This is a genomic window from Roseovarius sp. MBR-6 (genome assembly GCF_040547525.1).
Taxonomy (GTDB): Bacteria; Pseudomonadota; Alphaproteobacteria; order Rhodobacterales; family Rhodobacteraceae; genus Roseovarius.
This window is the reverse complement of record NZ_JBEPPW010000019.1, coordinates 1-55,643: the sequence shown is the minus strand read 5'-3', so window position 1 is coordinate 55,643 and position 55,643 is coordinate 1. Positions and strand designations below refer to the sequence as shown.

At 65.2% G+C, this 55,643-nt stretch carries 55 protein-coding genes (1 of these 55 running past the window's edge); 14 read left to right on the top strand and 41 right to left on the bottom strand.

Going from position 1 to position 55,643, the window contains the following annotated elements:
- From ABIE57_RS17540 to ABIE57_RS17485, 12 genes are all read right to left on the bottom strand, one after another.
- On the bottom strand, positions 1-72 hold the 5' portion of the coding sequence (locus ABIE57_RS17540; RefSeq protein ID WP_354540326.1) for a RidA family protein. It extends 345 nt beyond the left edge of the window; the window shows 72 of its 417 coding nt (coding positions 1-72); it begins with the start codon at positions 70-72; its stop codon lies off the left edge, out of view.
- 8 nt (positions 73-80) lie between these two features.
- A complete protein-coding gene (locus ABIE57_RS17535) occupies positions 81-1,229 on the bottom strand; it encodes an aromatic ring-hydroxylating oxygenase subunit alpha (RefSeq protein ID WP_354540325.1) in 1,149 nt (382 codons plus the stop codon).
- A 90-nt stretch (positions 1,230-1,319) separates the two neighbouring features.
- A complete protein-coding gene (locus tag ABIE57_RS17530) occupies positions 1,320-2,951 on the bottom strand; it encodes a dihydroxyacetone kinase subunit DhaK (protein WP_354540324.1) in 1,632 nt (543 codons plus the stop codon).
- Positions 2,952-2,961: 10 nt separating this feature from the next.
- Positions 2,962-3,957 carry an ABC transporter ATP-binding protein gene (locus ABIE57_RS17525; RefSeq protein WP_354540323.1) on the bottom strand — a complete coding sequence of 332 codons (996 nt, stop codon included), beginning with the start codon at positions 3,955-3,957 and terminating at the stop codon, positions 2,962-2,964.
- Positions 3,950-5,047 carry an ABC transporter ATP-binding protein gene (locus ABIE57_RS17520; protein ID WP_354540322.1) on the bottom strand — a complete coding sequence of 366 codons (1,098 nt, stop codon included), beginning with the start codon at positions 5,045-5,047 and terminating at the stop codon, positions 3,950-3,952. Before ABIE57_RS17520 ends, ABIE57_RS17525 begins: the two co-directional genes overlap by 8 nt.
- A gap of 2 nt (positions 5,048-5,049) precedes the next feature.
- Complete coding sequence (locus ABIE57_RS17515; RefSeq protein ID WP_354540321.1) at positions 5,050-5,238, bottom strand: hypothetical protein; 189 nt, start codon at positions 5,236-5,238, stop codon at positions 5,050-5,052.
- Positions 5,235-6,167, bottom strand: a complete 933-nt coding sequence (locus tag ABIE57_RS17510) for a carbohydrate ABC transporter permease (protein ID WP_354540320.1) — start codon at positions 6,165-6,167, stop codon at positions 5,235-5,237. Before ABIE57_RS17510 ends, ABIE57_RS17515 begins: the two co-directional genes overlap by 4 nt.
- A complete protein-coding gene (locus ABIE57_RS17505) occupies positions 6,164-7,111 on the bottom strand; it encodes a carbohydrate ABC transporter permease (protein ID WP_354540319.1) in 948 nt (315 codons plus the stop codon). The genes ABIE57_RS17510 and ABIE57_RS17505 overlap by 4 nt, the downstream gene beginning before the upstream one ends.
- Before the next feature lie 64 nt (positions 7,112-7,175).
- Complete coding sequence (locus ABIE57_RS17500; RefSeq protein ID WP_354540318.1) at positions 7,176-8,498, bottom strand: ABC transporter substrate-binding protein; 1,323 nt, start codon at positions 8,496-8,498, stop codon at positions 7,176-7,178.
- Between the two features lie 154 nt (positions 8,499-8,652).
- A complete protein-coding gene (locus tag ABIE57_RS17495; protein WP_354540317.1) occupies positions 8,653-9,675 on the bottom strand; it encodes a LacI family DNA-binding transcriptional regulator in 1,023 nt (340 codons plus the stop codon).
- A gap of 76 nt (positions 9,676-9,751) precedes the next feature.
- Positions 9,752-11,341: a 5-guanidino-2-oxopentanoate decarboxylase gene (locus tag ABIE57_RS17490; RefSeq protein ID WP_354540316.1), complete on the bottom strand. Its 1,590-nt coding sequence runs from the start codon at positions 11,339-11,341 to the stop codon at positions 9,752-9,754.
- Positions 11,338-12,207, bottom strand: coding sequence for a dimethylarginine dimethylaminohydrolase family protein (locus ABIE57_RS17485; protein WP_354540315.1), 870 nt, complete (start codon positions 12,205-12,207; stop codon positions 11,338-11,340). Before ABIE57_RS17485 ends, ABIE57_RS17490 begins: the two co-directional genes overlap by 4 nt.
- Before the next feature lie 148 nt (positions 12,208-12,355).
- Here ABIE57_RS17485 and ABIE57_RS17480 point away from each other — a divergent pair, with 148 nt between their 5' ends.
- The 3 genes from ABIE57_RS17480 to ABIE57_RS17470 are packed head-to-tail and all read left to right on the top strand — an operon-like array spanning position 12,356 to position 14,676.
- Entirely contained in the window at positions 12,356-13,123 is a 768-nt protein-coding gene (locus ABIE57_RS17480) for a transporter substrate-binding domain-containing protein (RefSeq protein WP_354540314.1), read from the top strand.
- A gap of 15 nt (positions 13,124-13,138) precedes the next feature.
- Entirely contained in the window at positions 13,139-13,882 is a 744-nt protein-coding gene (locus tag ABIE57_RS17475) for an ABC transporter permease (RefSeq protein ID WP_354540313.1), read from the top strand.
- A gap of 53 nt (positions 13,883-13,935) precedes the next feature.
- Positions 13,936-14,676, top strand: a complete 741-nt coding sequence (locus ABIE57_RS17470; RefSeq protein WP_354540330.1) for an ABC transporter permease — start codon at positions 13,936-13,938, stop codon at positions 14,674-14,676.
- A 36-nt stretch (positions 14,677-14,712) separates the two neighbouring features.
- Here ABIE57_RS17470 and phoB read toward each other — a convergent pair whose 3' ends face one another.
- From phoB to ABIE57_RS17415, 11 genes are all read right to left on the bottom strand, one after another.
- On the bottom strand, positions 14,713-15,402 hold the full coding sequence (gene phoB / locus ABIE57_RS17465; protein ID WP_354540312.1) for a phosphate regulon transcriptional regulator PhoB: 690 nt from the start codon (positions 15,400-15,402) through the stop codon (positions 14,713-14,715).
- Between the two features lie 16 nt (positions 15,403-15,418).
- Positions 15,419-16,138, bottom strand: coding sequence for a phosphate signaling complex protein PhoU (gene phoU, locus ABIE57_RS17460; protein ID WP_354540310.1), 720 nt, complete (start codon positions 16,136-16,138; stop codon positions 15,419-15,421).
- Between the two features lie 14 nt (positions 16,139-16,152).
- Entirely contained in the window at positions 16,153-16,950 is a 798-nt protein-coding gene (pstB, locus tag ABIE57_RS17455) for a phosphate ABC transporter ATP-binding protein PstB (protein ID WP_354540309.1), read from the bottom strand.
- Between the two features lie 23 nt (positions 16,951-16,973).
- Positions 16,974-18,254: a phosphate ABC transporter permease PstA gene (pstA, locus tag ABIE57_RS17450; RefSeq protein WP_354540308.1), complete on the bottom strand. Its 1,281-nt coding sequence runs from the start codon at positions 18,252-18,254 to the stop codon at positions 16,974-16,976.
- Between the two features lie 11 nt (positions 18,255-18,265).
- Entirely contained in the window at positions 18,266-19,639 is a 1,374-nt protein-coding gene (gene pstC, locus ABIE57_RS17445) for a phosphate ABC transporter permease subunit PstC (RefSeq protein ID WP_354540307.1), read from the bottom strand.
- 70 nt (positions 19,640-19,709) lie between these two features.
- Positions 19,710-20,762, bottom strand: a complete 1,053-nt coding sequence (locus tag ABIE57_RS17440) for a substrate-binding domain-containing protein (RefSeq protein ID WP_354540306.1) — start codon at positions 20,760-20,762, stop codon at positions 19,710-19,712.
- A gap of 147 nt (positions 20,763-20,909) precedes the next feature.
- Positions 20,910-21,551, bottom strand: coding sequence for an ATP-binding cassette domain-containing protein (locus ABIE57_RS17435; protein ID WP_354540305.1), 642 nt, complete (start codon positions 21,549-21,551; stop codon positions 20,910-20,912).
- Entirely contained in the window at positions 21,544-23,244 is a 1,701-nt protein-coding gene (locus ABIE57_RS17430) for an ABC transporter permease (RefSeq protein WP_354540329.1), read from the bottom strand. Before ABIE57_RS17430 ends, ABIE57_RS17435 begins: the two co-directional genes overlap by 8 nt.
- A 51-nt stretch (positions 23,245-23,295) precedes the next feature.
- A complete protein-coding gene (locus tag ABIE57_RS17425) occupies positions 23,296-24,513 on the bottom strand; it encodes an ABC transporter substrate-binding protein (RefSeq protein WP_354540304.1) in 1,218 nt (405 codons plus the stop codon).
- Between the two features lie 25 nt (positions 24,514-24,538).
- Positions 24,539-25,591, bottom strand: coding sequence for a phosphotransferase (locus ABIE57_RS17420; RefSeq protein WP_354540303.1), 1,053 nt, complete (start codon positions 25,589-25,591; stop codon positions 24,539-24,541).
- Positions 25,588-26,658: a radical SAM/SPASM domain-containing protein gene (locus tag ABIE57_RS17415; RefSeq protein WP_354540302.1), complete on the bottom strand. Its 1,071-nt coding sequence runs from the start codon at positions 26,656-26,658 to the stop codon at positions 25,588-25,590. Before ABIE57_RS17415 ends, ABIE57_RS17420 begins: the two co-directional genes overlap by 4 nt.
- 183 nt (positions 26,659-26,841) lie before the next feature.
- Here ABIE57_RS17415 and ABIE57_RS17410 point away from each other — a divergent pair, with 183 nt between their 5' ends.
- Positions 26,842-27,669 carry a CE1 family esterase gene (locus tag ABIE57_RS17410; RefSeq protein WP_354540301.1) on the top strand — a complete coding sequence of 276 codons (828 nt, stop codon included), beginning with the start codon at positions 26,842-26,844 and terminating at the stop codon, positions 27,667-27,669.
- 3 nt (positions 27,670-27,672) lie between these two features.
- Here the strand turns inward: ABIE57_RS17410 and mdoH are convergent, their stop codons facing one another.
- The 7 genes from mdoH to ABIE57_RS17375 form a co-directional block, all read right to left on the bottom strand.
- Positions 27,673-29,535, bottom strand: a complete 1,863-nt coding sequence (gene mdoH, locus ABIE57_RS17405; protein WP_354540300.1) for a glucans biosynthesis glucosyltransferase MdoH — start codon at positions 29,533-29,535, stop codon at positions 27,673-27,675.
- Positions 29,523-31,031: an OpgD/OpgG family glucan biosynthesis protein gene (locus tag ABIE57_RS17400; protein WP_354540299.1), complete on the bottom strand. Its 1,509-nt coding sequence runs from the start codon at positions 31,029-31,031 to the stop codon at positions 29,523-29,525. Before ABIE57_RS17400 ends, mdoH begins: the two co-directional genes overlap by 13 nt.
- Complete coding sequence (locus tag ABIE57_RS17395; RefSeq protein WP_354540298.1) at positions 31,028-32,260, bottom strand: OpgC family protein; 1,233 nt, start codon at positions 32,258-32,260, stop codon at positions 31,028-31,030. Before ABIE57_RS17395 ends, ABIE57_RS17400 begins: the two co-directional genes overlap by 4 nt.
- Before the next feature lie 35 nt (positions 32,261-32,295).
- The gene (locus ABIE57_RS17390; protein WP_354540297.1) at positions 32,296-33,672 is read right to left on the bottom strand and encodes a tetratricopeptide repeat protein; all 1,377 of its coding nucleotides are present in this window, start codon (positions 33,670-33,672) and stop codon (positions 32,296-32,298) included.
- Positions 33,673-33,859: 187 nt separating this feature from the next.
- Positions 33,860-34,330 carry a DUF302 domain-containing protein gene (locus ABIE57_RS17385; RefSeq protein WP_354540296.1) on the bottom strand — a complete coding sequence of 157 codons (471 nt, stop codon included), beginning with the start codon at positions 34,328-34,330 and terminating at the stop codon, positions 33,860-33,862.
- Between the two features lie 76 nt (positions 34,331-34,406).
- Positions 34,407-35,582, bottom strand: a complete 1,176-nt coding sequence (locus ABIE57_RS17380; protein WP_354540295.1) for a CaiB/BaiF CoA transferase family protein — start codon at positions 35,580-35,582, stop codon at positions 34,407-34,409.
- 10 nt (positions 35,583-35,592) lie between these two features.
- Positions 35,593-37,215: a thiamine pyrophosphate-binding protein gene (locus tag ABIE57_RS17375; RefSeq protein WP_354540294.1), complete on the bottom strand. Its 1,623-nt coding sequence runs from the start codon at positions 37,213-37,215 to the stop codon at positions 35,593-35,595.
- Between the two features lie 192 nt (positions 37,216-37,407).
- On the opposite strand from ABIE57_RS17375, the gene ABIE57_RS17370 reads away from it, so the two are divergent.
- The 6 genes from ABIE57_RS17370 (at position 37,408) to ABIE57_RS17345 (ending at position 41,207) form a co-directional block, all read left to right on the top strand.
- Positions 37,408-38,019 carry a ribonuclease D gene (locus ABIE57_RS17370; RefSeq protein ID WP_354540293.1) on the top strand — a complete coding sequence of 204 codons (612 nt, stop codon included), beginning with the start codon at positions 37,408-37,410 and terminating at the stop codon, positions 38,017-38,019.
- A gap of 3 nt (positions 38,020-38,022) precedes the next feature.
- Positions 38,023-38,646, top strand: coding sequence for a hypothetical protein (locus ABIE57_RS17365; RefSeq protein ID WP_354540292.1), 624 nt, complete (start codon positions 38,023-38,025; stop codon positions 38,644-38,646).
- On the top strand, positions 38,643-39,137 hold the full coding sequence (lptA, locus tag ABIE57_RS17360; RefSeq protein WP_454281577.1) for a lipopolysaccharide transport periplasmic protein LptA: 495 nt from the start codon (positions 38,643-38,645) through the stop codon (positions 39,135-39,137). The genes ABIE57_RS17365 and lptA overlap by 4 nt, the downstream gene beginning before the upstream one ends.
- Positions 39,134-39,898, top strand: a complete 765-nt coding sequence (gene lptB, locus ABIE57_RS17355) for an LPS export ABC transporter ATP-binding protein (protein ID WP_354540291.1) — start codon at positions 39,134-39,136, stop codon at positions 39,896-39,898. The genes lptA and lptB overlap by 4 nt, the downstream gene beginning before the upstream one ends.
- Positions 39,899-40,135: 237 nt before the next feature.
- Positions 40,136-40,699 carry a ribosome hibernation-promoting factor, HPF/YfiA family gene (hpf, locus tag ABIE57_RS17350; RefSeq protein WP_354540290.1) on the top strand — a complete coding sequence of 188 codons (564 nt, stop codon included), beginning with the start codon at positions 40,136-40,138 and terminating at the stop codon, positions 40,697-40,699.
- Positions 40,700-40,742: 43 nt separating this feature from the next.
- Positions 40,743-41,207, top strand: a complete 465-nt coding sequence (locus ABIE57_RS17345; RefSeq protein ID WP_354540289.1) for a PTS sugar transporter subunit IIA — start codon at positions 40,743-40,745, stop codon at positions 41,205-41,207.
- A gap of 6 nt (positions 41,208-41,213) precedes the next feature.
- Here ABIE57_RS17345 and ABIE57_RS17340 read toward each other — a convergent pair whose 3' ends face one another.
- The 5 genes from ABIE57_RS17340 to ABIE57_RS17320 all read right to left on the bottom strand — a co-directional run bounded on the left by ABIE57_RS17340 (position 41,214) and on the right by ABIE57_RS17320 (position 46,766).
- Complete coding sequence (locus tag ABIE57_RS17340; protein WP_354540288.1) at positions 41,214-42,641, bottom strand: sulfotransferase family 2 domain-containing protein; 1,428 nt, start codon at positions 42,639-42,641, stop codon at positions 41,214-41,216.
- Positions 42,642-42,647: 6 nt separating this feature from the next.
- Positions 42,648-44,348, bottom strand: a complete 1,701-nt coding sequence (locus ABIE57_RS17335; RefSeq protein WP_354540287.1) for a DUF5927 domain-containing protein — start codon at positions 44,346-44,348, stop codon at positions 42,648-42,650.
- 19 nt (positions 44,349-44,367) lie between these two features.
- Positions 44,368-45,354, bottom strand: a complete 987-nt coding sequence (locus ABIE57_RS17330; protein ID WP_354540286.1) for a glycosyltransferase family 2 protein — start codon at positions 45,352-45,354, stop codon at positions 44,368-44,370.
- Between the two features lie 153 nt (positions 45,355-45,507).
- Positions 45,508-46,059 (bottom strand): ActR/PrrA/RegA family redox response regulator transcription factor, encoded by a 552-nt coding sequence (locus tag ABIE57_RS17325; protein WP_354540285.1) that lies wholly within the window; start codon positions 46,057-46,059, stop codon positions 45,508-45,510.
- Between the two features lie 74 nt (positions 46,060-46,133).
- Positions 46,134-46,766 carry an SCO family protein gene (locus ABIE57_RS17320; protein WP_354540284.1) on the bottom strand — a complete coding sequence of 211 codons (633 nt, stop codon included), beginning with the start codon at positions 46,764-46,766 and terminating at the stop codon, positions 46,134-46,136.
- Positions 46,767-46,850: 84 nt separating this feature from the next.
- Here ABIE57_RS17320 and regB point away from each other — a divergent pair, with 84 nt between their 5' ends.
- Entirely contained in the window at positions 46,851-48,203 is a 1,353-nt protein-coding gene (gene regB, locus ABIE57_RS17315; protein ID WP_354540283.1) for a sensor histidine kinase RegB, read from the top strand.
- Positions 48,204-48,239: 36 nt separating this feature from the next.
- Here regB and ABIE57_RS17310 read toward each other — a convergent pair whose 3' ends face one another.
- The 4 genes from ABIE57_RS17310 to dctP are packed head-to-tail and all read right to left on the bottom strand — an operon-like array spanning position 48,240 to position 51,859.
- Complete coding sequence (locus ABIE57_RS17310; protein WP_354540282.1) at positions 48,240-49,025, bottom strand: alpha/beta fold hydrolase; 786 nt, start codon at positions 49,023-49,025, stop codon at positions 48,240-48,242.
- Positions 49,001-50,302 carry a TRAP transporter large permease gene (locus tag ABIE57_RS17305; RefSeq protein WP_354540281.1) on the bottom strand — a complete coding sequence of 434 codons (1,302 nt, stop codon included), beginning with the start codon at positions 50,300-50,302 and terminating at the stop codon, positions 49,001-49,003. The genes ABIE57_RS17310 and ABIE57_RS17305 overlap by 25 nt, the downstream gene beginning before the upstream one ends.
- Before the next feature lie 3 nt (positions 50,303-50,305).
- A complete protein-coding gene (locus tag ABIE57_RS17300; RefSeq protein WP_354540280.1) occupies positions 50,306-50,809 on the bottom strand; it encodes a TRAP transporter small permease in 504 nt (167 codons plus the stop codon).
- Between the two features lie 60 nt (positions 50,810-50,869).
- Complete coding sequence (dctP, locus tag ABIE57_RS17295) at positions 50,870-51,859, bottom strand: TRAP transporter substrate-binding protein DctP (protein WP_354540279.1); 990 nt, start codon at positions 51,857-51,859, stop codon at positions 50,870-50,872.
- Positions 51,860-52,038: 179 nt separating this feature from the next.
- Between dctP and ABIE57_RS17290 the strand changes: the two genes are divergently transcribed.
- Positions 52,039-52,923 (top strand): LysR family transcriptional regulator, encoded by an 885-nt coding sequence (locus ABIE57_RS17290; RefSeq protein ID WP_354540278.1) that lies wholly within the window; start codon positions 52,039-52,041, stop codon positions 52,921-52,923.
- Positions 52,924-52,936: 13 nt separating this feature from the next.
- On the opposite strand, the gene mbfA is transcribed toward ABIE57_RS17290, so the two are convergent.
- Entirely contained in the window at positions 52,937-53,914 is a 978-nt protein-coding gene (mbfA, locus tag ABIE57_RS17285; RefSeq protein WP_354540277.1) for an iron exporter MbfA, read from the bottom strand.
- Between the two features lie 166 nt (positions 53,915-54,080).
- Here mbfA and ABIE57_RS17280 point away from each other — a divergent pair, with 166 nt between their 5' ends.
- Both ABIE57_RS17280 and ABIE57_RS17275 read left to right on the top strand, forming a co-directional pair.
- Entirely contained in the window at positions 54,081-54,239 is a 159-nt protein-coding gene (locus ABIE57_RS17280; protein WP_354540276.1) for a hypothetical protein, read from the top strand.
- Positions 54,240-54,325: 86 nt separating this feature from the next.
- The gene (locus tag ABIE57_RS17275; protein ID WP_354540275.1) at positions 54,326-54,943 is read left to right on the top strand and encodes a TetR/AcrR family transcriptional regulator; all 618 of its coding nucleotides are present in this window, start codon (positions 54,326-54,328) and stop codon (positions 54,941-54,943) included.
- On the opposite strand, the gene ABIE57_RS17270 is transcribed toward ABIE57_RS17275, so the two are convergent.
- Positions 54,931-55,643, bottom strand: a 713-nt coding sequence (locus tag ABIE57_RS17270) for a GMC family oxidoreductase (protein WP_354540274.1), incomplete at its 5' end; no start/stop codon positions are given. The genes ABIE57_RS17275 and ABIE57_RS17270 overlap by 13 nt on opposite strands.

The window sequence follows — 55,643 nt, the reverse complement described above, 5'->3', positions numbered from 1 at the left end:
GAGATCGTTGTCGAGGTTCTGCTCGGGATAGGTGTCGCGTGTGTTGAATTTGCGGATGCGGGTATGCGCCATGTCGTGCCTCATGCCTTGCCTTGTCCTGCCTCGATCCGGCCCAGCAGGTAGCGGGCGAAATCGTAATTGGGCCGCTCCAGATGCGACAGGTGCCCGGGCCGCGCCAGGGGCGCGCAAAGCCCGCGATAAACCCGCTCGGTGCAGCCGCGATCCTCAACGTTGACGGCGTCGAGCAGGGTCTTGAGCTGCGCGAAATTCGCCGCCGCATCTTCGTCGCCCGCGAAATCATCCGACATGCCGCCGCCAAAGCGGATATGGACCTGCCCGGGCCCCCGTGGCAGCAGCGACAGATACCAGAAATAGCCCGGCGTCAGCGTGATCATCAGAGACGGGTAAATCGCCAGAAGCCATGTGGTGCGCCGCGCATCGCCCTCAAGCCGCGTGTTCGACGGGTGCGCGCAGGCGATGCGCAGGCTCTCATCCTTGAGGATCGTGTGGTGGTTGAACGCCGCGTGTCCTGGCGGGCAGACCATTTCCTCCAGCCTGCTCAGCCCGCCGATCGTGCCCGCGTGACAGACCGGCAGGTGATAGCTCTCCATGAAGTTCTCGGCCAGCACCTTCCAGTTGGTGTCCCAGACATGCTCTTCGGCAAAACTCTGGCTGTAGCGCGTCATGTCATAGTCTGCGATCATCGCCGCAAGATCGGCCAGACGTTCGGCCACGGGCGGCGTGTCGGGATCGAGCGTGACAAAGACCCAGCCCAGCCATGTCTCGCAGCGCACGCGCGGCAAGCGGTAGTCCTCTTTGCAGAAGCCCGCATTCTGCCCCATCGCGGGCGCACCGCGCAGGCTGCCGTCAAGATTGTAGGTCCAGCCGTGATAGGGGCAGGTGATCGCGCGCGTGTTGCCCGAACCGTGCAGCAGCGTGGACATGCGGTGCAGGCACACGTTCGACATCGCCCGCAAGCTCCCGTCGCGGTCGCGCAGCACCAGAACCGGTTGACCGGCCAGATCGCAGGTCAGGTAATCGCCGGGCTGCGCCAGCCCGTCGACGCGCCCCACGCAATACCAGTCGCGGGCAAAGACATGCGCCAGTTCCAGCGCCGTGAAATCGGGGCTGACATAGACCTCGGGCGGCATCGCGCGCGCCTCCTCGAACGGCACGCCCGCCGCCGCGCGCAGCCCCTGCAAGATGTCGTCCCCCAAATCCCTGGCCATGCCGCGTCCGCCCCTCTTCGTCGCGCCGATGATCAACCGCGCGCGCCCGCCTGTAAAGCATGGAACGCCTCAGGGCGGCATAGGCCGCGACTAAGCCGCGTCTTTCGCGCTCAACCGCTCGAAGAGAAGCGCCACCGCCTCGGCACCGGGGTCGTTGTGTCCGGCCAGGCTCTCGGCGGAGAGATAGCTTGCACGTCCCGCGCGCGCGCGCGTGATACCTGCCGTCGCATCGGCGCCCTGCCGCGCCGCCGCCGCCGCCGCGGCCAACCCGCCCTCCAGCGCGTCGAGCGCGGGGGCAAGCGCGTCGATCATGGTGCGGTCGCCCTCTTGCGCGCCGCCCACCTGACGGATGCGGTCAAGCCCCGCCTTGAGCGCGCCGATCATGTCCTGCCCGCTGGCCGAGGCATCGCCTGCGGCGGCAAAGAAGATCGCCAGAAGCACCCCCGAGGAGCCGCCCATGGTCTGGCTCAGCTCCAGCCCGATGGCGCGGTAAAGCTGCGTCTGGTCCGCCAGCGGCAGCCGGTCGAGCGCGCCGCCGAGGGCACGCGCCGCCGTGGCCAACGTGCTGCCCGTATCGCCGTCGCCCGACTTGGCATCAAGCGCGTTGAGCGGTCCCTCCGCCTCGATCAGGATGGCGCAGCACCGCTCGATGAGGGCGCGCATCGCGGCATCCGGCGAGGGGATCGGCCGGATCGGCGTGAGGCCGTCGGGCAGGGCCACCACCTCGACACCCGCCACGGGCAGGCATCCGGGCCAGGCCCAGGGGGCGACCGGCGCGGTCAGCGCCGCCTCCTCCGCCCGCCCCGCAGGCAGAAGCGAGACGGAAAACCCCTGCATGTCGAGCGAGGTCATCATCGGCGCAGGCCCCACCAGCCAGCGAATTTGCGCCCCGATCTTCGAGCCAAGCAATTCCTCGGCCAGCACACCCATTTCCAGGGGCGTCGCCCCGCCCAGATTGTTCAGCAGCGCCACATGCGGCCCCGGAGCGATGCGCGGGGCGAGCCGGTCCACAACCATCTCCATTGCCGCGCGCGCGGTCGAGAAATCGACCTGTTCGATCCCCGCCTCGCCATGAATGCCAAGGCCCAGCTCTGCCTTGCCGGGCCTGATCCGCGCCTCCTTGGCACTGCCGGGAATGGTGCAGGTATCAAGCGACATGCCGATGGAGACGACACCCCTGATCACCCGTTCCGCTGCTTGCGTCACCGCATCGAGATCGGCCCCCTGTTCGGCCAGCGCGCCCGCGATCTTGTGCACGAAAAGCGTGCCCGCCACGCCGCGCGGCTGCGGCAGGTCCGGGAGCGCGATATCGTCATCGACGATCACCATGCTGACCCGCAGCCCCTGCGCGCGCGCCCGTTCCGCCGCCAGCCCGAAATTGAGCCGGTCGCCGGTGTAGTTCTTGACGATCAACAGGCACCCCGCCTTGCCGGTCACCGCAAGGATCGCCGCCAGCACCGCATCGACCGACGGGCTGGCAAAGACCTCGCCGCAGACCGCCGCCGTCAGCATCCCCTGCCCCACGAAGCCGGCGTGGCTTGGCTCATGCCCCGAGCCGCCGCCCGAGATGAGCGCCACGCGCGAGCGGTCCCAGTCGGTGCGCATCACCACCTTGATATGCGGATAGCCGTCGAGCCGCGCCAGCCGCCCGCCCGCAGTGCGCAGCATCCCGTCGATGGCCTCGGTGACAAGGGTTTCGCGTGTGTTGATGAATTGCGGCATGGGGACCTCCTCAGGACATGCGGTTGCCGGCGGCGTCGAAATAGAGCGCGTTGCGCGGGGTAAGGGCAAGGCGGTCGCCCGCCTGATAGGCGGCGTGCGGATCGGTCAGCGTGACGATGTCGTGCCCGTCCAGGCGCAGATGAAGCCGGGTCTGGTCGCCGAGGCGCTCCACGCGCACCACCTCCGCCGCGCGCCCCTCGCCCAGCCGGATATGTTCGGGGCGCAGACCGACGGTTTTCGCGCCGCTCGGTGCGCCACCGAATATGCCAGCCGGAAGCGCATTGATGCGCGGCTGTCCCAGACGCGCGGCCACATACAGGCTGACCGGGCTTTCGTAAATCTCGCGCGGGGTGCCGAATTGCACAAGGCGGCCCTGATCGAGCACGCCAATTTCGGTGGCCATGGTCATCGCCTCGATCTGGTCATGGGTCACGTAAAGCAGCGTGCGCCCAAGGCTCGCGTGGATGCGCGTCAACTCCACCCGCAGATCGGCGCGCAGCTTGGCGTCGAGCGAACTCAGCGGCTCATCCATCAGGTAAAGCCGGGGCGTGCGCACCAGCGCACGGCCGATCGAGACGCGCTGCATCTCGCCCCCCGAAAGCGCGGTCGCCTTGTTGTCGAGCTTGTGGGAGATGTGCAGCACCTCGGCCACCTCGGCCACCTTGCGCGCGATCTCGGCCTCGGGCGTGCGCAGCGCCGGAGAGCGCAGCGGAAAGGCCAGATTGTCGCGCACGCTCAGATGCGGGTAGAGCGAATATTGCTGGAACACCATCGCCACGTCCCGCTCGGCGGGCGTATCGCGCAGGACCGAACGCCCGTCGATGGCGATATCGCCCGCATCGGGGGCCTCCAGCCCGGCGATGAGGCGCAGCGTGGTCGTCTTGCCAGCGCCGGTCGGCCCCAGCAGCACCACGAAGGCACCATCGGCCACCGTCATCGTGACCTCGTCGAGCGCCACCGTCGCGCCATAGCGTTTGCTCACGCCGCGCAGCACCACCTCAGCCATGCGAGAGCACCCCCTCGTTGAGGTCCGAGCGGAGTGCGCGCCCGCTCTGGCGATCAAAGAGCGTGACGGTCGCGCCGTCAAAGGTCAGCCCCACGCTCTCGCCGGGACGGGCGCGCTGATCCGAGGGAATGCGCGCCTTGATCTCGCCATTGGCGGTGGCCAGCGTCACGATCTGCGTGGTGCCAAGATATTCGGCGGCCAGCACCTCGGCGCGATAGCCGGCCCCGTCCGACAGGTGAACATGCTCCGGGCGCACCCCGTAAACCATATCCCCGTCGAAGGGCACGCGCAGGGCGGGCACCGGCAGGGCATGGTGATGCAGATGAACCTCGGTCGCCCCCGCCTCCACCGCGCCATGAAAGCGCAGGAAATTCATCGGCGGCGCGCCGATGAAATCGGCGACGAACATGGTGGCGGGCTTGTCATAGATGTCCTGCGGCGTGCCGAACTGTTCGACAACGCCGTGATTCATCACCACGATCTTGTCGCCCATCTGCATCGCCTCAAGCTGGTCATGGGTGACATAGACCGTGGTCGCGCCCATCCGGTCATGCAGCGCGCGCAACTCCTCGGCCATATGCTCGCGGAATTCGGCGTCGAGCGCGCCAAGCGGCTCATCCATGAGGAAACACTTTGGGTTGCGCACGATCGCGCGGCCCAAGGCGACCCTCTGCCGGTCCCCGCCCGACAGCCCGCCCACGGGCCGGTCCAGCATCTCCTCGATCCCGAGGATGCGCGCCACCTCGGCCACGCGCCGCTTCACCTCCGCGCGCGGCCGCCCCTCGCTGACCAGCGGATAGGCGATATTGCGGCGCACGTTCATATGCGGATAGAGGGCAAACATCTGGAACACGAAGGCAATATCGCGCTGGCTTGCCGGTTTGCGCCCCACCTCCTCGCCGTCGATCCAGACTTCGCCAGATGTCGGGATCTCCAGCCCCGCGATCATCCGCAGCGTGGTGGTCTTGCCACAGCCCGACGGCCCCAGCAGCATGAAGAACTCGCCATCCTCGATCTTGAAGGACGAGGATTGCACGGCGGTGAAACTGCCATACTCCTTGCGCAGGTTGCGAATGACGATCTCGGCCATGCCTACTCCGGGAAATGGCTGGTGATGAGGAACATCACCGTGCCGGTCAGGGTGACAAGGAAGGACCACGAATAGGCCCAGAGCGCGAAAGGCTGCATCAGCATGACCACGCCAAGCGCGATGAGGATCGAGGCGACCATCTCCCACGGTCCCCGGCGCAGGCGGATCAGGCCGTGGAGAAACCGCCTCATTTCCGCACCGCGCCAAAGGTGATCCCGCGCAGCAGGTGCTTGCGCAGAAGGATCGTGAACACCATCACCGGCAAGAGGAAGATCGTCGCCCCCGCCGCCACGGCGGGCCAGTCGCGCCCGCCGACGCCGATGATCGTGGGGATGAAGGGCGGGGCTGTCTGCGCCGTGCCGGAGGTCAGCAGCACGGCGAACGCATATTCGTTCCACGCAAATATCAGACAGAAGATCGCGGTCGAGGCGATGCCGGTGGCGGCCTGCGGCAGCACCACCTTGCGAAACGCCTGAAACCGCGTGTAACCGTCGATCAGCGCCGCCTCCTCATACTCGCGCGGGATCTCGTCGATGAAGCCCTTGAGCAGCCAGACCGCCAGCGACAGGTTCACCGCTGTATAGAGCAGGATCATGCCCGCATGGGTGTCGCTGAGGCCAAGCGCGCGGAACATCAGGAAAATCGGGATCGCCACGGCAATGGGCGGCATCATCCGCGTGCTTAGGATGAAGAACATCAGATCATCCTTGAGCGGCACCCGGAACCGCGAAAACGCATAGGCCGCCAGCGTGCCCAGAAAGACCGACAGGAAGGTGGAGCCGAAGCCGATGATCACCGAATTGAGGAACCGCTCGCCATAGCGCGACGGGCCGGTGATCACCATGCCCTTGTCATGCACTATCCGCTCATACCAAGTCCCGGGCGCGGACACCTCGCCCGCCACCTGCCGCGTCTGCGTGGTGAAGAGGTTGACATAGCCCTCCAGCGACGGCTCGAACAGAACCTTGGGCGGATAGGCGATGGCATCCGACGAGGTCTTGAACCCCGTCGCCATGATCCACAAAAGCGGCATCAGCGTGATCAGCGCATAGACCACCACCAGCACACCGGCGATCCACTTGAGCCGGGTCGAGGGCCCGGTGACCGAGGCGGCGCTCATCGTTCCTTTACCTTGTTGAGCGCCTTGACGTAGATCGAGGCAAGGCCGAACACCGTGACGAACAGGATCACCGCATAGGCCGAGGCGTAGCCCGTGCGCCATTTCTCGAACGCCTCGCGCTTGAGGTCGATCGAGGTGAGCGTGGTGGTGTTGCCCGGCCCGCCACCGGTCAGTTGCACCACCAGATCGAACATCTTGAAATTCTCGATGCCGCGAAACAGCACCGCCAGCATCAGAAAGGGCAGCACCATCGGCACGGTGATTGTCCAGAACTGCCGCCATTTGCTGGCGCGGTCACATTCGGCGGCCTCGTAGATCGATTCGGGGATCGAGCGCAGGCCGGCCAGACAGATCAGCATGACAAAGGGCGTCCACATCCATGTATCCACGATCACGATGGCCCAGGGTGCCAATGCCACCTCGCCGATCATGGTGAAACTCGTGGGATCAGCCCCGGTAAAGAAGGCCACGACGTAATTGAACAGGCCAATCTGCGGCTGGTAGAGGAAGGTCCAGAAATTGCCCACCACGGCGGGGCTGAGCATCATCGGCAGCACGATCACCGTGGTCCAGAAATTCGAACCGCGAAACTTCGCGTTGATCAGCCAGGCCAGCGCGAACCCGATCAGCACTTGGAAAAACAGCGTCCAGAACAGGAAATGCGCGGTGGCCTGCATGGTCTGCCAGATTTCCGGGTCGCTCAGGATGCGCTGGTAATTGCGCAAGCCCACCCATTCCACCTCGGCATTGGGCCGGTTGGCGCGGAAATTGGTGAAACTCAACCGGATCGTCCAGATCAGCGGAAAGATGTTGATGGCCAGCAGCAGAAAGATCGTCGGCGCAACAAACACCCAGGCAATCGCCCGGTCCGAGAGGCCGCGCACCTTGTGCGCGATCCCCGGCGGCGTGGCGCGGGCGGCACGATCCATCGCTGTCCCGGACATGAGACCTCGTCCTTTCATGGCGTGGGAAAGGGGCCGCCGTCAGGGGCGGCGGCCCGGTGGTGGCTCAGAGCTTGCCGTCATCCTCGAACACTTCGGTCCAGTCTTTGAGCAGCGCATCAAGCGCCTCCTGCGCCGTGCCCTCGCCCGCAATCACGTAGCGGTGGACGCGGTTCTGCATCGCCAGCAGCAATTCGGCATAGGTCGGCTCTGCCCAGAAATCCTTGACGATGGCCATGGAATCAAGGAACGCCTGCGCGTAGGGCTGGCTCTCGGCGAAGCCGGGGGCGTCGACCACCGCTTGCAGCGCGGGCGCGCCGCCCATGTCCCACCAGCGCTGTTGCACCTCGGGTTGCGCGAACCACTTGATATACTCAAGCGCGGCCTCCTGGTTCTGGGAATAGGACACCACCGAAATCCCCTGACCGCCCAGTTGCGCGAACTGTCCTGCAGGCCCCGCGGGGTTGGGGAAATAGCCCGACCGATCACCGCCCACATTGGGATCGGCATTCACGCCCGGCCAGATGAAGGCGAAATTCATCTGGAGCGCGGCCTGCCCGGATTTGAAGGCGTCGATCGTCTCGGACATATACCAGTCGGACGAGCCCGGCGGCGTGCAGCAATCGTAAAGCGCCTTGTAGAATTCCAGCCCCTCGACGGCACCGGACGAGTTGACGAAACCGGGCATGTCATAGGGCTTTTCCGGGTTCTCGTAGAGAAAGCCGTAATTGTAGAGCGCGTTGGTCACGCCCATGGTGATCCCCTCCGAGCCACGCTCGGTATAGATCGCGGCACCGTAGACCGTGGTGCCGTCGATCTCGCGGCCCTGGAAAAACTCGGCGATGTCCTTCAATTCGGCCAGCGTCTCGGGCACGCGCAACTCACGGCCGTATTTTTCCTTGTATTCGGCCTGCAATTCGGGCCGCTCGAACCAGTCGCGGCGATAGGTCCAGCCGACCACGTCGGCATAGGCGGGCAGCGCCCAGTAGTTCGGCGTGCCCTTGGGCCATTCGGCATAGCCCGTCACGGTGGCGGGGATGAAATCGGCCATGTCGATGCCGTTGGCGTCGAAAAAGTCGTTCATCTTGACGTAATGGCCTGCCTCGGCCCCGAGCCCGATCCACTGGCTGTCGCCGATCATCAGATCGCAAAGCTGACCGCGCGAATTGAGCTCGTTGAGCATCCGGTCGGCGAAATTGGGCCAGGGCACGAATTCGAAATTCATCGTGTGGCCGGATTGCGCCTCGAAATCCTTGCTGAGTTCCACCAGCGCGTTGGCCGGGTCCCAGGCGGCCCAGCAGAGCGTAAGATTGGCCGCGCGCGCCTCGCCCGCAGCAAGGCCGGTCGCGGCGGCAAAAGCTGCGCCAGCCAGAAGAGCGGTTTTCTTCATGGGGTTCCTCCTCCCGTGTCGGAAATGCGCCCTGTCACCGGCGCAGCACACCGCCGCATGAGACTCGGGGTGTCGCAAGATTGGTATATGAGGAACGTGCCTCAAATCAACAAAATAATCCGCGCGCCGCGCCTCCGCTGCGCGCCGGACCGTCTTAGCCGATGTTTTCACGCAAGATTATCTCGATCCGCACGCGCTCTTGTGCCTCGTAGATCGACAACCCGTCGCAAAGCGCGCGCAGCACCCGCAGCGCGCTGCGCGCCAGATGGCCCACGTTCTGCGCGATCACCGCCGCCAGCGCCCCCTCGCGCAGCGCGGATTCGGTTGTGGGGGTCAACTCATGGGCGATGCTGACCAGATTGCCGGTGCGCCCGCTCTCGCGCAGCGCATCCAGAAGCGCGGTATTGCCCGACCCCATCGAATAGACGCCCACGACATCGCGCCGCGCCAGAACCTCGGTCACGACCGCGCGCATCCGGGCCGGATCGTCGAAGGATTCCACCGACGGCAGCACCCGCATCCCCGCGAACTCCGTCGCCATCACCGCGTCGAACCCCAGCCGCCGCTCAAGACTGTCGCGCGCGCGCATGGAGTTGGACACCACCAGAACCTCGCCCGGACGGCGCACGAAACGCCCCATCAAAAGCCCTGCCGTGCGCCCTGCGGCCACGCTGTTGGTGCCGATGAAATGATCGCGCCGCGAATTGGGCAAATCAGAGACCAGCGCCACCACCGCGACCCCCGCCGCCTTCAATCGCGCCACTGCGTCGCGCACCTGCGGCGTCTCCGGCACCATGAGCGCGACGCCGTCCAGCGTCTCGGCGGCAAGCTGTCTCAGGCGGCGCACGATGGCGTGCGGATCGAGCAGCGGCACGCGCACGATCTCGATGGCAGTGCGGTCCGAGATCTGCGCGGCATGGGCCTCGTCAAGCGCGGCGCAGAGGCTTGCCGCGAACTGGTTCGGCCCCTCGGGCAGGATAAAAACGAACCGATAGAGCCGCTTGCGCGCAAGATTGGCGGCATAGGTGTCGCGCACATAGCCAAGCCGTACCACCGCGTCCTGAACCTTGGCAATGGTCTTGTCGCGCACGCCGGGGCGCGCATTCAGCACCCTGTCCACTGTGGCAAGGCTGACCCCCGCCTCTTTTGCGATGTCATGGACGGTGGGGCGGTTCACGGGCCTCTCCTTTGGGGACGAGGATACGTTGCGCGCGTGACAAGCGTCAACAGAGCCCGGGTGCCGCGCGGCACTGTCACGCCACGGACGGCAACACCACCTCGATCAATCTGGGGCCGTCGCCCGAGACCCGGAGCGTGGCGGGCGTGGCGCGCTCGAACGGCAGGCCGCAGGCATTGGCGAAGGCCGCAAGTTCGGGCGGGCGCGGGGCACAGCCGATCACCTCGGCCCCGGCGTCGCGCATCGCGCTTGCGATCTCGCCGAAACCACGGTTGTTGAAGACGATGAAGGTGATGTTCAGCCCCTCTTCGGCGGCGGTCAGCACCTCGCCCAGCGCGAACATCAGCCCGCCATCCCCGATCAGGCAGAGCACGTGCGCCCCCGGCTCGGCCAGTGCTGCCCCCACTGCCGCCCCCGTGGCATAGCCGAGCGCACCATAGCCGGTGGCGGCATTGAACCAGCCGCCGGCGCGGTCATGGTCGTAATAGAGGTTGCCCGCATAGACCACCTGCGTGGAATCGCCCACCATGATCGCACCGGGCAGGCTGTCGCGCAGGCGCTCCAGAAGGTCCACCTCGTCCGCGTATCCCGCAGGCAGGGCGGCGCGGGCGGCCCGACGGGTTTCGTCCGCGCGGGCCGGGCCATGGGCGGCGCGGGCGGCCCGACGGGTTTCGTCCGCGCGGGCCGGGCCATGGGCGGCGGGGGCACTTCGGGTGAGGTGCGGCAGGACAGTGGCCACATCGTCAGGAAGGGCCACCGCGACGGGGTGGCGGGCCAGTTGTTCGGCGTCGATCTCCACGCGGATCGTCGCCGCAGGCACCGCAAACCCACCGTCGCCATACATGTCGCAATCGGTCGGTCCCAATTCGCTGCCAAGCACCAGCAATGGGTCGGCATTCCGGATCAGGTCGCGCACCGGCGCAAGACTGGGCGAGGCCGGCACCACGAGCGGATGCCCGTGCAGAAGCCCGCGCGCATTGGTCGTCAGGATCACCGGCGCGCCAAGCCGCTCGGCCAGCGCGCGCAAGGCCGCCTCCGCGCGCCTGCATCCGCCACCGGCCAGGAGCACCGGGGCCTGCCCGGCCTCCAGCAGCCGGTTCGCGGCTTTGATGTCGCCATGCGCCTCGCTTGTGCGCGGTTGCCCCACAGTCGCCTCCGGCGCGGCCGCCGTCATCAGGTCGAGCGGGATCTGAAGATGCACGGGACCGCCGCGCCCGGTGGTCAGCGCCGTGGCGGCACGGTCGAGGAGCGAGGGCAGATCCTCGGCCCGGTCAAGATGCAGCGCCGGACCGAGCGTCGCGGTGAGGGCCAGTTGATCGGGCAGTTCATGCAGATAGCCGAACCCCTTGCCCAAAGTGTCGCGCCTGTTCACGCCAGAGATCACCAGCATCGGCACCGAATCCGCCCGCGCCTGCGCCATCGGCGTGAGGATATTGGTGAGGCCGGGACCGGTGATGACCAGCGCCACGCCGAACCGGCCCGACACGCGCGCATACCCATCGGCCATGAAGCCTGCCCCCGCCTCGGTGCGCGGGGTGACATGGCGGATGCCTGCGCCCGCGAGCGCACGATAAAGCTCGATCGTGTGGACGCCCGGAATGCCGAAAATCACTTCGACCTCCAGCGCCCTGAGCCACGCCACCAGCCTTTCGGCCACAGTTCTCATGCGCGCAAGACCGGGCGGGTCAGGCAGGTCGGGCCGCCCTCGCAGGCAATGCAGAGCGCGTCCCCCTCGAACACCTGCACCCGGCAGCCCGCCGTCTCCATCAGGGCCCGGGTCCGGGGAAAGCCGTCGATCATCACCAGATCGCGCGGCCCGAGCGCCAGCACGTTGAGGCTGAGCCCGTTCGAGGCGAAAAATTCGTCCTCGGGGGCGTTGAGAAGGGTCCAGCCGCGCGCGGTCATCTCAACCCAGAGCGCATGAGGCAAGAGCGGCGCATGGATCAGCGCGATATCCGGCCCCAGCGGCGAGACCAGCGACATCAGGTGCAGACAGGCCGCAGGACCGGTCCAGTAAGGCAGGTCATAGGCCTGCACGCTGATGCCGTGGGGGCGCAGAATATTGCTCAGCGCCGCGATCCCCGCCTGATTGGTGCGCGCCCCGCGCCCGACGGCCAGCGTCTGCGGATCGAGCCAGAAGCAATCACCCGCCTCCACCGTGGCCTCGCCGGTCAGACGCCCGATCACCGGCACGCCAAGCTCTTCGTAGCAGGCGGCGTGAAGCCCCGGCTCGGCCCGGCGCAACGCCTTGCCCATGTTCAGAAGAACGGCCCCGTGGCGGGTGACGAAGGACGGATCCTGCACAAAGACCGCATCCGACAGCCCGTCATCCGGCGACGGTATCCAGTGGATCTCGGCCCCGCTGTCGGCCACGATCCGGGCCAGCTCCGCGTGTTGCACCGCCGCGCGCGCCGGATCGAAGCCGGGGCCATAATGCCAGTCCTGGGGGTCGCATCCCGCCATCGCGGGCCCCGGCGCGCGCATGATCACGCGGGCGAGCGGTTTCGAGCGGTCTTCGGATCCGTAAGCCATGGGCAGCCTTTCGCGCAGAACTAATCGCTTGCATGATTGCCGGGGCTTTGGCCAGATACAACGACAAACCGGTTGCGCGCCCCTTTGCGCGCGGCCTTCGGACCAAGAGGCGCACCGAGCGCCCGCCCATCCAACAGAGGAGAGAGACATGAAACGACTGGCCCTGATGACCACGACGGCCCTGATCGCCCTTGCCGGTATCGCGCAGGCGGATCAGGTGCGGATCGGCATTGCCGCCGAACCCTATCCGCCCTTCGCCGCGCCCGATGCCGGGGGCAACTGGATCGGCTGGGAGGTCGAGATCATCGACGCGGTCTGCACCGCCGCCGAGCTTGACTGCGCCCTGACCCCGACCGCTTGGGACGGGATCATCCCGGCGCTCCTCTCCGAGCGGATCGACGCCATCATGGCGTCGATGTCGATCACCGCGGACCGGCTTCAGACGATTGATTTCTCGGACCCTTATTACAACACGCCGACCGTGATCGTCGGACAGCGCGGCATGGAGATGGACGCCACGCCCGAAGGTCTGGCGGGCAAGGTTCTGGGCGTGCAGGTCTCGACCATCCACCAGACCTATGCCCAGGCCTATTTCGAGGCGGCGACCGAGCTGCGCACCTATCAGACCCAAGACGAGGCCAATCAGGACCTCGCCGCGGGCCGGATCGACGCCACGCAGGCCGACAGTCTGGCGATGGATGATTTCCTCAAGACCGACGCCGGCGCGTGCTGCGAAGTCAAGGGCGCGGTCGCCCATGACGAGGGCATCCTCGGCTCGGGCGTGGGGGCAGGCGTGCGCAAGGGCGATGACGCGCTGCGCGAGGCGCTCAATCGCGGGATTGCCGCGATCCTTGCCGACGGCACCTATGACGAGATCACGGCGCGCTATTTCGCCACCTCGATCTATGGCAACTGAGCCTGGCCGGGGCGGGTGATCGACTGGCTTTTCGCGCTGTGGCCGGGGCTTGAGGTCTCGGTCGGGCTTCTGGCGCTCGAGCCTCCGGGCTGGGGTGCCAATCTGCTGCGCGGCGCGCTGGCCAGCCTTCAGATCGCGGCGGGGGCCTTTGCGCTTGGTCTCGTGATCGGCACCTTCGGGGCGCTTGGCAAGCTGCATGGCGGGCCGGTCACACGCGATCTTCTTGCGATCTATACGGTCGTGGTGCGGGCCGTGCCCGAACTCATTCTGATCCTGCTTCTGTATTACGCGGGCACCGACCTGCTGAACCAGGCGCTGCGGGCCATGGGCCAACGGCCGGTGGAGATTTCCGGCGTCGCGGCGGGCATTGCCGTTCTGGGCATCGTCCAGGGGGCCTATGCGACCGAAGTGATGCGCGGGGCGATCCAGTCCGTGCCGCGCGGCCAGCATGAGGCGGCGCGCGCCTTCGGGATGGGGCCGGTCCAGACCTTCCGCCGGATCACCTTTCCGGCGATGCTGCCGCTCGCGCTGCCGGGCCTGTCCAATCTTTGGTTGATCGCCACCAAGGACACGGCATTGCTGGCCATCGTGGGTTTTGCCGAACTGACACTGGAGACGCGGCAGGCCGCCGGATCGACGCGGGCCTATTTCACCTTCTTTCTGGCGGCGGGGGCCATTTACCTGATGATGACGCTCGTCTCGGGGCGCATCTTCGGCTGGATCGAGACGCGCTACCGGCGCGGCGAGGCGGCAGGGTGAGCCGCCGATGGGAGCGCATCGCCGAGGAGGTGCTGGTGCCGCATCGCCTTGTCATGCTCGCCCTGGCGGTCGGCCTTGCGGTCTGGGCCGGGCTGTCGCTGCGCTGGCACTGGATCCCTCGCTACGCCGATCTGGCGGCACAGGGCCTCTGGCGCACGCTCTGGCTTTTGGGGGCAAGCTGCCTCATCGGCTTTGCGCTTGCCGTGCCGCTCGGGCTTGCGCAGGCGGCGGGGCCGAGGATGCTGGCGGTTCCGGCACGGGCGTTCTGCACGGTGATCCGGGGCACCCCGCTTCTGTTGCAATTGTGGCTGATCTATTTCGGCCTCGGCAGTCTTTTTCCGCAATATCCATGGATCCGCGAGAGCGATCTCTGGCCCTATCTGCGGCAGGCATGGCCCTATGCCCTGCTGACACTGTCGCTCAGTTTCGCGGGCTACGAGGGCGAGGTGATGCGCGGTGCCTTCCGCTCTGTTCCGCACGGCCAGCTCGAGGCGGCCCGCGCCATGGGCATGAGCCGCTTTGCCATCCTGCGGCGGATCTGGCTGCCGCAGGCCTTGCAGCGCGCGCTGCCCACGCTCGGCGGCGAGACCGTTCTGCAACTCAAGGCGACCCCGCTGGTGGCGACGATCACGGTGATCGACATTTACGCCGTTGCCAGTCGCGTGCGGCAGGATACATTCATCATCTACGAGCCACTTTTGCTGCTGGCGCTCATTTACATGGCGATTGCCGGGGTTCTGGCCTTGATCTTCAAGCTGCTTGAACAGCGTTTCAATCGCGGCATGGTCGGATGACATCCGTCCCCGGCGCGCACCGGCGCGGGATCACCGCTATCCCAGTGCATACCCCGCCCCGCGCACCGTGCGCAGCGGATCATCACCGCCATGCTGGCACAAGGCCTTCCTGAGCCGCCCGATATGCACATCCACGGTGCGCGTATCGACATAGATATCGCGCCCCCAGACCCGGTCGAGCAACTGCTCGCGCGACCAGACGCGCCCCGGCTTCTCCATGAAGGTCGAGAGCAGACGAAACTCTGTCGGACCAAGCTTGAGCGGCTTCTCGGCACGCATCACCCGATAGGTTTCGGAATCGAGCACGATATCCTTGTATTCCAGCCGCTCGCCCACGCTGGCGGGCCGGGTGCGGCGCAATTGTGCGCGCACCCGCGCCATGAGTTCGACCAGCGAATAGGGCTTGATGACATAGTCATCGGCACCGGTTTCCAGCCCGCGCACGCGGTCCACCTCCTCGGATCGAGCCGAAAGCATGATGATCGGAATGCCGCGCGTCTCGGAGCGGGTCTTGAGCTGGCGGCAGACCTCGATCCCCGAGACATTGGGCATCATCCAATCCAGAACGATGATATCGGGCGGCATTTCGGCCACCATCATCAGCGCCTCCTCGCCGTTGCTGGCCATCAGCACGCGAAAGCCGTCGGCCTCGAGATTGTAGCCCAGAACCTCCCGCTGCGCGGGCTCGTCCTCGACCAGAAGCACGGTGGGTTGATCGGCTGGCATTGGATGTGTCTTTCGTTCAGGCGGGCGCGATGGAGGGGTCGGTCGAGGTCTTGTCGCCCTTGGGGCGCGGCTCGTCGGGCATCTGGCCCGTCACGAGATAGATCACCTGCTCGGCCACCGACGTGACCAGATCGCCCATCCGTTCGGTGTTCTTGGCGATGAAATGCAGGTGCATGCAAGGCGTGATGTTGCGCGGGTCCTCCATCATGAAGGTGAGGAATTCGCGGAAGATGGCGTTATACATCTGGTCCACGTCCTGATCGCGGTTGATCACCTCATGGGCCAGATCGGCGTCGCGCTGGATATAGGCGTCAAGCACGTCCTTGAGCATCTCCTCCACCTCGCGCGCCATTCGCCGCAGCGCGGCCGGAGAGCCGTTGACCGGGGCCATGGCCGACAGCACCGAGGTGCGCTTGGCGATGTTCTTGGCATAGTCGCCGATCCGCTCGAGGCTGGCGGAAATCTTGATCACGGTCAGCACGAGGCGCAGATCGCTTGCCGTCGGCGACCGGAGCGCCAGCACACGCGCGGCCTCCTCGTTGATCTGCTCCTCGAGCGCATCAATCGCCTTGTCGCGGCCGCGCACCTCTTCGGCCAGTTCCTCGTCGCGGGTCTCGAGCGAGCGCGCGGCATCGGCGATGGCGCGCTCGACCATGCCGCCCATCTTCATGATCTGGGCCTGGATGGTCTCTAGGTCCCTGTCGAAGGAGGAAACGATGTGCTGTTCGTTGGTCATGTCTGGTCCTCGCCTCAACCGATGCGCCCGGTGATATAGCTTTCGGTGCGCGGGTCCTTGGGATTGGTGAAAATCTGCCCGGTCTCGCCGAATTCAACGAGATCGCCGAGATGGAAGAACGCGGTTTTCTGACTGACGCGCGCGGCCTGCTGCATCGAGTGGGTGACGATCACCACCGAAAATTCCTGCCGCAATTCGTCGATCAGTTCCTCGACCTGTGCCGTGGCGATGGGATCAAGCGCCGAGCACGGCTCGTCCATCAGCAGGACCTCGGGCGCGGTGGCCACGGCGCGGGCAATGCACAGACGCTGTTGCTGGCCGCCCGAGAGGCCGGTGCCCGGCTCGTTCAACCGGTCCTTGGCCTCGGTCCAGAGCGCGGCGCGGCGCAGCGATTTCTCGACGATCACGTCAAGATCGGCCTTGGTGCGGGCCAGACCGTGGATGCGCGGGCCGTAGGCCACGTTGTCGTAGATCGACTTGGGGAAGGGGTTCGGCTTCTGGAACACCATGCCCACCTTGGCGCGCAACTGCACCGGGTCGATGCGCTTGTCATAGATGTCGGCCCCGTCGAGCGTGATCTTGCCGGTGACGCGGCAGATGTCGATCGTGTCGTTCATGCGGTTGAGACAGCGCAGGAAGGTCGATTTGCCACAGCCCGACGGGCCGATGAAGGCGGTCACGGTGTTGTCGAGGATATCGACATCCACGCCCTTGATGGCCTCGGTCTCGCCGTAGAAGACATGCACGTCGCGGGCCGAGAATTTTACTGTGCTGTTGTCCACCGTTCTCTCCAGTGTGGGCGTATCATACATCGGGCTGTCCTCTCGGGTCCGGGTTACCATTTGCGCTCGAACTTGCTGCGCAGGTAGATGGCGACGGCGTTCATCGTGATCAGGAAGGTCAGCAGCACCAGGATAGCAGCGGATGTGCGGCTGACAAACCCGCGTTCGGGGCTGTCGGCCCAGATGAAAATCTGGGTGGGCAGGGCGGTGGCGCTGTCGAAGGGTGAGGTCGGCGCCGAGGTGATGAAGGCATTCATCCCGATCAGCAGCAGCGGCGCGGTCTCGCCCAGGGCCTGTGCAAGGCCAATGATCGTGCCGGTCAGGATGCCGGGCATGGCGAGCGGCAGCACATGGCCGAACACCACCTGATGCTTGGACGCCCCTACCCCAAGCGCCGCCTCGCGGATCGAGGGCGGCACCGCCTTCAGCGCGGCGCGCGTGGCGATGATGATCGTCGGCATGGTCATCAGCGCCAGCGTCATCCCACCCACGATGGGCGCCGAGCGCGGCATCCCGAACCAGCCGATGAACACCGCCAGTGCCAGGAGGCCGAACACGACCGAAGGCACGGCGGCGAGGTTGTTGATATTGACCTCGATAAGGTCGCTCCACTTGTTCTTGGGCGCGAATTCCTCGAGGTAGATTGCCGCCCCTATCCCGAGCGGGAAAGAGATCAGGAAACACACCAAGAGCGCCCAGAACGACCCCACCAGCGCCCCCTTGAGGCCCGCAAGCTCTGGAAACCGCGAATCGGCATTGGTGATGAGGCCCCAGTTGACCGGCTGGCTGATCTTGCCCGCCGCATCGAGTGCGTCGAACCAGGCGATTTCCCGGTCGTTGACCCGGCGTTGTGCCTCCGGGGTCTCGCGTTTGACAAGATCCTTGGCCAACTGATCGAACGGGTCGGAGACGGGCACCGTGAGCGTGACCGTCTGACCGACAAGCGAATGATCGGCCGCCACCATGTCGCGCAACGTGAACTGCGCCCCGTTGGAAAAGATGTTCTGGAGGCTGCGCAGATCGGCGCGCTCGGTCACCTCGGGAAACTCCTTCTGGAGGCTCGCCAGAAGCACCTCACGGAAGCCGCCGCGCGGCAGTTTCTCGACCGAAATCTCCTCGGGATCGACAAAGACCTCGATGGTGATATGGGTCTGGGTAAAGGCCTTGTAGCCCGTCGAGACCAGCGAGGCGATGAGGATGAAGAGCATCAGCGCGGCAAAGCTGATGGCGGCAAGGCCAAGGCCCTGAAGCATCACCTGCTTGCGGTTGCGCCGCTTCACGAGGTCAGAGCCGGAGCCCGCGAAGGGCGCGTCCTGTGCGGAAATATCGGTCATATGCCCTATCCTCAATCGTAGGCTTCGCGGTATTTGCGCACGATGCGCAACGCGAACACGTTGATTATCAGCGTCACGATGAACAGCATCATCCCGAGCGCGAATGCCGCCAGCGTCTTGGGGTTGTCAAAGGACGTATCGCCAATCAGCAGCGTCACGATCTGAACGGTGACGGTGGTCACGCTGTCGAGCGGGTTGATCGTCATCTTGGCGATGAGACCCGCGGCCATGACCACGATCATCGTCTCGCCGATGGCACGGCTCACCGCCAGCAGAACGCCGCCGACGATGCCGGGAATGGCCGCCGGAAACAGCACGTTGAGCATCATCTCGGCCCGCGTCGCCCCAAGGCCGAGCGCCCCGTCGCGCAGGCTCTGCGGCACCGCCGAGAGCGCGTCATCGGCAAAGGAGGAGATGAACGGAATGAGCATGATCCCCATCACGCTGCCCGCTGCGAGCGCAATGTTTGGCGAGACATCCACCCCGATGGCGGCGGCGAAGTTGCGCATCGCCGGGGCCACGACAAGGATGGCGAAAAAACCGTAGACCACGGTAGGCACGCCTGCGAGGATTTCCAGAAAGGGCTTGGCCACCGCGCGAAACTTCTTGGGCGCGAACTCATTGAGATAGATCGCCGTCATCAGACCGACCGGCACCGCCACCAGAAGTGCGATTACCGTGATCACCAGCGTGCCCAGCATCACCGGCAACCAGCCGAACGCCCCTTCGGCCGCCACCTGATCCTCGCGCAGGGGGATCTGCGGCTCCCAGTTGGTGCCGAACAGGAACTCGGTCACCGGCACCTTGGCAAAGAATTTGCCCGTTTCGAACATCAGCGAGGCGATGATGCCGACAGTCACGAAAATCGCCACGACCGAGCAGAAGATCATCAGGCCGGAGACGATCCTTTCCACCCCGTGACGCGCGCGAAACTCGGCTGCGACCTTGCGGCGGCTGAGCACGACAAGCGTCAGCGAGAGCACGAGGATCATGATCAGAAGCAGCGTATCGGCCCGCGTATTGAGCGTGACATACCGCTCGGCCGCGTCGAATTTCCATTGCTCCGGCGTGCCGAACACGGCCCCGCGCGAGATAGACTTGATCTCGGCCACGATGAGTTGCACCTCGCCGGTTCCAAGACCGTCGAGCCGCTCGGAAATCCCGCCCTTGAGCAGGGCGTCGATCACCGGACCCTGAAGAACCTGCCACAACAAGATGAGCACAAGGGCAGGCACGAGCACGGTCAGCAGCGAATAGAACCCGTGAAAGCCCTCGAGCGAGTGGAGCCGGGTGCCATCGGCGCGGATGGCCGATGCGGCCTGCCGGTTCCAGATATAGCCCGCGACGGCCAGCACGAAGAGACAGAGAAAGGCGGCGGTTGTCATGACAATGTCTTTCGGGATTCAAGGAAAACCGCCCGGCGCGGGGCCGGGCGGCTATCGGTTCAGGTCCCGATCAGGACTTGGGGCCCATGGTCTCGCCGCCGATCACGGCTTCCTGGGTCTTGGCGCGGATATCGTCCGGCAGGACCACCATGCCGCGTTCGCTCAGGTAGCCACCCGGTGCCATCGCGTCATCGGACATGTATTCCTCGATGAATTCCTGAAGGTTCGGGATCACGCCGCGATGCGCGTTCTTCACGTAGAAATAGAGCGGACGCGAGACCGGATAGGAGAAATCGCCGATGGTCTCGGCCGAAGGCTCCACGCCGGCAATCTTGACCGCCTTGAGCGCGTCGAGGTTCTCGTAAAGGAACGAGTAGCCAAAGATGCCCATGGCATTGGGGTCGGCATTGAGGCGCTGAACGATCAGGTTGTCGTTCTCACCGGCTTCGACAAACGGCCCGTCCTGGCGCATCCGCGAGCAGTTTTCCTTGACCGCCGCCTTGTAGGCGTCGGCGTCGGCTTCCTTGAGGGCCTTCATCGCCGGGCGCGCTTCGCAACCGGGATGCATGGCCAGTTCGACAAAGGCGTCGCGCGTTCCGGATGTCGGCGGCGGGCCATAGGCGAGGATGCCCACATCGGGCAGGCTCGCGTCGATGTCGGACCATTTCTTGTAGGGGTTGGCAACCCAGCCATCGGCGGTCGGCACTTCGGCGGCCAGCGCAAGGAAAATCTGCTCGAGGCTCAGGTCCCAATCGGCTTCGGCGCTGCGCGAAATGGCGATCGACAGACCGTCATAGCCGATCAGCGCTTCGGTGATGTCGGTCACGCCGTTCTGCACGCAAAGCTCGTATTCCGAGGCCTTGATCGCGCGCGAGGCACCCGTGATGTCGGGGTGGCCTTCGCCGATACCGCCGCAGAAAATCTTCATGCCGCCGCCGGTGCCCGTCGATTCGACGATGGGCGACGGCGCGCCGGTGTTGTTGGCGAACTGCTCCGATACAGCCTGGGTATAGGGGAACACGGTCGAGGAACCGACGATGCGGATCTCGTCACGCGCAGCGGCGGCGCTGGCGGAAACCGCGAGAATGGCGAGCACGGACGTGCTGAGTTTGTGAAGGGACATGATAGCTCCTGGTTTTCCGATTCGGCCCATGTCTTGAGCCTTGCTGAGAGCCGTAGGCGGCTTGGATGAAACCTATGCAACATTTTTGTGACAGATTTATAACACAGGGCGACAGAACGGGCCTGGGTTGATCACCGTGCGCTGCACTCAACCGAGAACCACCACCTCGCCCCCGGCCGCCTTTGCGTCCGAATGGTCATGCGTGACCTGAAGCACCGGCAGCGCGCGACGGCTGGCCGTGTCGAACACGAGGTCCCGCACCTGAGCGCGCAGCCCGGTATCGAGCTTGGAAAACGCCTCGTCGAGCAAAAGCGCGCGCGGCTCCGACAGGAGCATCCGTTGCAACGCCACCCGCGCCCGTTGCCCGCCCGAAAGCGTGGCCGGATCGCGCCCGGCAAAGCCCGCAAGCCCCACCTCGGCCAGAGCCGCCTCGATCCGGTCGCGCCGCGCGGCGCGAGCCCGCACCTCGGGTTTCAGCCCGAAGGCGAGGTTGGCCCCCACCGAGAGATGCGGAAACAGATACTCATCCTGAAACAGGATCCCAACCTGCCGCGCCTCTGTGGGCAGGCTCATCAAATCGCGCCCGTCGAGGCGAATGCGCCCCGCCATGTCAAAGACCGGCTCGAGCGTTCCGGTGATCGCCGCCAGCAGCGTGGACTTGCCAGAACCCGACGGCCCCATCACGGTCAGCACCTCACCAGGTGCCACGGTGCAATCGAGCGCGATGAGCCGCCTCCCCGCCAGAGAGATCGCCACCTGTTCGAACCGCAATCCGCGCGCCTCAACCATCGCGCATCCCCTTCCTGTTGCGCCAAAGAACGCGCGGCAACAGCACGGCCAATGCAAAGGGTGCAAAGGCCGCCGCGGTCTGCGCCAGCGCGTAAACCCCGATCACCCGCCGGTCGCCGCCCGAGGCCAGCGCCACGGCCTCGGTGGTCAGGGTCGCCACCCGCCCCGCCCCCACCAGCAGCGTCGGCAGGTATTGCCCGACAGACACCGCAAACCCCACCGCCGCCGCAATGAGCAGCGGCCGCAGCAGCATCGGCAACCGCACCGCCCAGAGCACCCGGTCCGGCCCGGCACCCAAGGCGCGCGCAATCGTGTCCTGCCTGCGGTCCCAGGCGCGCCACGGGTCCGCCAGAGACAGAAACACGTAAGGCAGCACGAACACCAGATGCGCCAGCACCACCGCCGCGCGCCCGCCATCGACACCAGTCAGGATCGAAAGCGTCTGAAACCCCATGAGAAACGCGACTTGCGGCACGATGAGCGGTAGATAAAGCAGCCAGAGCGCGCGCGTGGCGGGGCGCAGACCGTGGCGATGCTCTGCCTCAAGGCTCGCCAGCGTCAGCAGAAGCGCCAGAAATGTCGCCGCCCCGGCGATCACCAGCGTTTCGGTCACAGGCCCGGACAGGCGCGGCCCGTGGCGCTGCCAGTTGCGCAAGCTTAGGGCGTCAGGCCAGAAATCGGGATACTGCCACAACCCTGCAAAGGACCAGACCACCTGTCCCGCCAGCCCGGCGATGACCGTCAGCGCCGCCAATGCTCCAAGCACCAGCGCGCCCAGCCGCACCGCCTGTTCGCCGCGTCGCCCTCCCCGCGCGCCGGAGGCGACCCAGAGCCGCCCAAGCCGCGCAACCGCTACTTCCATCAGCCGCCAGAGGCCAAGACCCAGCAGCACCAGCGCGAGTTGCAGCACCGCCCCCGCCGCCGCCTGAAAGCGGAACGCCAGATCGGGGTCGCTCATCCAGCGCACCACCTGCACCGCCAGCGACGGCGGCGTGTTGGGGCCGAGGATGATCGCCACATCCACCACCGACATGGAAAACGCCAGCACCGCATAGACCGGTAGCCGTATCTGCCGGTAGACCAGCGGAAAGATCACCTTGAGCCAGCCGGTGACGCGCCCGTAGCCCAGCGCCTGCGCCACCCGCAGGCTCTGGCCGGGGCGCACTTGCGTCAGCGCCGCCAGCGTCATCAGCAAGAGAAACGGCACCTCCTTGGTGACCAGCCCGAAGATGAGGCTGAGGCCCGCCGGGTCTTGCAGGATCAGAAGGTCTGGCGGGCGCTCCCACCCCGTCGCCCACGGAGATAGCGCGCGCGTGATCCATCCCGAAGGCGCGATCAGAAACGCAAGCCCGAAGGCCGCCGCCGCGTGCGGCACCGACAAAAGCGGCGACAAAAGCCGCTCGATCATGCCAAAGGTGCGCGTGCCCGCCCACCCCGCGCAGATCAGGACAACGATGGCAAGCGACAGCGCCGTCGCGGCAAAGCCCACCCCGAGACTGAGCATAACCGCGCGCGGCAGGCCCGGCCATGCAAACAGTGCCTCAAAGGCGGCAAGGCTCAGGCCTTTGCCGCCCAGCGCGGGCATATAGCCAAACGCCGGGGCCAGCGTGCCCAGAAGCCCCGCCAGCACCGGCCCCAGCATGACGGCCAGCGTCAGCAGCGGCGCCCAGGGCAGGAACCGCGCCCGCCGCATGCTGCGCGGCGGCACCGGCGATGTGGTGCTGAGCGCCGCACGCATTCCGGCTTACTGACCGACGCCGTAGCGCGCGGTCCAGTCCTCTTCCAGCCGCACCATCCAGGACGGGTGCGGCTCGGGCAGGGATTGACCCAGTTCCGCAGGCGAGAGCGTTGCCACGCCAAGCTCGATCGCGTCAAAGGCCGCGCGATCCTCGGGGCTCAGCTTGTCCAGCGCCAGCACCGTGCCGCTGCCCCAGATCACCGGGTCTTGCTTGCGCGCCTGCGCCTCGGGCGACATCAGGAAATTGGCAAGAACCAGCGCACCCTCCTTGGCGTTGGCGTTGTAGGGAATGGCGACAAAGCTGGCATTGCCGATGGTGCCACCGTCCAGCACATAGGTGCGCACCGTCTCGGGCAGCTCATAATTGGCAATCGCGTTCGACGGCTCGTTGGGGTTGAAGCTGAGCGCAAGGTCGATCTCGCCATCGTTCATCAACTGGATGAGGCGCGGCCCGGATTGCGGATAGGCGGCACCACCGCGCCACAGGTTGGGCGTGAGATCGTCGAGATAGCCCCAAAGCGGCGCGGTGGCGGCAGCGTAGGTCTCCTCGCTCACCGGCTCTTGCAACACCCTTGGGTCGGGGGTGAGTTCGATCACCGCCTGTTTGAGGAAGGTAGAGCCGAGGAAATCGGGCGGCTGCGGATAGGCGAAGCGGCCCGGATTGGCGCGCGCCCACGCGGCGAGCGCGGGGATCGAGCGGGGCGGCTCGGCAAGCCGCGCGGTGTCGTGGTAAAAGACGATCTGCGCCATGCCCCAAGGGGCCTCCAGCCCCTCGGTCGGCACGGTGAAATCCGAGGTCACGGCGGGTTTGCCCGCGACATCGACAAATTGCCAGTTGGGCAAGTCCTCGGCCCAGGGACCAAAGAGCAGCCCCTGCTCCTTCATCGCCGCGAAATTCTCACCGTTGATCCAGATGAGATCGACCGCGCCGCCCGCATCCTTGCCCGCCGACTTCTCGGCGATGACCCGGCTGACGGCATCGGCGGTATCCTTGAGCTTCACATGTTCGACACTGACGCCATGGCGCGATTTCACCTCGCCCGCGGCCCAGGCGATATAGTCGTTGATGGCGTTACCACCGCCCCAGGCATGCCAATAGACTGTCTGGCCCTTGGCGGCCTCGGTGATGGCGGGCCAATCCTTGGGATCGGGCGTGACCTCCTGCGCGGCCAGCGGCGCGGCGAGGGCAAAGGCCGCCAGCGCGGCCGTCATGGATCGGATCATCGGGGGTCTCCTGTTGGGTCAAGGATTACAGAATATCGGCCAGCAGACCGAACTCGGAGTCAAGCCGCGTCGCCGTGTCGGGCGCAAGATAGTGATCGACGCGGCCCCGGACATGGGCAATCAGCGCGGCCTCGCTATTGTCCGCCGCCCAATCCTCGCCATCCTGCGAGCCCTTGGCCTCTGCCCCCGAGAGAACGCGCCATTTCGCGCACCACGTCATCGACCAGAGCCACATCGCGCGGCGCATCGGCACTATCCACGGGCGCAGCGCGGCGCGGTCCGCCTCGGGCAGATGATCGAGCCAATGATGACAGGCGCGCGCCACCTCTTGCGGCTCCAGCACCGCGTGGCTCGTCACATCCCAGGTGGTCGAGGTGTAAAGCGTGGCATGCGCCAGATCGAGCGGCGGCGCGCTGTAGCGGGCCTTTTCCAGATCGACAAGCACGGCGCGCCCGTCGGCCCGGATCAGGAAATTGCCGGGATGCGCGTCAAAGGAAATAAGCCGCTTGGGCGGGCGCGCCGCGCTTGCTTTCAGGTCGCGCAGCGCGGCGATATGCGTCTCTATTATGGCGCGCGTGTCAGCGTGCGCGGCGTGAAGATACGCGGCCTGCGCCTCGATTTCCGCCAGAAGATCGGCCAGCGGATCGGCGGGATCGAGCAGCGGCGCGCGCCCCTCCGGCACCGGCAGGCCATGGATCGCGGCCAGGGCTTCCATGATCGCGGGCAGGTCGCCGGGCAGGCGCGCGGCGCGGCCCTTGATCTCTTGCACGATCAGCCCGCCGCGCGGCAGCGCCTGCGACGGCGGCAGCACGGCAAAAAGCTGCGGCGCATGGCCCGACGCGCTCGCACGGGTGAAACAGGCGGCCTGATAGGCGAGGTTTTCCGCCGCGCGAAGCTGCATCTGGCTCTGTTTCGGCAGCCGCGCGATGCGCCCGGTGCCGCCAAGGCGGATATGATCATGCGCCAGCCCGGTATCGGGCATCGGCTCGGGCAAGCCGGGGGCCTGATCCGCAGCCTTGAGCGCCGCCATCAGCGCCGGGATGAGCGCGGCGCGCCGATCCGGGGCCGCCTCGGTCATTCCGCTGCCCGCCTTGCCGCCAGCCGGTCTGCACGCAGGCGCGCGAGTTCCGGCCCCAGAACCTTCTCGAAATAGCGATCACAGCCGATGCAGAGGTTGCGATAGGGCGCGCCATCGGGGCGCGTGGTGCGGGATTCGTCAAGGAATCGCGCCACGTCCCAGCCCTGCGCCAGCCCCATCCGCTCGGGGTGGCCCATTGAAATCGCCTCCAGCGCCGGGTGACCCACCAGACTGTCAAGAATATCGTCGAGCCGCTCTTCGCAGAGATTGCCCAAGGGGGCGGCGGTCTTGAGGCAGCAGGGGAACACGTCGCCATTAGGGTCGATCGACACCTCGGACCCGGAAAAGCCCCGGTTGAGAAAGCCCAGCCCCCCCGACCAGACATTGCAGAAATTATCGGTGATCGTGGCCTGTGACAGCGAGTTTTCCCAGGCTCGCCCGCGCGGCCAGATCTTGCCGATCCAGGCATCCTCGGTCGCGCCGAACATCGAATAGACCGGCTGATCCTCGGTCTGATCGGCCCAGTTGCGGGTGGTCGAGGCCAGCGCGCTGTCGCGCATCCCGGCGGCCTCGAACATGGCGCGCAGCCGGTCGATAAGCGGCACGCGCCTGTCGCCTTCGTGGCCCACGTGAAAATCGTCCATCCCGGCGCAGGAAATCATCCAGACGCCGCGCGCCAGCAACTCGTCCACGATCTGCGGCGTGACCAGATCACCCGTGGTCTGCACGATCACCCGCACGCCCTGCGCGCCATATCGGGCCTGAATCGCCTCGAGTGCCGGATAAAGCACCTCCTCGCGCACCGGATCGACCAGCACCTCGCCGCCGGCCAGAATGATCCGGCTGGCGCGGCGCTCGTATCCGCCCGGTGCCGTCTCGGAGGGGGCGTTGAGGTCGAGATAGCTCAGCTCATCCGGCAGGCTTGCCAACACCTTGGGAAAGCTCTCTCTGGCCTCGTCCACGACCTTGCGCAGCGCGCCGCGCACATAGGGACGAAACCGCGACTCATAGCAATGCTTGCAGCGACGGTGACAGGCCCAGCAGAGGACGTAGTAAATGCTTTCCATGGGCGCGGGGGTTCCTTTCAATCGTGTGTGCTGTGGATGCCTCATTACCTATGGCGGTGAAAGGGCCGTCGCGTGTCACCTCACGGGATTGTCAGGCGTGCCCCTCACACAAGGGTGACAGGGTAACGCTAGGCAGCGGGCAACCTTTGTGCAACGCTTGACATGCACCCAGGAGTTCGTCCCATGCGCCTTGCCGTTGCCTTTGCCGCCTTTCTCGCCCTTGCCACACCCGCGAATTCGCAACCCGCTTGCGGCGGCGATATGCCCTGCACCACAGCTTCGGGCAGCTATCGCATCGCCCTGCCCGAGGGCGACGGTCCATTTCCCGTGGTGATTTTTCTGCACGGCTATGGCGGCAGCGCGCAAGGCACGATGCGCGGCGGCACGGCGCGCGCGGCGCTGGCGCGCGGCTATGCCTTCATTGCACCCGAAGGGTTGACGCGACCGGGGCGCAACCGCACAAGCTGGAATTTCCACCCCGAGTTTCCCGGACCGCGCGACGAGGCGGCCTTTCTCCGGGAGGTGATGCAGGATGCCACCGCGCGGTTCGGCATTGATCCCGCGCGCGGCCTGCTGACCGGGTTTTCCATCGGCGGCTCGCTCACCAGCTATATTGCCTGCGCACACCCCGATGATTTCGCCGCATATGCCCCCGTGTCGGGCAGCTTCTGGCGGCCCCATCCCGAGGGCTGTGCGGGGCCGGTGCGGCTTTTGCACACCCATGGCTGGCGCGATCAGGTCGTGCCGCTGGAAGGGCGCGAGATCCGGGCGGGCTTTGCCCAGGGCGATGTGTTCGAGGCCATGCAGATCTGGCGCGCGGCCAATCGCTGCGTGCGTCCCTATCCCGACCTTTTCGAGATCGGCGACGGCTTCTGGCGGCGCGTCTGGCTCGACTGTGCCCCCGGCTCGGCCTTGGAACTGGCGCTCTTCGATGGCGGCCACGGTGTGCCGCGCGGCTGGAGCGGCATGGCGCTGGACTGGTTCGAGGCGCAGGTCGGGCCTACGCAATAGAGACTATTCCGCCGCAAGCGGCGGCATGTCCGCCACCCGGAACATGGCGCGGTGACGCCGCGCAAGTTGCAGGATCGCAGGCGGCTCGATCATCTCGGGCGTGGCCATGAGCCCCCCCATCCGCCGCCCCGACATCATCGACAGCGGCACCGCGCCGACAAGGCTTAGCCCGATCGGCAAGAGCCAGAGCGAGACGACGCCCGCCGCCATGCCCATGGCCAGAAGTGCGCCGCTGACCGTTTCAAGCGCGTGGAACTTGGCCACCGTGCCGAGACTGTAATCCCCGCCCTTGCGCGCCTGCGGCGACCAGATCGGGCGGATCCCGATGATGGTGCGCAGCACCGCCACCACCTGTTGCACCATCATGATCGGCGCAAACAGGATCGACAGCAGGATTTCCACCATGAGCGACAGGCTGAACCGCCCCGCCCCCCCGAACCGCGCAATCTGCACCTCGCCAAGGCCCAGCGCCAGCGCGCCCATGAGCTTCGGGGCCAGGAGCATCCCATACATGAAGACAAGGATCAGCACCGAATTGACACGGCTCATCTCGGGCCAGACCGGGTAGAGCGGATTTTCCACCGAGAAATAGGTGATCACGCTGTCCGGCCCGTTGCCCAGAAGCGCCCAGATCACCAGAAGCCCGAACCAGGCGGGCGAAAGAAGATAGCTCATCGCGCCGTGAAACAGGTGAAACCGCGACACGGCATGAAAGCCGCGCGTGCCCAGCAGGCGCAGGTGCTGCAAATTGCCATGGCACCAGCGCCGGTCGCGCAGCGCATAGTCGATGAGGGTCGCGGGCGGCTCCTCGTAACTGCCGGTGATATGCGGCACGAAGCGCACCGCCCATCCGGCCCGGCGCAACAGGCCCGCCTCGACGAAATCATGGCTGAGGATCAGCCCGCCCGTCCCCGATAGCGACGGCATCCGGGGCAGGCCCGCGCAACCCGCAAAGGCGCGCGTGCGGATGATCGCGTTATGACCCCAGTAATTGCCCTCGGTGCCTGTCCAGCCTGCCAGCCCCTCGCTCAGGAGCGTGCCATAGACGGCGGCGGAAAACTGCTGCATCCGACCGAAAAGCGTATCCGACCCGATCACCATGGGCGCCGACTGAATAAGGCCCGCGGTCGGATCGGCCGCCAACTCATCGGCCAGCGCAACGATCGCCTCGGCGCTCATCAGGCTGTCGGCGTCAAGCACGAGCATGGCGTCATGCGCGGCCCCCCACCCCTCGATCCAGTCCCTGATATTGCCGACCTTGCGCTCGGTGTTGCGGGTGCGGCGGCGATACCAGACCCGCAGATCGGGCGGCAGGGCCTCGCGCAGCGTTTCGAAGGCGCGGCGTTCGGCCAGCGCGATTTCGGCATCCTGCGTGTCGCTGAGGATGAACAGATCGAACCGATGCGCCGGTTTGCTCTCGCGCAGTGCCATCATCATCGCGCAGGCATTGCCGAAGACCTCGGCGGTGTCCTCGTTGTAGATCGGCACCAACAGCGCCACGTTGAGCGGGGTTGTCCCATCTGCCCGCGCGCGTCGCCGCATGACGTGGCAGATCAGGCCAAGCGTCGCAGTGCCGACCGACAGCGCAATCCAGAAGAACGTGACCGTGACCAGCGCCAGCAACACCCATTCCAGCCACCATATGCCGCCATCCGACAGCCAGTCCGCAAACACAAAGGCCAGCGCGCCGGTGGTCAGCACCGCCGGGACAAAGGCCGCCGCCCGCCGCCACCAGAACCGGCGCGCGGGCTGCCATGCAGGCGCGTTCGGGTCACGGTGAGGCACCTTGAGGCTCTGAACCGGATGGCTCAGCGGCGCTGGCGGCGGCATATGCGCCCCGCCGGGGAAAGCGGTCACGCGGTCCATCGGTAGAGCCACACTTCCGAAACGCCGCGTCCCTCGTGGAAAAGCTGCGCACGTATTTCGGCCACCTGCACGTCGGCGGGATCAAAGGAAAACGCAAGGCGCGGCCCGTCGGTTTCGGGGTTGCGCTGAATGAGGCCCTGCGACGTTTCCAACCTTGCGGAATTCACGTAGATCACCAGATCGTCGTAATCCTCTGGCAAGGCGGCATGAGGGGCAAAGTCAATCGTCACCAACTGGTGCTGATTGTGCGGAAAGCCGCGCCCGATCCGGGTTTCCAGAACCTGCGCCACGGGCTTTTGCTCGGGGATCTCGCCCGCCCACGACATGCGGTAGGTGAAGCCGTGTTCGCTCCCCGCCGCAAGCGGCTCTCGCGGGCGCCAAAAGGCCACGATATTGTCGAAAATCTCCTTGTCCGTCGGGATCTCGACCAGCGTCACTGCACCACGCCCCCAATCCTCTCCGGGCGTGATCCAGAGACTCGGGCGCAGATGATACTTCGCCTCAAGGTCATGGAAATCCGAATAGCGTCGCGCCCGCTGTGCAAGGCCAAAGCCCTGCGGGCCATCATCCACGAAACTCGACACCTGAAGATGACGCGGATTGCCCAGGGGCCGCCACAGCATCTCGCCATTGCCGTTGAGGATCGTCAGCCCGTCGCTGTCATGGACGGCAGGGCGGAAATCGTTGAAGCGGTCGCGCATCTTGGCGTCAAAATAGAACATCGAGGTGAGCGGCGCGATACCGACATTGGCCAGATCGGCGCGCGGCCAGAGCGTGCAGCGCACATCTACATCGGCCGCATCGCCGTAAGGGTCGAGCGTGAAATGATACATGCCCGTGACCGACGGGCTTTCCATCAGGGCATGGATGCGATGCATCTGCGCGCCGGGGGCGGGCTTTTCGATCCAGAACCGGGTGAAATCGGGAAACTCCTCGCCCTCGGGCGCGGCGGTGTTCACCGCCAGACCCCGCGCCGAGAGGCCATAGACCAGATCGCGCGGGATCACGCGGAAATAGCTCGCGCCCTGGAAAACGGCATACTCCTGAAAGAAGCCGGGTTTGGATATCTCGGCCCTCAGCCGCACGCCGGAATAGCCCAGCCGGTCGTCGACGGGCAGATCGCCGGGCACGATCTCGTGCTTTTCATAAAGCGACAGGTCGAAGGGCACGCGCCGCGCGATGCCGTCCTCGACCATGTTGACCTCGACCGAACGAGGGAAATAGAGCCCCGGCGGGAAGAGGTCGAATTCAAGCGTCGCCTCGGTCCCGGCCCAGAAAACGCGCGATGGATCGTAGCGGATCGCGCGATATTGGTCATAGGTCAAATCGCGCCATTCCTGCGGCACCAGCGGGCGCTCGGCATAGGGTTGCGCCGCCACCTCGCGGGCCAGCGCATCGAGCATCTCCTCGGAAAACGGCACGCCCTCGGCGGCCCGCGCCATCCCCGGCCAGAGCGCCAGCGCGCCAAGCCCCTGCAAAACCTCGCGCCGGATCATTTCGCACCCCTCCACGGGTGGCCCTTGAACCAGGCTGCCACATAGGCCACCACGATCAGCGCCCCGAAGCCGACAAAATTCGCCAGCGTCATGTTCCAGGCGGTCCGCCCGACCTGGTCCATGACAAAGCCCGAGAGGCGCGCGAAGAACATCGAAAAGACGAACACCGCGAGCGATTGCTGCCCCACCTTGAGGATCATCGCCAGAAGACCCGACCACAGCCGCGACAAAAGACCCGTGCCAGCCGCCCGGAGCCGCGCGCCCCCCTCACCCGCCGCCGCCCAGCACAGATAGGCAAGGGCAAGGAAATGCACGTAACGCAGGATGCCGAAATCGGACTTGTTGAACAGTCCGCGATTTTCGATCCGCCAGTCGCGCGCCCAGTCGAAGCCGAATTCGCGCACACCGATATTCGAGAGCGGAATATTGGCAATCACGATGAACACCGCCAGCCCGATCAGCACCCGGTTCACCGGCGGTTTCGGCAACCAGCCGCGCATGAATGCAAAGCCGGTGAAGAACACAAGCTGCCAGCCGAACGGGTTGAAGAACCATGTGCGATCCGACCACGGCTCTGCTGGCAACCCCAGATGCCAGTCGTTCAGGCCAAGCGGCTCCAGCACCGCGCGCTGCGCGAAAAGCCAGATCAGACCCATCGCGCCGAACACCGCCCAAGGGCTCACCCGGCTCAGCGCCATCATCATGGGCATCATCACCAGAATGACCATATACATCGGCAGGATGTCGAAATAGTTGGGCACGTAGGTCAGGGTGAAGAGGCCGACAAGCTGCGGCCCCGGATCCTCGAAGAACTTCCACAGGTTCAGCGTGCCGATATAGGTCTTGTCGAATTCCCCAAAATGATCGAACGCCGCAAGCAGTGTCACCGTGGCAAAGAACAACGCGATATGCGCCCAGTAGACCTGCCAGACACGGTAACCCACCCGCGAGGAGCCAAGGGTCCAGCCCGCCCGGTCGAAGGTCCGGCCAAAGGCGATGGCCGAGGCCATGCCGGAGCAGAACACGAAAATCTCGGTCGCGTCCGAGAAGCCCCAGCGCGCCGGGATCCAGCTTGTGAAGAAATTGCGCGGGGTATGGGCCGCAAGGATGATGAACATCGCCAGCCCGCGAAAGAAATCCAGCCGGATATCGCGCGTGCCCGCCACGGGGGCGGCAACCGCTTTCTGGGATTGACCATGGGCCATGGCGGGATCGGCAACACTCGTCATCGCGGTGTCGGCTCCTTGCAAATTGTGTCGCGGGGTCACTCGGCCGGAAGTCGCCCCGCCTCGGACCAGCCGCTGCGGGCCTCCTCGATCAGGTCGAGACGGGTGGCGGCATAGCTGTCAAGCTTGCCCGCGCGGCGCGCGCGGCGCTCCTTGAGAATGGTCTCGGCCTCGTCCATGAACCCCGCGCGCAACGCCGAATCTATGGTCAGACGTTCGAACACGTCCCGTTGCGCATGGCTTCCGCCGGCAAGTTGCATGGAGTGGCGCGCCCGTCCCAGATTGAGAAACGCCGTCTTGTAATCCCCGGCACCGAAAGCCTCAAGCCCCGTCGCCGCCGATAGGCCGGGATTTGCCATCCGCGCCATCATGTCCGAGGCATTGGCGCGCTTGGCATCGCCATGCAACCGCGCCAAAAGGCGTTTGACCGCCGTCTCGCGCTTGCCGCCGATAAGTGCCAGCAGATAGTGGAAGTCGGCGAAGATGAGACATGCATCCTCTGTGCGGCGCTCACTGATCTCGGCCATTTCCTCCCATCGGTCGCCGACATTGACGCCTTCGAGCTCCAGCCGCATGAGCATCGAGGCCCCGTTGGAAATGTCGCGGAAATCGTCGGTGTGATCGCGGCGCACCTCGGTGTCGTAAAGCGCGAACACCGTGTCGATCTCACCCTGATCGAGATGCATCAGCGCCTTGTGCCACCAGACGTGGTAGCGGAAATTGTTGCAATGCGTCCAGGCCGCCTCGCGCCCCTCGAGCCAGGTCAGGCCCGCGCGCGAATTACACGTCATGTCAAAGACATGCGCCACCGCGTGCAGCCCCCAGGCATCGTCGGGCGAGAGACTCAGGCCCAGCCGCCCCGCCGTCTCGGCGCGACCGTAATCGCCGGTTTCTTCCAGCGCGAAAGCATGACAGCCGAAGAGATAGCCCCGCGCCGGGTTCTTGGCGTCATAGGCGGGCAGCAGCGCCTCGATGGAGGCGCGCATCCCCTTGTTGTCCCCCAGAATGAAGCGGGTGGCGTGGCCGATCTTCATCGCCAGCGCATCCTCGGGCCAGCGGGTGAGGATCGCCTCCATCTCGCGCACCGTCTCGGTGGGGCGGCCGTCGATCCAGGCACCGAGCGCGCGGACATACCCCATCTCGCGCGGCTGGGGCGCGCCCGCTTGCGCGCAGGAAATCGCCGCCTCATGGGCGGCGCGTGCGGTCTCTTCCATCTCGCTGCGGCCCAGCATCTTGCAGAACAGGCCCTTGACCGCATGAGCCATGGCAAAGCCCGGCTCCTCGCTCAGAACCTTGCCCAGATGATCGGGCGTCGCGGCGTTATGGGCAAGAAACGCCAGCACCATCCTGTCCCAGGCCTGCACGGCCTCGGGCGATGAGAGCGAGGTTTCATACCCGAATTGATCATTACGCATGGCCCGAGGGTCCTTTCGGCAGAAGAGATGCGGTCTAGCTAACCCGCAATTTATGACACCGGCAACCAAAGCGCGCGGCACATCACCAATACGTTATCCGTTTCTCAAGGAATGTGACGCCTCACGCCCCCGTGCTCAATATTCGAGCGCAGTCCGGGCGGCAAGAACCCGCTGAGCGTGTATTTGCCTAGTCCGCTACCGCCGCCCGCGCCACCGCGTCGAACACCCCGTCAAGCTCCGCCGCCAGCGCGCGCAGCGCCTCGCCGCCCTCGTCGAAATAGGGGGCAAAGACATGGCTGGGCGTCTTGTAGGCAAGCGTCGAGGTGCCATCGGCGTTCTCGGTGGCATAAAGCACGATCGGTGCCTCGATCCCGGCGGCAATGCTGGCATCGAGCATCCTGCGCGCATATCCGTTGTCATAGAGGCCAAAGACACGGTTGCCGGGAATGGTGATGCCTTGCGCCTTTGCTCCGGCGGAGGCGCTTGCCTGCGTCACGATTCGGATCGGGGCCTCATCGACCGCCGCATTCACCGCCTTGACCAGATCCTCAAAGGATTTCCCGCTTTGCAGGATCACCCAGCCTTCGCGTGGTTCAAGCGCCTGCGCGCTGCCTGTGACAAGCATGAAAACGGCAAGAAGTTTCAGAAATCGTTGCATGAATAGCCCTCCAATCGATGACAGAGGGCTACGCCTTGACCCGAGTCGCGGCAAATCACGTGGCCGCGAGCGACGGTTACAGATCGTCCTTCAACCGCCGCAGCACCGTTTCGGTATCCGCCCCTGTGGACGGGGGTGCAGACCGATAGCTCACCGGCGTGCGCGAAAACTTGAGCGGATTGCCGATCAGCCGCACCTCGCCCTTGGCGGTCTGCGGCGCGGGCAGCGTCACGGTCATGCCGCGCGCCCGCGCCTGTTCGCTCTCGAGCGCCTGCTCGATCGTGTTGACCGGACCGACCGGAACCTTGCGTGCCTCAAGCCCCTCGATCACGTCCTGCATGGTCCGGCCTGCCAGAACCCCGGCGAGCATCGGCACGAGCACGTCACGATTGGCCAGACGCGCCGTGTTGGTGGCAAAGCGCGGGTCAGTGGCCCAGCCCGGTTGCCCCAGATAGTCACAAAACCGGGCATACTGGCTGTCATTGCCGACCGCGACAATCACATGGCCGTCAGCGGTGGCAAAGACCTGATAGGGCACGATATTGGGATGGGCATTGCCCGCCCGCGTGGGTGAAATGCCGGAGGTGAGATAGTTCAGCCCCTGATTGGTCAACCACGACAGCGTCGCATCGACCAGCGCGATGTCGATATGCTGCCCCTCGCCGGTCGCGTCCCGGTGGCGCAACGCAGCAAGGATGCCGGTCGCCGCATAAAGCCCGCAGACGATATCGGCCACGCCCACGCCCACCTTCATCGGCTCTCCCTGCGCCTCGCCGGTGATCGACATGATCCCGGCAAAGCCTTGGGCCATCAGGTCATAGCCCGGCTTGTCGCGGTTCGGCCCGGTCTGGCCGAAACCGGAGATCGAGCAATAGACAAGGCCCGGATACGCCGCACACAGCGTCTCGTGATCGAGCCCGTATTTGCGCAAACCACCCGGTTTGAAATTCTCGATCACCACATCGGCGCGCCCCGCCAGCGCGTGCAGCATCTTTTGCACCTGCCCGTCGGTCAGATCCACCGCCACGGATTTCTTGTTGCGGTTGGAGGACATGAAATAGGCCGAAAGATCAGTGGGCCTGCCGTCGGGATCGAGCGCAAAGGGCGGCCCCCAGCCGCGTGTGTCGTCGCCCCCAAGGCTCTCGATCTTGAGCACCTCCGCCCCCAGATCGCCCAGAAGCTGCGTGCAGGTGGGACCGGCCAGAATCCGGCTCAGATCGAGAACGACAAGGCCATCAAGCGGGCCGGGCATGGGCACCTCCTCAGATGCGGTTGTCATAAGAGCCGCGGTCGATCTCGGCGGCGATGACGGTAAAGCGGTCGGCCTGCTGCGCGGCCTGCAAGGCGGCGCGCAACTCCGCCCGGTTCGACACCCGCACGCCATGGCCGCCAAAGGCGCGCCCGATGGCGGCAAAATCGTGATGGCCGAAATCGACCGCGAGATTGACCATCTGCCGCTCGCGCTGCTTCTTCTCGATGAGCGCGAGGCTGGCATCGACGAAAACGACGAAGATCACCGGCAGGTTCAACTCCGCCACGGTCGAGAGTTCCCCCGCCACCATCAGGAACCCGGCATCGCCCGAAAAGCTGACCACGGTGGCCTCGGGCGTCGCGAGTTTCGCCCCCATCGCCAGCGGCACGGCACAGCCCATGGTGCAAAGTGCCGTCGATTGCAGAACGCTGCGGGGATAGTGCGTGGTCCACATCTGCGACAAGAGGATACGATGCGCTCCACTGTCGACGGTGATGATCGTCTCCTCGGGCAGCACGGCACGCGCCTCGGCGATGACGGCGGCAGCGCCCCAGTCATCGCCAGTGGGAAATGCCTGCGCCAGCGCCGCGCGCACCTCTGCCACCTCACCGCCGGACCATGTGGCCCGAGGGGCGACCCCCTCGGCAATCGCCGCCAGCGACGGCGCGCAGCCCCCCACGATATTCATCGTCGCCTGATGCATGTATTGGTCATTCGGCACGGCGGCGATGTCGATCACCTTCACCTTTGCCGGGTCCCAGATCTCGCGCCAGCCGGGGCGCATCTCGATGGGGTCATAGCCCACGCAGAGGATCAGATCGGCGTGCTGCACCAGCGGCACCAGCACGCCGTCGGCCAGCGGCGAGAGGCCCGCCCCCCCAAGGCAGAGCGGATGCGTCTCGGGGATGATCCCTTTGGCCTTGTAGCTGGTGATGACGGGAATGTTCAGGCGTTCGGCGACCTCCAGAATCGCCGCCCCAGCACCTTCGTTCACCGCATCGAGGCCCACGATCATCACCGGGCGCTCTGCCCCGGCCAGCCAGTCGCGCGGCCCTTGCGGGGCGGCGGGCACCATCTGCACCGCGTCGGGGCGTCGGCGCAGACGCGGCAGGCTCACGCGCTCATCGGCCACGGAAATCGGCACGTCGATATGCACGGGGCCGGGCCTCCCTTCGGTGGCGATGCCCACGGCCTTGTCGGCGATGATGTCGGCCCCCTTCGCGGTCAGGCGAAAGGTCGCCTTGGTGATCGGTGCCAGAACCGCCTCGTGATCGAGAATCTGATGGGTATAGGTCAGCGCCTCATCGGCATCGACGCAGCCGGAAATCACGATGAGCGGCACCCGGTCCTGATGGGCGTTGGCGATGGCGTTGACACCATTGAGCACCCCCGGCCCCAGCGTGGCAATCAGGATCCCCGGCGCGCCGGTGCGGTGCCAGACCCCCTCGGCCATGAAGGCGGCGGCATTCTCATGCCGCGCCAACGTCACCTCGATCCCGGCGCGTGCCAGCGCATCCATCACCGTCAGAACCTCGCCCCCCGGCATGCCGAAGGCATGGCGGCATCCGGCCTCGAAGAGACGTCGCGCCAGATGATCGGCGGCGCGGGGCGGGGTGGTCTCTGGGCGGCTCATGCAGGCTCCTTCGCTCGGTCGCGCCCTGTTGTGGCCGAGGGGCGGTGCAATCGCAAGCCGGATCGGCGCGCACGCGACTGGATTTCATGCCCGGCCGCGCCCATATCCGGGTTGAGGCAGGGACGGAAAGCGCCTAATCAGACAGGATATACCCATCCCGACAGCACCCCAGAGCGGGCATCAAGGCATCTCATGGCGAACCATCTTCATCAAGGCGACCTGCCCGACGGGCTTCACCTTGGCCCTGTCGTGGCCATTGACTGCGAGACGATGGGCCTCAACCCGCTGCGCGACCGGCTCTGCGTGGTGCAACTCTCGGACGGCGACGGCCACGCGCATCTGGTGCAGGTGGCCATGGGGCAGACCCGCGCGCCCAATCTGGAGCGGCTCCTGACCGACCCCGATACGCTCAAGCTGTTTCATTTCGGGCGCTTCGACATCGCCGCGATGTATCACGCCTTCGGCGCGCTCGCGGCCCCCGTCTATTGCACCAAGATCGCCTCGAAGCTCATCCGCACCTATACCGACCGGCACGGTTTGAAATACCTGTTGCAGGAGCTTCTCGGCGTGGACATTTCCAAGCAGCAGCAAAGCTCTGATTGGGGTGCGGATGCGCTCAGCGCCGCGCAACTCGACTATGCCGCCTCCGATGTGCTTTATCTCCATGCCCTGCGCGACCGGCTCGACGCCATGCTCGCCCGCGAGGGTCGCACGGACCTCGCGCAGGCGTGTTTCGATTTCCTGCCCGTGCGCGCGCGGCTTGATCTTGCGGGCTGGCCCGAGACCGACATCTTCGCGCATTGAGCCATGGCGCGGGCGGACAACACCTATTCGCGGATCGTGGCGGGGATGAAGATCCTGCTGCCGCTCGCCGCACTCGGGCTTTTGTCGACCCTGTTTCTCATCTCGCGCACCATCGACCCCTCCAGATCCGTGCAGCTTTCCGAGATCGACCTTGAGAAGCGCGCGCAGGAAATGGGCGTCACCAGCCCCAGTTTCGCGGGGGTCACGGCAAATGGCGACGAGGTCACCATCGCCGCCGATATGGCCCGCCCCGATGCGAACAGCACCGACCGGATCAGTGCCGATCAGGTGCGCGGCGAGATGCGGCTTTCCGGTGGCACCGTGATCGCGTTACGCGCCGACGCGGCGCGGGTCGATCAGGCGGCGATGACCGCAGCCTTGCTGGGCGGCGTGCACATCACCACAACCACCGGCTATGTGATCGACACCGAGCGGCTCGATGCGCGGCTCGATGTGCTCCACGCCGAGAGCGCGGGCGCGGTGCGGGCCACGGGGCCGATCGGCTCGATCGAGGCGGGGCGCATGCTTTTGCATCACAACACCGAGACCGACACAGCCGAAGTGCTTTTCACCGGGGGGGTCGTGCTGATATACCTGCCGCAATCATCTGGGGACATAGATCAGTGACTTTCCTGAACCGGTTTGCCGCCGTCGCGGTTTTATCCTGCCTGCCCGGCCTTGCCATGGCACAGGCGGGTGCATTTTCCTTTGGTCAGGGCACGCGGGATCGCGCCGCCCCGGTCGAGGTGTCATCGGATGCGCTCAGCGTCGATCAGAACGACAATTCCGCGCTCTTCACCGGCTCCGTGGTGATCGCGCAGGGCGACATGCGGCTCGCCGCGCCGCGTGTGCGGGTCGTCTACCTGCCGGACCGCAGCGGGATAGAGACGCTTGAGGCCTCGGGCGGTGTGACCCTGACCAGCGGCGAGGATGCGGCAGAGGCGCAGGACGCGGCCTACAACCTCGGCACCGGCATGATCGAGTTGCGGGGCAATGTGATGCTGGTGCAGGGCACAAGCGCCATTTCCGGCGATACGGTCATCGTGGATACCAACGCCGGCACCGCGCAGGTGACGGGCCGCGTCAAGACGATCCTGAGACCGCAGGAAAACCAGTGACCGCACCGACCCTGACCCTTGCCCACAGCAATGACGCGCCCGGACTGCGGATCGTCAACCTGCGCAAGAGCTACAAGAAAAAGATCGTGATCCGCGACGTCTCGCTCGACCTGGCACAGGGCGAGGTGGTGGCGCTTCTGGGTCCCAACGGCTCGGGCAAGACCACGACATTCTACGCGATCGCGGGGCTGATCCATCCCGAGGGCGGCCATATCTATATCGACGGGCGGGATGTGACCACCCTGCCGATGTATCGCCGCGCCAAGCTTGGCATCGGCTATCTTCCGCAGGAAATGTCGATCTTTCGCGGCCTCTCGGTCGAGGACAACATCATGGCGATTCTCGACATCGCCGAGCCCAAGCGCGCGCGGCGGCGCGAGAGGCTGGAGCAACTTCTTTCGGAATTTTCCATCGAGCATCTGCGCCGCGCACCGGCGATGGCGCTCTCGGGGGGCGAACGGCGGCGCGTGGAAATCGCACGCTGCCTTGCCGCCAATCCGCGCTACCTGCTGCTTGACGAGCCGTTTGCCGGGGTCGATCCGATCTCGGTCAATGACATCCGCCACCTCGTCAGCGATCTGAAAAAACGCGGCATCGGCGTGCTGATCACCGATCACAACGTCCGCGAGACCCTCGAAATCGTGGACCGCGCCTATATCCTGCATGACGGTCGCGTGCTCATGTCCGGCACGCCCCGGGATGTGGTGGAGAACGAGAACGTGCGCCGGGTCTATCTCGGCGACAGCTTTCGCATCTCCTGACAGTGCGCCCGCATCATCGCTGCCCCCGGACCGCAAATAGATTGACAAACGGACCGAGACGGGCGTCAATTGGGGCATGACAAGTGGTGATCGCGCCCCGACTTCCGGACCGCGCCCGCGCCTTGGGCCGGGGTTCGCAGACTATCAACACTTGTCCCATATCAGCATCATAAGCCGGAGATGATCGCGCCCCATCCGGGCCGCAGCGCAACCGGTATGTCAAATGAAGGAGGCAAGATGCGCTACCAAATCAGTGGAAAGCAGATCGACATCGGCGAGGCCCTGCAAACCCATGTCAAGGACCAGCTTGGCATCGTCGTGGCGAAATACGCGGAACGCCCGACCGCCGCACAGGTCACCTTTTCCCGCATCGCGAGCGAGTTTTCCTGCGAGGCGGTCGTGCATCTTTCCACCGGTCTGACGGCGCAGGCGCGTGCCAAGGCTCATGAAATCTACGCCGCCTTTGACGCCTGCGCCGAGAAGATGGAAAAGCAGTTGCGCCGCTACAAGCGCCGTCTCAAGGATCATCACCGCGACCGCGCGGAGCCGGTTGAACTCTTCGGCGCTTCCTCCTATATCCTCGCCGCGAGTGACGAAGAGCCGGACGCGGAGCCCGACAGCCTGCAACCGATCATCGTCGCCGAGATCGAGACGCGGATTCCCTCGCTCTCGGTCGGAGAGGCGGTGATGCAGATGGAATTGGCAGGGGCGCCCGTTCTGGTGTTTCGCAAGGAAGGCAAGGAATCGGTCAATGTCGTATACCGTCGCGAGGACGGCAATATCGGATGGATTGACCCCTGATCGGAGGCGACAGGCGCCCGCGCCTGTCTGAACCACACAGCAAATGGATATACCCATGCTCCTCAAGCCCGAGGCGGTGCGTGCCTTGTCAGGCGTCACCAGCAAGAAACGCCTGATGAACGAGCTGGGCGCGCTCGTCGAGGCCGCCTATGGCGTCTCGCATTCCGCCGCCGTCGAGGCGCTTCTGGAACGCGAGAGCCTCGGGCCCACGGGCGTGGGTCATGGCGTTGCCCTGCCCCATGCCCGGCTCGACGGGCTGGAACAGGTCGTGGGCGTGCTCGTCGTGCTCGAAAAGCCGATCGAGTTCGAGGCGGTTGACCGTCAGCCGGTCGATATCGCCTTTGGTCTCTTCGCACCGCTCGATGCCGGGGTGGAGCATCTCAAGGCACTGGCACTCGTCTCGCGCACCCTGCGCGAGCCGTCGCTCTGCGCCAAGCTGCGCGCCAACAGCGAGTCGGCCACGCTCTACACCATCGTGACCGCAGCGCAGGCGGCACAGGCCGCCTGACCGGTCTCAGCGCCAGTTGCGGAACCCGAACAGCATGTAATCGCGCAGATAGATCGCGCGCGTGATCTGCTCGATTTCGTCATCGTAGATCGCGGCCAGATCGAACGGCAGTTGCGCCGGGGCCTTTGGCGGTGCGGGAGGTTTGGCATAGCCCGCCTGCCGCGCCAGCGCCCCGAGCCAAGGCCCCATCTCGTTTTCACGCAGAATCACGTCGGGCGCACCAAATTGCGCCATGCCTTCAATCAGCGCCGCCTGCGTCGCCCAATGCGCATCAACCCGAAGCGCGGTCTGCCCGGCCAGATTGGCCTTGAGAAACGTCAAAAAGGCCACGAAGGCCGCCCGGTGCGCCGCCAGATCATAGCCCTCGTCCGGCCACTCGCCGGGGATCGGCAGCTTGTAGGCCTGCCGCAGCGTGCGCCGGATGTCGCGGTAACAGCCCGGTCCCTTGATCAGCACCTTGTCGCAAAATGCCGCATGGGCGCGCGCAACCGGGTGGCGCAGCACGGAGAAGCGGCGATGCCCCGGCTTGCGCCGCATCCAGCGCCGGAGCGCACTCTGATTGAGCTTGGTGGGCAAGGTCTCCACCGCCACACCATCCAGCGCGGCGAGCCAGGCGCACACCTCCGCCACCGGCCCCGAATGCACCGGCATATAGAGCAGTGGCGCGCGCGCGGCGCTGACAAACCCCGGCACCGCCGCGCCGCGCCGCGGCTCGAAATTGGGACTGCGCGAGAGATCGAACATGTCCTGCCGGGCCAGTGCGCGCGTCATCTCCTCGTAATTCTCGACCTTGCTTTCCAGCGGCTCCGGATTCTGCGGCTTCAGCGACGCGTCCAGCGCCTCGAGCCGCGCAGCACAGCCCAGATAGCGCGCCAGCCCGTTCATCACCTCGACACTCTGCAAATCGTCGTAATGGACATAGAACGCCGTCTGCCCAGAGGTCTGGAGGCGGTTGAGCAACATCACCTGAAACGCCTGCAATTCCGCCAGGTGCCGCTCGAACTCATCCGGGTCGAACGTCACTGTGCTGTCACGACGCCGTTTGACATTGGTCAGCTTCCATTGCCCGGTCGCCTGCGCAATCTTCCGCGACACGTAGCTGTCCACCGGGTTGCGCGTCAGCACGATCTTGGCGCAGCGCGGATCTTCGATCACCAGATCGAACACACGCGGATCATGATCGTGGAAATAGCGAAATCCGCCGATGCCCGCCGTCTGCCCCTTTATCGCCCCGATCAGGCGCGCGGGCTCCTCGTCGCGCTGCGCCTGCGTCAGGCCAAGGATCTCGGTGCGGTTGGGATAGCCGATGAAATGCGGGTTGAACGCCTCGCCATGACAGGTGATTCCGTCAAAGGCGTTGAGATTGGTTTCCAGAAAATTGGACCCCGTGCGCATTTCCGCGAAGATCACGAAATAATCGAACTGCGATCCCATACCGGCCTACCGCACCAGATACGGTTTGCGCTGCCCCTCGGGCGGCTGGTGCAGCCCCGCCTCGGCGCTGAAATCGCCCATCAGATAGGGGTGCATCCCTTGGTTCTTGAGGTTCTGGAGAAACTGGCCAAAGCCCGTGACGTCCGCCATGCGCGGCACCTCGGCCAGACCGCGCGGATTGGCCTTGCCGATCTCGTCAAGGATGCTCTGCAACGGCTCCATCGGCGATTCGATGAATTCCGCCATGGTCCAGATCCGCACCCTTGCCCGCACCCATTGCGAGCGCAGCACCTTGAGGTGATCCGCCTCGCGCTGTTGCAGCCGCGCCGCCTCGCGCCGGATGTCGGAGAAATTGGAGTTGGACTGAAACAGCGGCACCGCCCAGGCCCCGGAAATCACCGAAATCTGGGCATTGGCATCCTTGGCCATGGCCCATTCCACCTCCTCGAAGATGTCATTGGGGCCCAGCATGAAACATTGCCGCTCGCCGCGTGTGTTCCAGATCAGGCTGGCAAGAAAGGCGTGCGGGTTGTAGTCGCGCAGCGCCGCGCTGTCCGAGAGTGCGCCGGCCATGATCCGCTGGCCGTCGGCGAACTCGGCCCGCTCGGGCGCGAAGATATGGCCATGCACGCGCATCCCGGTCATCCGCGCGAGCCACGGTTCGAAATTCTCAAAGAGATCGCTGAACCCTTCAAAGACCGAATAGGGCGCGCAGGTCAGCCCGTTCTCGCGCCCTTCGACCGGAAAGCGGCTCTGCATGTAGAGGCCCGGCCGCCCGCGCGTGCGCCGCTCCACCGCCTTGGCAAAGATGCGGTCGATCTTGCCGGGGTTCGGGTCTGTCCGGTTCATCGCCCCCGCCGGATCGGTCAGGAAAGCCTCGTACAGACGGTTGGCAAAGGGCCAGATCTTGCGCGCCACAAAGCAATCCGAGCGCCGCAGGAGTTGCAGGTGATCGTCGTAGAAGATGTGCGGCTTGCCCTGGTAGTCGAATTTCGACAGCGTGAGCGACCGGCTCTCGATCTGGCGGGAATATTGCCGCGCCAGCGTCTGGAAATAGCTCTCGTCGGGGATCCAGACCTTCGAGAAATAGCGGTCATAGGCGGGGCGCTCGGGGTCCTCGAGAATGGCCGACAGGGTCTGGCGCGTCAGGCACCACCACTGGCTTCCCATATGCGGGACGATGCCGTTGGGGATGCGCCGCCTGAAGCCGACCAGCCGTTGCAGCGCCACATATTTGTCGAACAGAAACCGGTGCTTGCGCCAGGAGAACGGAAACCGCAGCGTGAATCGTTCCTCATCCAGCCCGCCGATCGTCCAGGGCACATCCGCCGTCGTCGCGCTCTCGATGAAATCGGTATGCGGGCGGGCGGCGAGATAGTCGATCAATTCCTGCACCGGACGCAGCGGCAGGCACGAGCCGGAGGCGAGATAGACATGGCGCACCTGCGGAAACTCGCGCAGCATGATGCTGGATGCGTTCTGCGTTGCCGCAACCAACCCCCACATGCCCCATTCGCAGCGATGCCGCTTGGCAAAGCGCAGGTCTGCCACGTCCGACAGAGATTTGACGAAGGCGTTATACGCCTTGTTGGGCACCGAGCGATCCACATGGATCACCAAAGGACAGCCTGACGCCGCCCAATGCCGCGCCACCTGTTCGGCCCGGCCAAAGGCCGTATGCACCAGCATGACGATGCCAAGGGTCATCTTCCCGCCGCTCCCTGCCTCATGCCCAGTTGCCCTTGGACATCAGCCCAAGGATCTCTAATTGCCGCCAGTTTATATATTTTTCCGACCATTTGCACCAAAGTTCGGGATTGTGGCGAACGTGCTCTGCATAGGCCTTGTACTCGACGCTGCCGGCGTAATGCTGACGGCGGCTCAGTTCCTCTTCCGCCTTGGCCGTGAACGTATCAAGAAACTTGGCATGAAGCAGGATACCGCTCGCCCGCTCGCCGCCCCATTCGTCATAGGTGAGGTTCAGGCCGCGCGGAAGCAGCATATGGGTCGAGCTGTCATAGGCATAGCGCCGGTCCCAGCGCACCAGCGGCGTCTTGTTGAGCGCGGGTGCCTTTTTCGGGTTATCGGCGAAAAATACCCGCGCGCGCGGCCCGCCCTGAATCCAGAGATTGCCGTAAAGCTTGTTCTTCTCGATCATGTAATTGCCGGGATCGAACCAGGCGGCAATCTCGATCGGGTCCTGCCCCGCGCGATAGGGCACCGCGTCGATGCGCCCCTTGGGATACATGTCGAGCAACATGGCGCCAAAGCTCTTGACGTGGCTGGTATCCAGCCAGTCGGTCAGCGCGCGGATGGGGCGCGTATCGCTGAACGGATAGATGAAAAATTCGTCAGGATCGACCACCAGCGTCCAGTGGCCATGGCCATAGCGCCCTTGCAACCAGTTGAGCCAGTCGATGCCAAAGCGCGCGCGCTTGTAACTCGCCTTCGTGGTCCAGAGCGAGACATCCGGCTGCCGCGCAAGGTAATCGGTGCCGCCATCGCTGCTGTCATTATCCACGATCAGGAAATGCCCGATGCCAAGGTCACGGTAATACTGAAGAAAATAGGGCAGGCGCACATATTCGTCCCGCAGCGTCGAAAACAGCAGCACGTCACCGGGATTGATATGGCCCGTGCGATCGGCCACCGGACGCAACGAGAAATGCTTGCGAAAGGCGCGGACCTTGGCCCGTTTGCGCCGAAGCCGCATCCGGTATGATTGCCAAATTCCCACCCTGCTCCGCCTCCGCGCAGTTTTCTGCGCAAAACACTATTCGAGACAGGTTAATACAACCCTTCGCCCGAACAAACCATTAAGAATCATGGAACTGTTGCCTTATACGCAACAATCAAACTGGCGCGCTTACTTCGGCGAGCGTTTCGCAAGGATCCGCTGCAAGGTCCGCCGGTGCATGTTGAGCCGCCGCGCCGTCTCGGACACGTTGCGGTCGCACAGCTCATAGACCCGCTGGATATGCTCCCAGCGCACCCGATCCGCGCTCATCGGGTTCTCGGGTGGCGGAGGCAGATCGGATCCGTTGGACAAGAGCGCATTGGTGATATCGGTCGCATCAGCGGGCTTCGACAGATAATCCGTCGCCCCGATCTTGACGGCCGCCACCGCCGTGGCAATCGCGCCATACCCGGTCAGCACCACGATTCGGGCATCGGGCCGCCTGTCGCGGATCACCTCCACCACGTCCAGCCCGTTTCCATCCTCGAGCCGCAGATCGCAGACCGCATAGGCAGGCGGGCGCGCCGTGGCAATCGCGCGCCCCGCAGCGACCGAACCCGCCGTCTCGACCTCGAAACCGCGCTTTTCCATGGCCTTGGCCAGCCGTTTCAGAAAGGCCTCATCGTCATCGACCAGCAAAAGCGTCTTGTCCTCGCCGATATCGAGCGTTTCCTCGGTCATCGCGGGCCTCCCCCATGCGCCTGTTCGTGCAAACGGTTCTAGCCCGCCCGGTTTCCCGCGTCAAAACAATCGCGTCACTTCGCCGCGTCGATAAAGCACTGCACCCGCTCCGCCACCTGCTCGGGCGTTGCATCACGGCGGAAGAACTCGACGAAACCGTGCTCCGGCAGGGTGAGATAGCTCATGGTCGAATGATCCACGAGATAAAACTCTTCCTCGCCTTCCTTGGGGGGATGCGCCTGAAAATAGGTGCGATAGGCGCGGCTTGCGGCGCGCACCTGCTCTTCGCTGCCGGTCAGACCAAGCAGCCGGGGATGCAGGTAATCGGTCCATTCCGCCAGAACCTCGGGTGTGTCGCGCGCGGGGTCGATCGAGATGAACACGGGCTTCACGATTTGCCCTTTCTCTTCAAGCAGATCGACAGCCTCGGCATTGCGCGCGGAATCGAGCGGGCACACGTCGGGGCAGAAGGTATAGCCGAAGTAGATCAACGCGGGCTGGTCGATCACCTGCGCGTCGGTCACCGTCTCTCCGGTCTCGCTCACAAGCTCGAACGGCCCGCCGATCTGCGCCACGCCGCCCGCCACGTTCGAGGCGCGGCATTGCGCGAACCGGTCCTCGGGCGCGCTGCCCATGGTCATCAGCCAGGTCGCGCCGAGGGCGGCAACGACGATCACGGCTGCGGCGATTGCGATCATCCGGGTCATCGGAACGGCTTGCCTCCTTGCATCCTGAGTGCAAGCTAGATGTAACACCTCCTGCCCCAGACACAACGGGACCTTCGCGCGCAGATGACCGATATCTCTCCCGATCCGCTCTCACCCCGCCCCGCCAGCCCGCTCATCCGGCTGCGCACGCTCATCCTCTTGCGCTGGTGGGCCATTGTCGGGCAGGCCAGCGCGCTGATCGTCGCCGACCGGGTCTATCACCTCGATCTGGAGCTTGGCCTGTGTTTTCTGGTGATCGGCGTGTCCGTGGTCTCGAACCTCGTGGCCGGTTTCGTTTTTTCCGAGACCAAGCGGCTGTCGGAGGACGATACCCTTCTGGTCGTGCTTTTCGACATGCTGCAACTGGCACTTCTGCTTTATCTCACCGGCGGGATGAACAACCCGTTTTCCATCCTCATTGTCGGGCCCGTCACCGTCTCGGCCTCGGCGCTCTCGGGGCGGGCGACGCTGTTTCTGGGTGTCACGGCCATCATCATCGTGACGCTTCTGATGCAATTCTACCTGCCGCTGCGCACGGAAGAGGGCGTTGTGCTCATGGTGCCCGACGTGTTCCGCTTCGGCAACTGGGTCGCCATCGTCATCGCGGTGGTGTTTCTCGGGGTCTATTCCCGCCGGATCGTACAGGAGATGCGCGCCATGTCCGACGCGCTTCAGGCCACGCAAATGGCGCTCGCGCGCGAGCAGAAGCTGACCGATCTGGGCGGCGTGGTGGCAGCGGCGGCGCACGAGCTTGGCACGCCTCTGGCCACGATCAAGCTCACCAGCGCGGAGTTGGCCGAGGAACTGGAGGACCGCCCCGACTTGCGCGAGGATGCGCTGCTCATTCGCGCGCAGGCGGATCGCTGCCGCGATATCCTTCGTTCCATGGGCCGCGCCGGCAAGGACGATCTGCATCTGCGCCGCGCGCCGCTCACCGCGCTGGTGGAAGAGGCCGCAGAGCCGCATGTCGGGCGCGGCAAGGACATCCGCTTCGATCATGGCGGCCCGGCCGATCCGATGACGCAGCCCACCGTCCTGCGCCGTCCCGAGATCATCCACGGGTTGCGCAACCTTGTGCAGAATGCCGTCGATTTCGCCCGCGAGACCGTCGCCATAGAGACCCGCTGGACCGAGGACCGCATCACCCTTCGGATCATGGATGACGGGCGCGGCTTTCCCCCCGACATGATCGGGCGCATCGGCGAGCCCTTCATCAGGCGCCGCGCCACCGCGCCCGATCCGCGACGGCCCGGCTACGAGGGGATGGGGCTGGGCCTCTTCATCGCCAAGACGCTGCTGGAACGCTCGGGGGCTGACCTCACCTTTGCCAACGGCACCAGCGCCGTCGGGGCACTGGTCGAGGTCAGTTGGCCGCGCGCGGTGCTGGAGGTGTCCATCCCCCCCGGCTTGGGTGAAAATCGCCCGATTGCAGACTAAGGGGCCAGACATGCGCTGAGCGCATCTGCCGTCCCGTCACGCTGCCACGAAATCCTCGATCAGCGCGTGAAACAGGGCGGGCTTCTCCAGATGCGCGGCATGGGCCGTGCGCGGCATCACGGCGAGGCAGGCATCGGGCAGCCCCTGCCAGAGCGCCTCGACCTGCGGCCAGCGATAGGAGCGGTCGCCATCCCCCCAGAGCACAAGCGTCGGCATTGTCAGACGGGCAAGCGCACCGCGCCCATCCCAATGGCCCATGGCGTCAAGCCCGGCAAGGGCGGCGCCCTCGCTCGCCTGCGCGCCGAGTTCGGCGACGATCTCGAAGCCCCGCGCCGCAACACCATTTCGGAACCATGTCGCGCCGATGCGGCGGATGGTCTGCGCCACGCCATCGCACCGGACCCGCTCGCGCGAGGTTTCCAGCGGCTCGAACCTGTCGGGCATCAGGCCAAGCGGTCCGGTGCCGTAAAGGATCAGCCGCGCAATGCGGTCAGGATGGGTGGCGGCCAGTTCCTGCACGATCATGCCCCCCATGGAGTGCCCCAGGAGGGTGATGCGACCAACGCCCAACTCATCGAGAAGGCCCACCACCGCCGCCGCGAACTGCGCGATGCGGTCGGCAGGCGGCAGCGAAGCGGAGCCGGCAAAGCCCGGCAGATCCGGCGCGATCACGTCGAACCGGTCGGCAAAACGGTCGATTTCCGCCTGCCACTGCGCCGCGCCACCTAAGTAACCATGCACCAACACCAGCGGCGCGCCCCGCCCCTTGCGCCGGTAATGCAGGCCCGCGCGCGAGATCAGCGCATCTGTTCGGGCAGCCACAGCGCCGTCTCCGGGAAGAGGATGAGAATGACGATCAGAAGGACAAGCGCGCCGATGAAGGGCAGGCAGCCCATGATCACGTCGCCGATGCTGACCTGACCGCGCCCGATGCCTTGGATGACATAGAGATTGAGCCCCACAGGCGGTGTCAGCACCGCGATTTCCATGGTGATCGTGTAGACCACGCCGAACCAGATGAGATCGAACCCGGCGGCGGCCATCAGCGGAAAGATCGTCGGCAGCGTGATGAAGGTCATCGACACCGGCTCGAGGAACATCCCCAGCACGATGTAGAAGACAAGCACAATCATGAGCACCACATAGGGCGACAGATCGAAGCTGAGGAACAACTCGGTGAACTGCTGCGGCACGCGGTAATAGGTCAGCACGAAGCCGAAAAGCACCCCCGCCGAGAGAAGCAGACCGAGATAGCCCATGGTGCGCATGGTGGCAAAGAGCGAGTCCTTGAACCCCTGCCATGTCAGGCCGCCCACGCCAAAGGCGAGGATCACGGTCAGAAGCGCCGCCACGGCGGCGGCCTCTGTGGGCGTGGCGATGCCCGCGTAGATGGCGACGGTAATGACCAGACCAATCAGGCCAATGGGCGCAATGGTGGCGGCGATCTGGATGATCCCCATTTTCACCGCCGACTCGCGGTCGGGAATGTCCTCGGGTTTCAGGATGCCCCAGACCAGCACCACGATGGCGAAGGAGGTGACGAGGATGAGGCCGGGAATGACGCCCGCGATGAAGAGATCACCAATGCTCTGATCGGTGACGATGCCGTAGAACAAGAGGATCAGCGAGGGCGGCAAGAGCACGCTCAATGTGCCCCCTGCGGCCAGCACGCCCGACGACAGCCGCTTGCCATAGCCCAGCCGCAGCATCTCGGGCAGGGCCACGCCGCCGATGGTGAGCGCCCCCACCATGGACGAGCCACAGACCGCGCCGAACCCCGCGCAGGCCCCGATGGAGCCGTAAGCCGCAGAGCCGCGCACGCGCACGCCCTGATGCAGGAACTGGTAGAGATTGGGGCCGATATTGGATTTGCCGATCAACTCGCCCAAGAACACGAAAAGCGGCACGGCGAGCAGGATATAGTCGATCCACACGCCCCAGAGCTTCAATTCCGCCGAGACGATGGAGGTGTCAAAGGTCTGGATCTGCCACAGAAACGGCAAGGATGCGGCGGCCAGCGCAAAGGGGATCGGCAACCCGATGGCGATGAGGAACATCAAGAGGCCGAGAAGGCCGAGGCCCACTTCATACCATTCCATCGCTCAGACCTCCCGTGCCGGGGTGCGGATAAGCTTGATCAGCCGCAACGTTGCGTAAAGAGAGAAGAGCAGCAGCGCGAGCGCGCCTGGTGCCCAGAACGCATAGCGCGGCCAGAGCAGGATTTCCGACGAGGCACCCGAGTTGAATGAGCGGATCGTCGCGCTTACGGCGGCGAGCGAAAAGAAGAGGCCCACCCCCAGCATCACGCAGAGATTGACCACCGCCGCCACCTTGCGCCCCATCGGCGGCAACGTGTCGGTCAGCATGGTGACCTTGGGATAGGCATCCTCGCGCATCGCATAGGCCAGGCCCGCAAAGGCCACCGGAAAGAGCAAGAGCGCCGTCGCCTCTGTCACCATGCGGTCGGGTGCGTTGAGCGCGTAGCGGGTAAAAACGCCGTAGGTGATCCACACCATCTGCACGAGCACCACCACGGCCCCTGCCGCCGCGAGCCACACGACGGCGCGTTCCACATGGCCGATCAAACGGTCAAGACCGGGTTGCATGGCACATCTCCCTTTGTCGGAAACGGGGTGCCACCGTCCGGGACGGTGGCACCTGTCAGATCAGGGCGCGTGCTGCGCGAAAAGGGCACGGACCTTGCCCGCCAGCTCGGGGCCGCAAGCCTCGTTCACGGTCTCGTCCCACTTGCCCTGCACGCTGGCAATCAGTTCCATGCGCTTGTCCTTCGGGATCGAAACGGCGGCCCCGCCGCCCTTCATCACCGCGTTGCCGACGCGCTGATCGACCCAATCCTCATAAAGCGGCTTGAGCCATTCCTCTGTCTCGCGGGCGGCTTCCATCACGGCGGCCTGCTCATCGGCGGTCATGCTGTCGAATTTCGACTTGTTCATCATGTATTGGATGTTGCCGTAAAAGAGGTTGGCATTGACCATGTAGGGCATCACGTCCCACAGCTTCCAGCTGGAATAGGTGGCCACACCCATGTTGATGCCGTCGACCACGCCGCGCTCGGCGGATTGGAACACCTCCTTCGGGGCAACAAAGACCGGCGCGCCGCCCCATGTCTCGATCATCAGGCTCACGAGCGGGCCGATGGAGCGGACCTGCTTGCCCTGAAGATCGCCCAGATCGGCAATCCCGCCCTTGAACCACCATTCCTGATCGTAGGAATAATTCGAGTTGAACACCGGCACGAGGTTGATCGCAGCGGCCTCGTCGCGGACCAGATCGGCATAGGCGGCGTCAAGTTCGATCTGGTTTTCCAGATCAATCGCCGCCGGATAGAGTGAGGTCACCCGGTAGCAGGGCAGACGCTGATCGGCGGGCATCCAGCTCATGTCAGAGACACCGCCCTGCACCGCGTCCACGCCCTCGGACCAGCCGTGCAACGTGGCGGAGGGGAAGATCTGCACCTCGACGCTGCCACCGGTCTTTTCCTCGACCAGCTTGGCGAAATGCACGAAACCGTCATAGCGGATATCGGATTCGTTGACATAGGTGGACAGGCGGATGGTGGTTTCGGCGATGGCGGGCAGGGCCACGGTCATCCCGAGCGCGGTGGTGGCAATCAGTGTCTTGAGCGAAGTTTGCATCTCTCTCTCCTTGTTGGGGGATGTGCGGGGCCGTTCGTGCGGTCCTCGTCCTTTGGTATTTACCTAGCGTAAAGGCTAGGACAGAGCCGCGCGAGTCGGCCAATTCAAACATGTCATCAAACTATTCCGATCTTGCATGATGCGGTGGGCTGGCGCAGGCTGAGTGCGAGGGGGTGGATATGGACATCAACTGGCTGCGCGATTTCGTGTGTCTGGGGCGCACGCTCAACTTCACCCGCGCGGCGGAAGAGCGCAACATCACCCAATCGGCCTTCAGCCGTCGCATTCGCTCGCTGGAGAACTGGATCGGCGTGCCGCTCATCGACCGGGCGCGCTATCCGGTGGAATTGTCCGAGGCAGGGCGGCAGTTCCTGCCGGTGGCGCAACAGACGGTGGCGGACCTCACCGACACGCGGCAGGCGATCCGCGAGCGCGCGCGCGGCAACGCAAGCTTTCAGCGCTTTGCCGCGCTCCACGCGATCTCGGTAAATTTCCTGCAACCGCGCATGGCGGAACTGGAGCGGCAGTATCCCGACCTGCGCACACGCGTCATATCCGACAGCCTGACCGCCTGTTGCCAATTGCTGAGCGAGGGGGGGTGCGAATTCCTGCTCTATTACCGGCATCAGGATGTGGCCCCGATCCTTGATGAAACCCGGTTTCAGCGCAAGGACATCTGCGAGGAACGCCTGATCCCGGTGGCACAGCACGCGGCCGCGGCGCGGCATGGCTGGGCGCTGCCCGCGCGGACGGGGCGAGAGGTGCCCTATCTCGGCTACGATCCCAACACGTTTCTGGGCACGGTGGTCGATCAGACCATCGGCAACCGCCGCCCCGCGCTTGACCTGCGCTACATGGATGCGCTGGCCGAGGCGCTGAAACGGCGCGCTCTGGCGGGGGCGGGGATGGCCTGGCTGCCGGAATTCTCGATCCGGCAGGAGCTGGAGGACGGCACGCTGGTGCAGATGGGCGGGCGCGACTGGACGGCGACGATGACGATCTCGCTCTTCTGCTCGCCCGAACGGCTGGATGACCTGGGCCGCCTGATCTGGGCCGAGTTCTGAGCCGGCGCTGCCGCTACCCGCTGCCTATCAGCACCCCGGCCGCGAACACCAGCGCGCCACCCAGAACCACCTGAAAGGTCGCACGAAAGAACGGCGTATCCATGAACCGGTTCTGAATCCAGACGATGGCCCACAGCTCTATGAAAACGACGATGAACGCGATGGTCGTCGCGGTCCAGAAATCGGTAATCAGGTAGGGCAGGGCATGACCCAAACCGCCCACCGTGGTCATGACGCCTGAGGCAAAGCCGCGCTTGACCGGGCTGCCCCGTCCCGACAATTCGCCATCGTCGCTCGCCGCCTCGGTGAACCCCATCGAGATGCCCGCGCCCACACTTGCCGCAAGCCCGACAAGGAACGTGGTCCAGGTGTCCTGCGTGGCGAAGGCTGTGGCAAAGATCGGTGCCAGCGTCGAGACGGAGCCGTCCATCAACCCCGCAAGGCCGGGCTGCACCCAGGTCAGGACAAACTGGCGGTGAGATTTTCGCTCTTCCGTTTCAAGCGCATCCTCGCTCAGATGCGCCTCTTTCAACTCACCCGCGCGCGCCTGGTGGCCGGCTTCGGCCGCGGCCAGATCGCCCAGCAATTTGCGCGTTGCCGCGTCGGTGCTGACCTTCGCGGCCTTGAGGTAAAATGTCTCTGCATCGCGCTCCATGCCCTCGGCCTCGGCGCGGATGCGGTCGATCCCGAGGTTTTCCACCAACCACACAGGCCGCCGCGCATAGAACCCGGCCACATGCTCGCGCCGGATCAGCGGGATCACCTCGCCGAAGCGGGCGCGGTGCAACTCGATCAACCGTTGGCGATGGCCGTCCTCTTCCTTGGCCATACCATCGAAAATCGCGGCCGTGTCGGGATAGTCGGCGCGCAGCATCTCGGCATAGGAGCGGTAGATGCGCGCGTCATCCTCCTCGGACGAGATTGCAAGTGCCAGGATTTCCTGCTCGCTCAGGTCGCTGAACCGTCGTCGTGACGAGATACCGGGGATCATGGGGCGCCCTCTCTGGAATCATTCTAAATCAGTCTATCGCGCGGCCATCACGATGGCAAAGCCAACCTTTGACTCAAAGTGAACTGAATTGTTCAGAATCGGCTTGACGCGAGACGGACCAGCCCCGATATAAAGTAAACCGAACGGTTCACTTATGGAGATGACCATGAAACAGACCCTCACCGCCCTTGTCCTCTCGGTCGCGCTGGCCGCCACCCCCGCGCTGGCGTTCAGTATCGACGCAAGCACCATCACCCCGACCATCAGCTTCCCGGACCCGGCCCCACAGCCGGTCACGCAAGGCACCGCCAACCCCTTGAAGTAGCGGGCGCGCGACCGTCTGGCGCTCACGCGCAGGCTTGCACCCCTCCCCCCGGGCCGACTACACTGACCGCTCAGGGGGAGTGGTGCATGACGGCGCAGGCCGCAGAAATCAAAAAGGGGCGCAAGTTCGACCAGGTGCTCGACGGGGCGCGGCGCGTATTCATGCGCGACGGGTTCGAGGGCGCGAGCGTGGACGAGATCGCGCGAGAGGCGCAGGTATCCAAGGCGACGCTCTACAGCTATTTCCCCGACAAGCGGCTGCTGTTTTCCGAAGTGGCGCGGCTGGAATGCAACCGGCAGGCCGATGAAGCGCTCGACGCCTTCGACCTGACCCAGCCGGTCGAGACGCTCTTGCGCGAGGTGGCGGACCGCATCCTGCGGTTTTACCTGTCGGATTTCGGTCGGCAGGTCTTTCGCATCTGCATCGCGGAATCGCATCGCTTTCCCGAGTTGGGGCGGCGCTTCTACGCGTCAGGGCCGGCGCTTGCGCGGGACCGGCTTACCTATCTCCTGACGGCCTATGTCGAGCGCGGCGCGCTGCGGATCGACGATATGGACCTTGCCGCCGATCAGTTCATCGAACTCTGCAAGGGCGATCTTTTCGTGCGCGCCCTCTGCGGCCTGTGCCCCGATCCCGACGAGGCCGCGATCACCCGTGTCACCCATGGTGCCACCGATATGTTCCTGGCACGTTACCGCGCCTGACCATCCGGGCCGCGCCCGGTCATTGCGCCCGCGATCTTCTCGGCCATCATGATCGTGGGCGCATTGGTATTGCCGCCGACAAGGCGCGGCATGATCGAGGCATCGACCACGCGCAGGCCCTCCACCCCATGCACACGGCCCTGCATGTCCACCACCGCCATCTCGCCGCGGCCCATGGCACAGGTGCCGACCGGGTGATAGATCGTGTCCGCACGCGCCCGGATATCGCGTTCGAGCGCGCCATCGCTCCAGTCGTGATCATGCAGCCGCACCTTGCGCCACGGGGCCAGCGGCGGTGCGCGCAGGATCGCATCCATCGCGCGCGCCCCCGTCATCATCAGCGCCAGATCGCGCGGATCGTTCAGAAAACCGGGATCAATCAGCGGCGCGTCCCCTGCCCGCGCCGACACAAGCCCCACGCGCCCGCGGCTGTGAGGCCGCAACACGCAGACATGACAGGAATAGCCGGGCCGGAAATGCAGCGTGCGCATGTGGTTCTCGACAATACCGATGACGAAATGCAGTTGCAGATCCGGCCGCGCAAGACCGGGTTCCGAACGCAGGAAGGCCCCCGCCTCGGCATAGGGGGTGGCAAAAGGGCCGGTTGCGTATTCCGGGATGATGCGCCCACCGATTCCGATTTGATGCGCCCACCCGTTCCGATTTGATGCGCCCACCGATTCCGGGGGATCCGCCCACC

What these genes read in the sequence shown, in the direction of transcription:
- ABIE57_RS17535 (WP_354540325.1), bottom strand. Translation starts at nt 1,229, where the DNA reads ATGGCCAGGGATTTGGGGGACGACATCTTGCAGGGGCTGCGCGCGGCG.
- ABIE57_RS17530 (WP_354540324.1), bottom strand. Translation starts at nt 2,951, where the DNA reads ATGCCGCAATTCATCAACACACGCGAAACCCTTGTCACCGAGGCCATC.
- ABIE57_RS17525 (WP_354540323.1), bottom strand. Translation starts at nt 3,957, where the DNA reads ATGGCTGAGGTGGTGCTGCGCGGCGTGAGCAAACGCTATGGCGCGACG.
- ABIE57_RS17520 (WP_354540322.1), bottom strand. Translation starts at nt 5,047, where the DNA reads ATGGCCGAGATCGTCATTCGCAACCTGCGCAAGGAGTATGGCAGTTTC.
- ABIE57_RS17515 (WP_354540321.1), bottom strand. Translation starts at nt 5,238, where the DNA reads ATGAGGCGGTTTCTCCACGGCCTGATCCGCCTGCGCCGGGGACCGTGG.
- ABIE57_RS17510 (WP_354540320.1), bottom strand. Translation starts at nt 6,167, where the DNA reads ATGAGCGCCGCCTCGGTCACCGGGCCCTCGACCCGGCTCAAGTGGATC.
- ABIE57_RS17505 (WP_354540319.1), bottom strand. Translation starts at nt 7,111, where the DNA reads ATGTCCGGGACAGCGATGGATCGTGCCGCCCGCGCCACGCCGCCGGGG.
- ABIE57_RS17500 (WP_354540318.1), bottom strand. Translation starts at nt 8,498, where the DNA reads ATGAAGAAAACCGCTCTTCTGGCTGGCGCAGCTTTTGCCGCCGCGACC.
- ABIE57_RS17490 (WP_354540316.1), bottom strand. Translation starts at nt 11,341, where the DNA reads ATGAGAACTGTGGCCGAAAGGCTGGTGGCGTGGCTCAGGGCGCTGGAG.
- ABIE57_RS17485 (WP_354540315.1), bottom strand. Translation starts at nt 12,207, where the DNA reads ATGGCTTACGGATCCGAAGACCGCTCGAAACCGCTCGCCCGCGTGATC.
- ABIE57_RS17480 (WP_354540314.1), top strand. Translation starts at nt 12,356, where the DNA reads ATGAAACGACTGGCCCTGATGACCACGACGGCCCTGATCGCCCTTGCC.
- ABIE57_RS17470 (WP_354540330.1), top strand. Translation starts at nt 13,936, where the DNA reads ATGCTCGCCCTGGCGGTCGGCCTTGCGGTCTGGGCCGGGCTGTCGCTG.
- phoB (WP_354540312.1), bottom strand. Translation starts at nt 15,402, where the DNA reads ATGCCAGCCGATCAACCCACCGTGCTTCTGGTCGAGGACGAGCCCGCG.
- phoU (WP_354540310.1), bottom strand. Translation starts at nt 16,138, where the DNA reads ATGACCAACGAACAGCACATCGTTTCCTCCTTCGACAGGGACCTAGAG.
- pstB (WP_354540309.1), bottom strand. Translation starts at nt 16,950, where the DNA reads ATGTATGATACGCCCACACTGGAGAGAACGGTGGACAACAGCACAGTA.
- pstA (WP_354540308.1), bottom strand. Translation starts at nt 18,254, where the DNA reads ATGACCGATATTTCCGCACAGGACGCGCCCTTCGCGGGCTCCGGCTCT.
- pstC (WP_354540307.1), bottom strand. Translation starts at nt 19,639, where the DNA reads ATGACAACCGCCGCCTTTCTCTGTCTCTTCGTGCTGGCCGTCGCGGGC.
- ABIE57_RS17440 (WP_354540306.1), bottom strand. Translation starts at nt 20,762, where the DNA reads ATGTCCCTTCACAAACTCAGCACGTCCGTGCTCGCCATTCTCGCGGTT.
- ABIE57_RS17435 (WP_354540305.1), bottom strand. Translation starts at nt 21,551, where the DNA reads ATGGTTGAGGCGCGCGGATTGCGGTTCGAACAGGTGGCGATCTCTCTG.
- ABIE57_RS17430 (WP_354540329.1), bottom strand. Translation starts at nt 23,244, where the DNA reads ATGCGGCGGGCGCGGTTCCTGCCCTGGGCGCCGCTGCTGACGCTGGCC.
- ABIE57_RS17425 (WP_354540304.1), bottom strand. Translation starts at nt 24,513, where the DNA reads ATGATCCGATCCATGACGGCCGCGCTGGCGGCCTTTGCCCTCGCCGCG.
- ABIE57_RS17420 (WP_354540303.1), bottom strand. Translation starts at nt 25,591, where the DNA reads ATGACCGAGGCGGCCCCGGATCGGCGCGCCGCGCTCATCCCGGCGCTG.
- ABIE57_RS17415 (WP_354540302.1), bottom strand. Translation starts at nt 26,658, where the DNA reads ATGGAAAGCATTTACTACGTCCTCTGCTGGGCCTGTCACCGTCGCTGC.
- ABIE57_RS17410 (WP_354540301.1), top strand. Translation starts at nt 26,842, where the DNA reads ATGCGCCTTGCCGTTGCCTTTGCCGCCTTTCTCGCCCTTGCCACACCC.
- mdoH (WP_354540300.1), bottom strand. Translation starts at nt 29,535, where the DNA reads ATGGACCGCGTGACCGCTTTCCCCGGCGGGGCGCATATGCCGCCGCCA.
- ABIE57_RS17400 (WP_354540299.1), bottom strand. Translation starts at nt 31,031, where the DNA reads ATGATCCGGCGCGAGGTTTTGCAGGGGCTTGGCGCGCTGGCGCTCTGG.
- ABIE57_RS17395 (WP_354540298.1), bottom strand. Translation starts at nt 32,260, where the DNA reads ATGACGAGTGTTGCCGATCCCGCCATGGCCCATGGTCAATCCCAGAAA.
- ABIE57_RS17390 (WP_354540297.1), bottom strand. Translation starts at nt 33,672, where the DNA reads ATGCGTAATGATCAATTCGGGTATGAAACCTCGCTCTCATCGCCCGAG.
- ABIE57_RS17385 (WP_354540296.1), bottom strand. Translation starts at nt 34,330, where the DNA reads ATGCAACGATTTCTGAAACTTCTTGCCGTTTTCATGCTTGTCACAGGC.
- ABIE57_RS17380 (WP_354540295.1), bottom strand. Translation starts at nt 35,582, where the DNA reads ATGCCCGGCCCGCTTGATGGCCTTGTCGTTCTCGATCTGAGCCGGATT.
- ABIE57_RS17375 (WP_354540294.1), bottom strand. Translation starts at nt 37,215, where the DNA reads ATGAGCCGCCCAGAGACCACCCCGCCCCGCGCCGCCGATCATCTGGCG.
- ABIE57_RS17370 (WP_354540293.1), top strand. Translation starts at nt 37,408, where the DNA reads ATGGCGAACCATCTTCATCAAGGCGACCTGCCCGACGGGCTTCACCTT.
- ABIE57_RS17365 (WP_354540292.1), top strand. Translation starts at nt 38,023, where the DNA reads ATGGCGCGGGCGGACAACACCTATTCGCGGATCGTGGCGGGGATGAAG.
- hpf (WP_354540290.1), top strand. Translation starts at nt 40,136, where the DNA reads ATGCGCTACCAAATCAGTGGAAAGCAGATCGACATCGGCGAGGCCCTG.
- ABIE57_RS17345 (WP_354540289.1), top strand. Translation starts at nt 40,743, where the DNA reads ATGGATATACCCATGCTCCTCAAGCCCGAGGCGGTGCGTGCCTTGTCA.
- ABIE57_RS17340 (WP_354540288.1), bottom strand. Translation starts at nt 42,641, where the DNA reads ATGGGATCGCAGTTCGATTATTTCGTGATCTTCGCGGAAATGCGCACG.
- ABIE57_RS17335 (WP_354540287.1), bottom strand. Translation starts at nt 44,348, where the DNA reads ATGACCCTTGGCATCGTCATGCTGGTGCATACGGCCTTTGGCCGGGCC.
- ABIE57_RS17330 (WP_354540286.1), bottom strand. Translation starts at nt 45,354, where the DNA reads ATGCGGCTTCGGCGCAAACGGGCCAAGGTCCGCGCCTTTCGCAAGCAT.
- ABIE57_RS17325 (WP_354540285.1), bottom strand. Translation starts at nt 46,059, where the DNA reads ATGACCGAGGAAACGCTCGATATCGGCGAGGACAAGACGCTTTTGCTG.
- ABIE57_RS17320 (WP_354540284.1), bottom strand. Translation starts at nt 46,766, where the DNA reads ATGACCCGGATGATCGCAATCGCCGCAGCCGTGATCGTCGTTGCCGCC.
- regB (WP_354540283.1), top strand. Translation starts at nt 46,851, where the DNA reads ATGACCGATATCTCTCCCGATCCGCTCTCACCCCGCCCCGCCAGCCCG.
- ABIE57_RS17305 (WP_354540281.1), bottom strand. Translation starts at nt 50,302, where the DNA reads ATGGAATGGTATGAAGTGGGCCTCGGCCTTCTCGGCCTCTTGATGTTC.
- ABIE57_RS17300 (WP_354540280.1), bottom strand. Translation starts at nt 50,809, where the DNA reads ATGCAACCCGGTCTTGACCGTTTGATCGGCCATGTGGAACGCGCCGTC.
- dctP (WP_354540279.1), bottom strand. Translation starts at nt 51,859, where the DNA reads ATGCAAACTTCGCTCAAGACACTGATTGCCACCACCGCGCTCGGGATG.
- ABIE57_RS17290 (WP_354540278.1), top strand. Translation starts at nt 52,039, where the DNA reads ATGGACATCAACTGGCTGCGCGATTTCGTGTGTCTGGGGCGCACGCTC.
- mbfA (WP_354540277.1), bottom strand. Translation starts at nt 53,914, where the DNA reads ATGATCCCCGGTATCTCGTCACGACGACGGTTCAGCGACCTGAGCGAG.
- ABIE57_RS17280 (WP_354540276.1), top strand. Translation starts at nt 54,081, where the DNA reads ATGAAACAGACCCTCACCGCCCTTGTCCTCTCGGTCGCGCTGGCCGCC.
- ABIE57_RS17275 (WP_354540275.1), top strand. Translation starts at nt 54,326, where the DNA reads ATGACGGCGCAGGCCGCAGAAATCAAAAAGGGGCGCAAGTTCGACCAG.